This is a genomic window from Cohnella laeviribosi DSM 21336 (genome assembly GCF_000378425.1).
In the GTDB taxonomy this organism is placed as follows: Bacteria; Bacillota; Bacilli; order Paenibacillales; family Paenibacillaceae; genus Cohnella; species Cohnella laeviribosi.
Genome location: NZ_KB899811.1, coordinates 1 through 57,671, shown reverse-complemented (window position 1 = coordinate 57,671; position 57,671 = coordinate 1). Strand labels below are relative to the sequence as shown.

48 protein-coding genes, 2 tRNA genes and 1 other annotated feature (1 of these 51 running past the window's edge) are annotated in these 57,671 nt (G+C 60.2%); of the genes, 10 read left to right on the top strand and 40 right to left on the bottom strand.

The window, feature by feature from the left end:
• The 35 genes from radC to F560_RS0103605 all read right to left on the bottom strand — a co-directional run.
• Positions 1 to 388, bottom strand: the 5' portion of a protein-coding gene (gene radC, locus F560_RS0103785; RefSeq protein WP_019004379.1) for a RadC family protein. The gene continues 302 nt to the left of window position 1, outside the view; 388 of the gene's 690 nt are visible here — the first part of the coding sequence; its start codon is at positions 386 to 388; the stop codon falls past the left edge of the window.
• A gap of 63 nt (positions 389 to 451) precedes the next feature.
• A complete protein-coding gene (locus F560_RS0103780; RefSeq protein WP_019004378.1) occupies positions 452 to 1,069 on the bottom strand; it encodes a Maf family protein in 618 nt (205 codons plus the stop codon).
• 19 nt (positions 1,070 to 1,088) lie between these two features.
• Entirely contained in the window at positions 1,089 to 1,331 is a 243-nt protein-coding gene (locus tag F560_RS0103775; RefSeq protein WP_019004377.1) for a DUF4321 domain-containing protein, read from the bottom strand.
• Positions 1,332 to 1,647: 316 nt separating this feature from the next.
• Positions 1,648 to 3,210: an SPOR domain-containing protein gene (locus F560_RS0103770; protein WP_019004376.1), complete on the bottom strand. Its 1,563-nt coding sequence runs from the start codon at positions 3,208 to 3,210 to the stop codon at positions 1,648 to 1,650.
• 216 nt (positions 3,211 to 3,426) lie between these two features.
• Entirely contained in the window at positions 3,427 to 4,869 is a 1,443-nt protein-coding gene (murC, locus tag F560_RS0103765; protein ID WP_051088292.1) for a UDP-N-acetylmuramate--L-alanine ligase, read from the bottom strand.
• Positions 4,820 to 6,214, bottom strand: coding sequence for a bifunctional folylpolyglutamate synthase/dihydrofolate synthase (locus tag F560_RS0103760; protein ID WP_019004374.1), 1,395 nt, complete (start codon positions 6,212 to 6,214; stop codon positions 4,820 to 4,822). Before F560_RS0103760 ends, murC begins: the two co-directional genes overlap by 50 nt.
• A 15-nt stretch (positions 6,215 to 6,229) precedes the next feature.
• Positions 6,230 to 8,896, bottom strand: a complete 2,667-nt coding sequence (locus tag F560_RS0103755) for a valine--tRNA ligase (protein WP_019004373.1) — start codon at positions 8,894 to 8,896, stop codon at positions 6,230 to 6,232.
• 48 nt (positions 8,897 to 8,944) lie between these two features.
• Positions 8,945 to 9,188, bottom strand: a binding site (T-box leader).
• A 140-nt stretch (positions 9,189 to 9,328) separates the two neighbouring features.
• A complete protein-coding gene (locus F560_RS0103745) occupies positions 9,329 to 10,738 on the bottom strand; it encodes a LysM peptidoglycan-binding domain-containing protein (RefSeq protein ID WP_019004371.1) in 1,410 nt (469 codons plus the stop codon).
• Positions 10,739 to 11,273: 535 nt separating this feature from the next.
• Positions 11,274 to 12,575 (bottom strand): glutamate-1-semialdehyde 2,1-aminomutase, encoded by a 1,302-nt coding sequence (gene hemL, locus F560_RS0103735; protein WP_019004369.1) that lies wholly within the window; start codon positions 12,573 to 12,575, stop codon positions 11,274 to 11,276.
• A gap of 48 nt (positions 12,576 to 12,623) precedes the next feature.
• Complete coding sequence (hemB, locus tag F560_RS0103730) at positions 12,624 to 13,613, bottom strand: porphobilinogen synthase (RefSeq protein ID WP_019004368.1); 990 nt, start codon at positions 13,611 to 13,613, stop codon at positions 12,624 to 12,626.
• 3 nt (positions 13,614 to 13,616) lie between these two features.
• Positions 13,617 to 15,197 (bottom strand): uroporphyrinogen-III C-methyltransferase, encoded by a 1,581-nt coding sequence (cobA, locus tag F560_RS0103725; RefSeq protein ID WP_019004367.1) that lies wholly within the window; start codon positions 15,195 to 15,197, stop codon positions 13,617 to 13,619.
• A gap of 2 nt (positions 15,198 to 15,199) precedes the next feature.
• Positions 15,200 to 16,156, bottom strand: a complete 957-nt coding sequence (gene hemC, locus F560_RS0103720; protein ID WP_019004366.1) for a hydroxymethylbilane synthase — start codon at positions 16,154 to 16,156, stop codon at positions 15,200 to 15,202.
• 27 nt (positions 16,157 to 16,183) lie between these two features.
• On the bottom strand, positions 16,184 to 16,843 hold the full coding sequence (locus tag F560_RS22395; protein ID WP_019004365.1) for a precorrin-2 dehydrogenase/sirohydrochlorin ferrochelatase family protein: 660 nt from the start codon (positions 16,841 to 16,843) through the stop codon (positions 16,184 to 16,186).
• A gap of 127 nt (positions 16,844 to 16,970) precedes the next feature.
• Positions 16,971 to 17,786, bottom strand: coding sequence for a cytochrome c biogenesis protein CcsA (ccsA, locus tag F560_RS0103710; protein ID WP_019004364.1), 816 nt, complete (start codon positions 17,784 to 17,786; stop codon positions 16,971 to 16,973).
• Positions 17,787 to 17,842: 56 nt separating this feature from the next.
• Positions 17,843 to 19,246: a glutamyl-tRNA reductase gene (hemA, locus tag F560_RS0103705; protein WP_019004363.1), complete on the bottom strand. Its 1,404-nt coding sequence runs from the start codon at positions 19,244 to 19,246 to the stop codon at positions 17,843 to 17,845.
• Positions 19,247 to 19,538: 292 nt separating this feature from the next.
• Entirely contained in the window at positions 19,539 to 19,937 is a 399-nt protein-coding gene (gene speD, locus F560_RS0103700; protein ID WP_019004362.1) for an adenosylmethionine decarboxylase, read from the bottom strand.
• Between the two features lie 254 nt (positions 19,938 to 20,191).
• Positions 20,192 to 21,505, bottom strand: coding sequence for an ABC transporter substrate-binding protein (locus F560_RS0103695; RefSeq protein WP_169449884.1), 1,314 nt, complete (start codon positions 21,503 to 21,505; stop codon positions 20,192 to 20,194).
• A gap of 309 nt (positions 21,506 to 21,814) precedes the next feature.
• Complete coding sequence (locus F560_RS0103690; RefSeq protein WP_019004360.1) at positions 21,815 to 22,405, bottom strand: hypothetical protein; 591 nt, start codon at positions 22,403 to 22,405, stop codon at positions 21,815 to 21,817.
• 154 nt (positions 22,406 to 22,559) lie between these two features.
• Positions 22,560 to 23,204 carry a ribosome biogenesis GTP-binding protein YihA/YsxC gene (gene yihA / locus F560_RS0103685; RefSeq protein ID WP_019004359.1) on the bottom strand — a complete coding sequence of 215 codons (645 nt, stop codon included), beginning with the start codon at positions 23,202 to 23,204 and terminating at the stop codon, positions 22,560 to 22,562.
• A 64-nt stretch (positions 23,205 to 23,268) separates the two neighbouring features.
• Positions 23,269 to 25,704: an endopeptidase La gene (gene lon / locus F560_RS0103680; protein ID WP_019004358.1), complete on the bottom strand. Its 2,436-nt coding sequence runs from the start codon at positions 25,702 to 25,704 to the stop codon at positions 23,269 to 23,271.
• 142 nt (positions 25,705 to 25,846) lie between these two features.
• Positions 25,847 to 27,649, bottom strand: a complete 1,803-nt coding sequence (gene lonB / locus F560_RS22390; RefSeq protein WP_019004357.1) for an ATP-dependent protease LonB — start codon at positions 27,647 to 27,649, stop codon at positions 25,847 to 25,849.
• Positions 27,650 to 27,820: 171 nt separating this feature from the next.
• A complete protein-coding gene (locus F560_RS0103670; RefSeq protein WP_019004356.1) occupies positions 27,821 to 28,375 on the bottom strand; it encodes a PCYCGC motif-containing (lipo)protein in 555 nt (184 codons plus the stop codon).
• Positions 28,376 to 28,387: 12 nt separating this feature from the next.
• Complete coding sequence (gene ispG / locus F560_RS0103665; RefSeq protein ID WP_019004355.1) at positions 28,388 to 29,485, bottom strand: flavodoxin-dependent (E)-4-hydroxy-3-methylbut-2-enyl-diphosphate synthase; 1,098 nt, start codon at positions 29,483 to 29,485, stop codon at positions 28,388 to 28,390.
• Positions 29,486 to 29,605: 120 nt separating this feature from the next.
• Positions 29,606 to 30,862, bottom strand: coding sequence for an ATP-dependent protease ATP-binding subunit ClpX (gene clpX, locus F560_RS0103660; RefSeq protein ID WP_019004354.1), 1,257 nt, complete (start codon positions 30,860 to 30,862; stop codon positions 29,606 to 29,608).
• Between the two features lie 17 nt (positions 30,863 to 30,879).
• Entirely contained in the window at positions 30,880 to 31,479 is a 600-nt protein-coding gene (gene clpP / locus F560_RS0103655) for an ATP-dependent Clp endopeptidase proteolytic subunit ClpP (protein ID WP_281167161.1), read from the bottom strand.
• A 193-nt stretch (positions 31,480 to 31,672) separates the two neighbouring features.
• Entirely contained in the window at positions 31,673 to 32,962 is a 1,290-nt protein-coding gene (gene tig / locus F560_RS0103650; protein WP_019004352.1) for a trigger factor, read from the bottom strand.
• Between the two features lie 115 nt (positions 32,963 to 33,077).
• Complete coding sequence (locus F560_RS0103645) at positions 33,078 to 33,995, bottom strand: hypothetical protein (protein WP_019004351.1); 918 nt, start codon at positions 33,993 to 33,995, stop codon at positions 33,078 to 33,080.
• Between the two features lie 167 nt (positions 33,996 to 34,162).
• Positions 34,163 to 34,236: transfer RNA gene (locus F560_RS0103640), tRNA-Gly, on the bottom strand.
• 210 nt (positions 34,237 to 34,446) lie between these two features.
• Positions 34,447 to 34,662, bottom strand: coding sequence for an alpha/beta-type small acid-soluble spore protein (locus tag F560_RS0103635; RefSeq protein WP_026298071.1), 216 nt, complete (start codon positions 34,660 to 34,662; stop codon positions 34,447 to 34,449).
• Between the two features lie 125 nt (positions 34,663 to 34,787).
• Positions 34,788 to 36,656 carry an ABC transporter ATP-binding protein gene (locus F560_RS0103630; RefSeq protein WP_019004349.1) on the bottom strand — a complete coding sequence of 623 codons (1,869 nt, stop codon included), beginning with the start codon at positions 36,654 to 36,656 and terminating at the stop codon, positions 34,788 to 34,790.
• Positions 36,640 to 38,385, bottom strand: a complete 1,746-nt coding sequence (locus F560_RS0103625; RefSeq protein ID WP_019004348.1) for an ABC transporter ATP-binding protein — start codon at positions 38,383 to 38,385, stop codon at positions 36,640 to 36,642. Before F560_RS0103625 ends, F560_RS0103630 begins: the two co-directional genes overlap by 17 nt.
• Positions 38,386 to 38,708: 323 nt before the next feature.
• Positions 38,709 to 38,785, bottom strand: a tRNA-Arg gene (locus F560_RS0103620).
• A 143-nt stretch (positions 38,786 to 38,928) separates the two neighbouring features.
• Positions 38,929 to 40,512: a gamma-glutamyltransferase gene (gene ggt / locus F560_RS0103615; protein WP_019004347.1), complete on the bottom strand. Its 1,584-nt coding sequence runs from the start codon at positions 40,510 to 40,512 to the stop codon at positions 38,929 to 38,931.
• Positions 40,513 to 40,798: 286 nt separating this feature from the next.
• The gene (locus F560_RS25460; RefSeq protein WP_019004346.1) at positions 40,799 to 40,936 is read right to left on the bottom strand and encodes a hypothetical protein; all 138 of its coding nucleotides are present in this window, start codon (positions 40,934 to 40,936) and stop codon (positions 40,799 to 40,801) included.
• 26 nt (positions 40,937 to 40,962) lie between these two features.
• Entirely contained in the window at positions 40,963 to 41,295 is a 333-nt protein-coding gene (locus F560_RS0103605; protein ID WP_019004345.1) for a hypothetical protein, read from the bottom strand.
• Between the two features lie 158 nt (positions 41,296 to 41,453).
• Here F560_RS0103605 and asnB point away from each other — a divergent pair, with 158 nt between their 5' ends.
• Positions 41,454 to 43,307 carry an asparagine synthase (glutamine-hydrolyzing) gene (gene asnB, locus F560_RS0103600; RefSeq protein WP_026298069.1) on the top strand — a complete coding sequence of 618 codons (1,854 nt, stop codon included), beginning with the start codon at positions 41,454 to 41,456 and terminating at the stop codon, positions 43,305 to 43,307.
• An 88-nt stretch (positions 43,308 to 43,395) separates the two neighbouring features.
• On the opposite strand, the gene F560_RS0103595 is transcribed toward asnB, so the two are convergent.
• From F560_RS0103595 to F560_RS22385, 3 genes are all read right to left on the bottom strand, one after another.
• Positions 43,396 to 44,049 (bottom strand): non-canonical purine NTP pyrophosphatase, encoded by a 654-nt coding sequence (locus F560_RS0103595; RefSeq protein ID WP_019004343.1) that lies wholly within the window; start codon positions 44,047 to 44,049, stop codon positions 43,396 to 43,398.
• Complete coding sequence (gene rph / locus F560_RS0103590) at positions 44,046 to 44,792, bottom strand: ribonuclease PH (RefSeq protein WP_019004342.1); 747 nt, start codon at positions 44,790 to 44,792, stop codon at positions 44,046 to 44,048. Before rph ends, F560_RS0103595 begins: the two co-directional genes overlap by 4 nt.
• 149 nt (positions 44,793 to 44,941) lie before the next feature.
• Positions 44,942 to 46,165: a GerMN domain-containing protein gene (locus F560_RS22385; protein ID WP_019004341.1), complete on the bottom strand. Its 1,224-nt coding sequence runs from the start codon at positions 46,163 to 46,165 to the stop codon at positions 44,942 to 44,944.
• A gap of 305 nt (positions 46,166 to 46,470) precedes the next feature.
• On the opposite strand from F560_RS22385, the gene F560_RS0103580 reads away from it, so the two are divergent.
• Positions 46,471 to 47,013, top strand: coding sequence for a phosphatidylglycerophosphatase A family protein (locus tag F560_RS0103580; protein WP_019004340.1), 543 nt, complete (start codon positions 46,471 to 46,473; stop codon positions 47,011 to 47,013).
• Positions 47,014 to 47,120: 107 nt separating this feature from the next.
• On the opposite strand, the gene F560_RS0103575 is transcribed toward F560_RS0103580, so the two are convergent.
• Together F560_RS0103575 and F560_RS0103570 are read right to left on the bottom strand one after the other, a co-directional pair.
• A complete protein-coding gene (locus tag F560_RS0103575; protein ID WP_019004339.1) occupies positions 47,121 to 48,140 on the bottom strand; it encodes an MBL fold metallo-hydrolase in 1,020 nt (339 codons plus the stop codon).
• Entirely contained in the window at positions 48,137 to 48,883 is a 747-nt protein-coding gene (locus F560_RS0103570) for a class I SAM-dependent methyltransferase (RefSeq protein WP_019004338.1), read from the bottom strand. Before F560_RS0103570 ends, F560_RS0103575 begins: the two co-directional genes overlap by 4 nt.
• Before the next feature lie 220 nt (positions 48,884 to 49,103).
• On the opposite strand from F560_RS0103570, the gene F560_RS0103565 reads away from it, so the two are divergent.
• The 8 genes from F560_RS0103565 to F560_RS0103530 form a co-directional block, all read left to right on the top strand.
• On the top strand, positions 49,104 to 50,471 hold the full coding sequence (locus F560_RS0103565) for a YheC/YheD family endospore coat-associated protein (RefSeq protein WP_019004337.1): 1,368 nt from the start codon (positions 49,104 to 49,106) through the stop codon (positions 50,469 to 50,471).
• A gap of 13 nt (positions 50,472 to 50,484) precedes the next feature.
• Complete coding sequence (locus F560_RS0103560) at positions 50,485 to 51,627, top strand: YheC/YheD family endospore coat-associated protein (protein WP_169449883.1); 1,143 nt, start codon at positions 50,485 to 50,487, stop codon at positions 51,625 to 51,627.
• Complete coding sequence (locus tag F560_RS0103555) at positions 51,608 to 52,984, top strand: YheC/YheD family endospore coat-associated protein (RefSeq protein WP_019004335.1); 1,377 nt, start codon at positions 51,608 to 51,610, stop codon at positions 52,982 to 52,984. The genes F560_RS0103560 and F560_RS0103555 overlap by 20 nt, the downstream gene beginning before the upstream one ends.
• Positions 52,981 to 54,162 (top strand): YheC/YheD family endospore coat-associated protein, encoded by a 1,182-nt coding sequence (locus F560_RS0103550; protein WP_019004334.1) that lies wholly within the window; start codon positions 52,981 to 52,983, stop codon positions 54,160 to 54,162. The genes F560_RS0103555 and F560_RS0103550 overlap by 4 nt, the downstream gene beginning before the upstream one ends.
• Before the next feature lie 40 nt (positions 54,163 to 54,202).
• Positions 54,203 to 55,402, top strand: coding sequence for a YheC/YheD family endospore coat-associated protein (locus tag F560_RS0103545; protein WP_019004333.1), 1,200 nt, complete (start codon positions 54,203 to 54,205; stop codon positions 55,400 to 55,402).
• 193 nt (positions 55,403 to 55,595) lie between these two features.
• Positions 55,596 to 56,024, top strand: a complete 429-nt coding sequence (locus F560_RS0103540; protein WP_019004332.1) for a hypothetical protein — start codon at positions 55,596 to 55,598, stop codon at positions 56,022 to 56,024.
• Positions 56,021 to 57,097, top strand: coding sequence for a phosphodiester glycosidase family protein (locus F560_RS0103535; RefSeq protein WP_019004331.1), 1,077 nt, complete (start codon positions 56,021 to 56,023; stop codon positions 57,095 to 57,097). The genes F560_RS0103540 and F560_RS0103535 overlap by 4 nt, the downstream gene beginning before the upstream one ends.
• A gap of 369 nt (positions 57,098 to 57,466) precedes the next feature.
• Positions 57,467 to 57,671, top strand: a 205-nt coding sequence (locus tag F560_RS0103530; RefSeq protein ID WP_019004330.1) for a transposase, incomplete at its 3' end; no start/stop codon positions are given.

Here is a 57,671-nt window from a genome sequence, read left to right as displayed (position 1 = left end):
AGCGTTCTTCCCGCAAATGGCGCATCTCTTCCATCAACAGGTCGGCCGCATCCTGCGGCTTGGTGATCTGAACCGTCTCCGGCAGCCGCGAACGGGCAACCCGGCGGCCGAGCTCGATCGCGGCCTGCAGTTGCAGCGCCTTCGCCGGACCGATTCCGCGAATTTGCGTCAGCTCCTCCCAGGAGAGGGAGGCAAGGTTTTTCAGGCTGCCGCAGTCGTTCAAAATACGCTGGGCCAAATGAATGACCGATTGCTCGCGGGTGCCCGTTCGAAGCAAAATGGCCAGAAGCTCCGCGGTGCTGAGCGCAGCCGGTCCGTGAAGCTGCATTCTCTCCCGCGGGCGCTCCCCCGGAGGAAGCTCCCGCAGCATATAGGACAGACGGTCCATCGAATCCCTCATCTCACGAGTCCGCGTCGGCCGCAGGTATGGGCTAAGGTCATCGGGTCGGGTTCACGGAAAGCGGAGTCCGAACGTCTTCTCCAGCATATCCGCAACGAGCGAAACCGGGAGGCCGACAACGTTGAAAAAGCATCCTTCGATGCCGTCGACCAGAAGGGAGCCGATCCCCTGCACGGCGTACGCGCCGGCTTTATCCATCGGCTCTCCCGTCTCGATATACCGGGCAATCCGATCCGGGGACAGTTCCTTCATCCGCACGCGGGTGACGCGGTGCGCGGTAACGGTTCGGCCGGTAGCAGGGTCCAGGCAGGTGACCCCGGTATACACCTCATGCGTGCGGCCGGACAGGCGCCGCAGCATCGACGCCGCATCGGCGGCGTCCGACGGCTTGCCCATCGCCTCTCCGTCCAAGGCGACGACCGTATCGCTGCCGAGGACGATTTGCAGCGCGCCGTCCGCAGCCGGCTCCAGCGTTCTGGAGACGGCCAGCGCCTTGCGCAGCGAAAGTTCTTCGACGATCCGCTGCGGCGTCCAATCCGCCGGCGTGCTTTCGTCGGCGTCGCTCGGGCGGACGATTACAGGCAAGCCGAGCAGCCGGACCAACTCCTGCCTGCGCGGCGAAGAGGAGGCGAGCACGATCGCGGCCGCGGCCGGATTTCGTTCGTTCATACGTTCGATCCCGCTTTCTTTACATTCTTCGATACAGCCAAATGGCCAGGGCGGCCCCGATAATGCTCATCAAACTGAGATTCAGGCCGAGATGGAGATTGAATTTGAGCACCAGCAAATCGGCGGAAGGCGACCAGTCCACCTTCGCGGCCCGGGTCAAGAAAGACAAGCCCGGAACGCTTTCCAGCCACCGGGCCACCAAAGCTCCGCCAATCAGGCCCAAAAACACGAAAAGCAGCAGTATCCAGCCGTTTTTCTTCACGATTCAACGTCTCCCACCATTTTTTGACACCCGATTCTTTTCATTATACGGCTCTGCGTCCTGTCGCACAATGCGCAATCGGAACGTCTTCGCACGTTGCGACTAACGGCCTACTCATGCCGGAAAGGTTTGTTATGCGTCCAGGCTCTTTCATTATAGCACATATGTTCCCGTTTCGCTCCGAAAAGCGCTCCGGAACCGAAAAGAACGAAGCCGGAGGAACTTCGGAATGCGGAGAAGCTCCGAATCCGGACGAGCCCCCGGAACCGTGCTCCGGGGGCTCGTTCGGATCAACGCCCAATCGCTTGGCTTCCGCTTAGCTTCCGCTCTCCAGCGCGACCGTCATTCTGAGTTGCCTGTCGGCAAGCGCCGCGGATATGACGGACGATTGAATGCTCCAAAGCAGGGCGCGATCGGGCTTGCGGTTGTATTCGCCGAAGCTCTTCAGCGCTTCGTTCAAATGCCCGGCCGCGGATTGTGCCGGCTCGCGGATCTCTGTGTTCCAGGATCCCGCCGCTGCGGCCGTTTTTGACCAGGCCTGCCGCAGCGTCTCGATCGTCCGGACGTCGCCGTCTCCGAAAGCGGCGGGTTGGGCGTCAATCAGCGCCTTCGACGTCAGGCCGATCAGCTTCATGTACAGCGCCGCGCTTTTTTCGAGAAACGCCGGAAGGTCCGGGTCCGCTGCGGCCCCGTCGAACGTAAGCTTGACATTTTCGACCGGTTTGATGTAAACCTGCGTTCCCTCAAGCTGCGTCGCCAGCCGTTCCGCGTCTTCCCTGGTAGGAGCCGCCCCGGCGAAAACCCGAAATCCGTTCGTCGTATCGGCGGCGGCCGCCACTCCTTGCCGGTTCAAAGCGGCCAGCGCCTCCTTCATGCTGTCTTCGGAGCGGAATACGCCGTATTGCAGCATATAAGCCGTAAATGCGGGAACTTCCTTTGCGGGCAAAACGGATGCGGGCGCCGGCGAAGCGCCTGAATGATTCCCTTCTTTCGAGGCCGCGTTACCGGACGCGGATTGAGCCGGCGCCGAAGGATGATCCGCATCGGCAGGCGCCATGGCGGCCAGCGCATCGCCTGCTCCGCCCTCCATCCGGTTCCCGCTTGGGAGCAGCGACTCGCCCGCAAACAGCGAAAGCAGCATATAGCCGAACAGCCCGCCGGTCAGAATCGCTCCGCCGACCGAAGCGATGACCCTCCACCAGGACGGGCGATCATCGCGGAAGCGGAATTCGTTCCGCAAGCCGTAAGGCGCTCCCGCTTCCTCCTGCGCCTCGCCGGAACGCCCATCCGCTTCGTGCCGGCCGTCCGCTTCGGCCTCCCATAAATCCGCCGGATGCGGCCACGCTTCTTCCCCGCGGCGCGAAGCCGGCTTCAGGCGATGCGCTTGCTCCCGGGCGTAAGGCGCAGACGAACGGAGCTCTTCTGCCGGCGCCGGAACGGCATCTTCCGGCTGATGCCGGCTCCCCGAGAAGGGCCGTATATCGGCCTGCCTTCGCTCGCGACCGGCCGGTATGCGAAGATCGGCCGGCTTGCGGTCTTGGCCTGCGGACGGCCGGTTCTCGGCACGCGGCCAATCGCGCACCGGTTTCGGCTCGCGGTCGGCCGGCGTCGCCGATTCGCCGTAACGCGTCCGGTTCGGATAACGAATGATTTCTTCCAACGCGTGAATATCGTCCTGGTAAGGGCTTTGCCAAGCCTGCCATTCGTGCGCGCCATGCCCGCTCTCCGCGCGCGTTTCCCGATCCGGGGCCGCTTCGTGTCCGGTTTCCTTGACAGGCTGGCCGCCGGTGTCCTGACGCCCGGAGCCGGAAAACCCCCGAATCGTCTCCTGGGGGCTTGTCCCGTCGAACCGAAACGTCATTCTCGCCTTCTGCTGCATATCGACCGTCTCCCCTTGTCCCTCGTTCTGATTCTAATCTATGAGAGACAACCGGCAATTATGATGAACGTTCGGCTCGCCATTTTTCCGCGCTTATCCCGACCCGTCAGCCGCAAGCGCCACCCGTCAGCGCAAGCGACGCCGGCCGAAAAGACGCAAAGCCGGACAGGCCCATGCGCCTATCCGGCTTCAAAAAGGTTCGTCCGCCTTCCGCCCCTAGGCGTTCCGGCGTTCGCGCAGCAGACGGACCAGCCCGTCCGCCGCTTTATAGATATCGCCCGCTCCCATCGTCAGCACCAGGTCGCCGGGAGCGACGCGCGCCGCCAGCAAGTCCCGCGCCTCCTCCTTGGTCGGAACGTAAGCGACATTGGAGTTGCTGTTGCGTTCGATCAATTCGGCCAGCTTTCGGGAATGCACGCCTTCGATCCGCTTTTCGCCCGCAGGGGAGTAGATGTCGGTAACGATCACTTCGTCCGCATCCTTGAACGCCCTGCTGAACGCGTCGAGCAGAAAATACGTGCGCGAATACCGCTGCGGCTGGAACACCGCGATAATCCGCCTGCCCGTCGCCTTGGCCGCCTGGATGGTCGCTTCGATTTCCGTCGGATGATGCGCGTAGTCGTCGACGACGAGGACGCCGTCCACCTCTCCGATCACCTGGAATCTGCGCTTGGCCCCGCGGAACTCCACAATCGCTTCGGCAATTTGCTCGAACGGAACGCCGGCCTCCAGGCAGACGGCCGCGGCCGCAAGCGAGTTGTACACATTATGCAGACCCGGAACCGACAGCCGGATCGTGCCGAGCCGTTCGCCCGACCGGACGACCGTGTACGACGCATAGCGGTCGCCGAGCTCGATGTCGGCCGCCATGTAATCGGCCTGCTCGCGGATGGCGTACGTGATCGTCCGGGAGATATGCGCACGGGCCAGAACGGACCGGACATTCTCGTCGTCCACACAGACGACCGCGCAGCCGTCCGGCCGGACGTGGCCGAGAAACTCGGCGTACGCTTCCTTCAGTTTGCCGAAATCGCCGCCGTAGTTTTCCAAATGGTCCGCCTCGATATTGGTCACCACCGCAATCGCAGGACGGTATTGCAAAAAGGATCCGTCGCTCTCGTCCGCTTCCGCGACGACGTATTCGCCTTTGCCGGCTTTGGCGTTCGTGCCGACATTGACGATTTCGCCGCCGATGATGTATGTCGGATCAAGCCCGCACGTCTCCATGACAAGCGCGATCATGGACGATGTCGTCGTCTTGCCGTGCGCGCCCGCGACCGCGATGCCCTTGCGGTCGTTCAGCAAGCGGGCCAGCATTTCCGCCCGGTGCAGCGTCGGAATGTTCAGCGTTTCCGCCTCGACGCGCTCGACGTTATCCTTGGGCAGCGCCGTCGAATAGACGACCAGATCCGCGCCGCGGACATGCTCCGGCCGGTGGCCGATGTAGATTTGCGCGCCCTTTGCGGCGAGCTTCTCCGTCAACTCCTGCCTGGCGACGTCGGATCCGGTAACCTTGTACCCCATTTCCAACATGACTCTGGCTATAGCGCTCATGCCATAACCGCCAATTCCGATAAAATGCACATGTTCTGCCGTTCGCAACGACGCTTCACCAGCCTTTTTCAGAATTCGTATGATGGAGCAGCCACGAACGGACATCGGCGATCAAGTAAAGCGTGCCGGTTACGACCGACAGCGTGCGATCGGGACTGTCGGCGGAAAGCCGCTGCAGCTTATCCAAAGCGAGTTTCCAATCGGGTTCGACGATGATGCGTTCCGGTCCCCCGACCTCGCTCTTCAAGCGCTCGGCGATTTCGGCCAAGTCCGCGGCACTCATTTTTTTGTGGAAATCAGGCTCCGTCACGATCAAAGAATTCACCATTGGTAATATATGCCTTAACGTCTGCTCATGATTCTTGTTAGGCATCATTCCCAGCATCACGTTCAGCCGGTCGTAATCGTACACGGTACGAAGAGCCGCCGCGAGCGCCTCCATCCCTTCGGGATTGTGCGCCCCGTCGATCAGCACGCGCGGATGGCGCGACACCATCTCCAGACGGCCCGGCCAAACCGTGTTTTTCAAACCGGCTGCCAGATTGTCGTCGTCTACGATCAGCGCATAATACTGGCGGAGCACCTCCAGCGTCATCACCGCGACCGCGGCGTTGGTCTGCTGATGCGCTCCGCTGAGCCCGATCGAAAGGTCGGCAATGGCGCGGAACGGGCCTTCGAACGTAAAGATCTGTTCGTTCTCGGCCACCGACTGCGTCCGATACGTAAACTGTTCGCCCAGCAAATAAAGCGTCGCCTGCTTGGCGGCCGCCGTCTTCCGGATCACCTCGACCGCTTCGGGCTGCGAGGCCGCGGAGATGACCGGAACGCCCGCTTTGATGATCCCCGCTTTTTCCGCCGCGATTTCCGCCAGCGTATTGCCCAAAAGGTCCATATGATCGTGGCCGATGTTGGTGATCACGCAGGCGACCGGAGTCACCACGTTCGTCACGTCCAGACGGCCGCCAAGCCCCGTTTCCCAAACGACGTAATCGGGATACGTAACGGTAGCGTAATAGAGAATCGCCAGCGCCGTCGTCACCTCGAACATCGTCAGCGGCCCGAATTCCGTTTCGGCCATTCTGTCCGCAAGCGGCTTCAGCCGGTTGGCGAGCTGAAGCAGCACGTCGTCGGGAATGTCCTGGCCGTTGTATTGAAACCGGTTCGAATATGAGGTCAAATACGGCGACGTAAACGTCCCCACATCATAGCCGCATTCCAGCAGCACGCTCGTCAAATAGGCGCAAACGGAGCCTTTGCCGTTCGTGCCCGCGACGTGGATGAATTTGAGCCGGCGGTGCGGATAATCCAGCCATTCCATCAGCAGGTTCATCCGGTCCAATCCGGGACGAATGCCGACAGTCGGCATCAGTCCCGTGATCCAGTTCACCGCTTCGGCAACGGACCCAAACGCTTCTGCGCTTTCCCTGTTGTCTTCGCGTTCGTTGTTCATGCTGTCCTACCTCCGTCAGCTCCGCAGTTCCGCAATCCGGGCAAGCACCTTGTCGCGCTTCTGGCGGTAATCCTCGCCTTTGGCCCGCTCCTGCTCCACGATGTGGGCCGGGGCTTTGGCGATATAGTCTGCGTTTGCCAGCTTCTTCTCCACCCGCTCGACTTCCTTGTTCAGGTTCGCCAGCTCCTTCTCCAGGCGGGCGATTTCCTGGGAAATGTCGATCAGGCCCGCCAGCGGGAAATACAGCTCGGCGCCGGTGACGATCGCCGTCATTGCCTTGTCCGGAGGCGTCAAAGCGGCATCGAGCGTCAGCGCGGACGTATTGCAGAAACGCTGCAGATACGGCTCGTTTCTCCGCAAAATTTCGCCTTCGGCCTCTCCCGTCGGCTTGACGAGCAGCTCGATTTTTTTGCCCAGCGATACGTTTACCTCCGCCCGGACATTGCGCACCGCGCGAATGACATCCATCAGCAGATTCATTTCGCGGACCGCTTCCGGCGCCTCGAAGGCGGCATCGTATTCGGGCCAAGCGGCCAGCGTGATCGTTTCGCCCGGCTCATGCGGCAAGTGCTGCCAAATCTCTTCCGTGATAAACGGCATGAACGGATGCAGCAGCCGGAGCGTGCGGTCGAGCACGTAGGCCAGAACCGACTGGGTGCTCCGTTTGGCCGCTTCGTCCTGCCCGTACAGCGTCAGCTTCGCGAATTCGATGTACCAGTCGCACAGATCGTCCCACAGGAAGTTGTACAGAATCCGTCCCGTTTCGCCGAATTCGTACGACTCCATCAGCCGCGTGATGTCCCTTGCGGTTTCGTTGAAACGGTGCAAAATCCAGCGGTCGGCCGTGGACAGCGCGCCGGACAAGTCGATGTCTTCCGCGCGGAACCCTTCCAGATTCATCAGGGCGAACCGCGACGCGTTCCAGATTTTGTTCGCGAAGTTGCGGGCTTGCTCGACCTTCTCGAGGCGGAAGCGCAGATCCTGCCCCGGCGTGATGCCGGTCGAGATCATAAACCGCAGCGCGTCGGCGCCGTACTCCTCGATCACTTCGAGCGGATCGACGCCGTTGCCGAGCGATTTGGACATTTTGCGCCCTTCGGCATCCCGCACGAGACCGTGAATAAGCACGTCCTTAAACGGAATCGTGTCCGTAAATTCAAGCGCGGTGAAGATCATCCGGGCCACCCAGAAATAAATGATGTCGTAGCCCGTCACCAGGACATTGGTCGGGTAATACCGTTTGAAGTCTTCGCCGCCGTCCGGCCAGCCGAGCGTCGAGAACGGCCACAGCGCGGAGCTGAACCACGTATCGAGCACGTCCTCGTCCTGCTTCCAGACGCTGTCCGGCCGATCCGCGCCTTCCGGCGCTTCCATTCCGACATACGTCTCGCCGGTTTCGGAATTATACCAAGCCGGAATCCGGTGCCCCCACCAAAGCTGGCGGGAAATGCACCAGTCGCGCACGTTCTCGATCCAGTTGAGGTAGATCTTCTCGAAGCGTTCCGGCACGAAATTCACGCCGCCGCCCGATTTCTGGGACGCGATCGCCTTTTCGGCAAGCGGCTTCATCGCAACGAACCACTGCGTCGACAGATACGGCTCCACGACGGCGCCGGAGCGTTCGCTGTGGCCGACCTGGTGGACGTGATCTTCGATCTTGATGCAGACGCCTTGCTCCTGCAAATCCTTGACGATCCGCTTCCGGCACTCGGCCCGGTCCAGCCCTTGGTACGGCCCCGCGTTCTCGTTCATGCGGCCCGTCTCGTCCATCACCGTGATTTGCGGCAGATCATGGCGCTGGCCGACCTCGAAGTCGTTCGGGTCGTGGGCCGGCGTAATCTTTACCGCGCCGCTGCCGAATTCCTTGTCGACGTATTCGTCGCCGATAATCGGAATTTCCCGACCCACGATCGGAAGCAGCAGCGTCTTGCCGATCAGGTGCTTGTAGCGCTCGTCTTCCGGGTGAACGGCGACGGCCGTGTCGCCGAGCATCGTCTCCGGACGGGTCGTCGCCACCGTAATATGGCCGCTTCCGTCGGCCAGCGGATACCGGAGATGGTACAGATGGCCGTTCACTTCTTTGTATTCGACTTCAATGTCGGACAAAGCGGTGCGCGCAACCGGGTCCCAGTTGATGATCCGTTTGCCGCGGTAAATAAGCCCCTTCTCGTACAGGCGGACGAACACCTCGCGCACGGCGCGCGACAAGCCCTCGTCCAGCGTAAAGCGCTCGCGGGAGTAATCGAGGCTTAGGCCCATTTTCGCCCACTGGCTGCGGATCGTGTTCGCGTACAGCTCTTTCCATTCCCATACTTTTTCCAAAAACGCTTCCCGGCCGAGATCGTACCGGCTTTTGCCTTCCTCGCGCAGCTTCTGCTCCACCTTCGTCTGCGTGGCGATGCCCGCGTGGTCGGTGCCCGGCAGCCACAGCGCGTCGTAGCCCTGCATCCGCTTGAAGCGGATCAAAATATCCTGCAGCGTAAAGTCGAGGGCGTGGCCGATGTGCAGCATGCCCGTAACGTTCGGAGGGGGAATGACGATCGTGTATTTGGGCGCGTCAGGCCGGCGCCCCGCCTTGAAGTATCCGCCCTGAATCCAGGCGTCGTACCATTTCCGTTCGGCATTCGACGGATCGTAGGTCGTCGGCATTTCGACGGTCGTTTTCTCATGCGATTCGCTCATCGTCGGACATAACCTCCATAGGGGACAAAAATACAAAAACCTCCCGTCGCAAAGGACGAAAGGTTCGCTTCCGTGGTACCACCTTCATTCCGCTCGGCCATCCGGCCGCTCGGCACTCAAGCGCATGTTAACGGCTGCCGCCGTCCCGTCCTACTGGCTTCGCGTTCAAACGGGAGACTCCAGGGCGACTTCCGCAGCTACAGTCCTGCGGCTCCCTCCCAGCGCTGCGCGATGCAGCGGGGCCGCTCTCTGAAGGCATAAACTGCGTACTCTTCCCTATCCGCGTCTTTATGACCTATCATACCCGTATGGACGGAGAGAGTCAATATGAGCGGGCGCCGCATCGCGATCGGAACCGCCGAGGCGATCAAATTCGTCTCCTGATTATAAAAGCCGCCCCGCGGAACTGCCGGTTCCACGGAGCGGCTGAAGTCACGGAATATGAAGGACTTGCCCTTCGACGACGTGCGGCTCGCTCAGGCGGTTGTAGAGCTGCAGCTCGCGGGGCTGAACGTTGTAGCGGACGGCGATCGTCTCCAGCGTGTCGTCCCGCTGCACGATGCACAGCTTGAGTTTGCGGAAGCTCTGTTCCTCGCCTCCCTTGGCCAGGAAGAAGCGGGTCCATTCGATCTCGTCGCCGGTTTCTGCGGCTTTGGCCTCGGCGGGCGGCGCGGCCGGTTGCGTCTGCGGCTCGGGAATGCGGGGAGCCTCCTCTTTTTTGGAGTTTTTGTCCCCGAGCTGCGCCAAAATGCCTAAACCGGACGCCGGCTCCGTATGCCCTGCATTCGCTGCATTCGCCGCATTCGCCGCTTTCGCGCCGAGCGCAACGCGCGGCGGCTCCCGCTTCTCCGGCGGACGCGGCTCCTGCTGCGGCTGGGCCGACGGGGATGCCGATTCCGGCCATGCCGGCAAGGCGTCCTTCTGCGGCGGCTGGAACTCGGCGTGCGCGGCTTCGCCGTCGTCCTGCCAAGCGTGTTCATCCGCCTTCGCCGGCGCGGAAGCGGCGGAGAACGGCTCCTCTTCCCGTTCGGATTCGGGCTCGGCGTTCAGGCCGGGCGCGAGCGTTTGATTTTCGCCGCCATGGTTCGCTTGAAATTCTTCGTCCTCGCTCCGGCCAAACGCGGAGTGTTCGCCGTCCTCCCCGATCCGCCACGCCTGCCGGTAGGCGTCCGATGAGGAGGACGTCGGCTGGACGTACCCCTCCGGCGAGTAGGCTTGACGCTCGCGGTACGCGTCCGTTTGCGCCGGCGGGCTCTGCCCGAAATCGGGATCCGGCGGAGCGGCATTCTCCCGGTCAGAAGCATCCGTCTCGCGTGGGGATACCGCAGGCCCGCCGTAGGCGGCCTGCGCCGGATACGCATCCGGGCTTCCGCCCTCCTGCGGCCGTGCAGTCGGCGCGGACGGCTCGGGCGCGAAGGCCGGCGCCTGGTGCACGACGGTAAACCCGTCCTCGTTCCATACGGGGGCCTGCGGCGCCGATACTTGCAGGCCGCGGAGCGACAGCACGCCGGTTACGTTCAGCGAACGGTCCGACAGCACATCGACGTCGAAGTTGTCGATCTCGACGGCCAGATCGTCGTGGCTCTGCACGCGGCTGAGCGGCAGCGAGATTTCCACCGGAATCCAATGTTCGAAATCCCGGGACAAGGCGGGATCTTCCTGCGAACGGTACACGCCGGTCAGGAGCAGATGGCCTTTGAGCAACACATGGTCATCCTGTGCGATCGTCTGCATATGCGGCACCAGCTCGATCTCTTCCAGTTGGTCGATCGCGGCCGTATCTGCGGGCAGTTGCACCCGTTCGTAAATATCGAATCGCAATCCGTTTAACGATTCCGTCACGACATCAGTCCTCCTTTCGGGGTAAACGCGCCCCGCAAGGGACGGGGCCGGCATAGCTCATTAGTTATCTATATGCTGTCCGGAGTCGGGCATGCCTGCGGAATCGAAGAAAACCGCCTGACGGCGGCGGCATGGTTGGACGGGACCTCTCTTCAAAGCACGAACGATAGGGATGATGGCGGCGAAACGGACCTTTCGGTATCCCGGCCGCTCAGGACCGTTCGGCTTCCATAACCAGCTCGGGCCCCTTCACAGGCTCGTTTAAACGAATGGCTCCAAACGCAATGGGAAAGACCGCCCGCTTGTTTGGAAGGGCCGGCATCTCGTACGGCGACCCGAAACGGGGCTCCAGTTGCACAAAAGGCAACTGCACGGCTATCCTCCCGCTTTTTCGCGCATGCAGTTGCTCTCCTGGCAATTGGACGGGACGCCCGCTTGTTCGGGGCCTGGCAATTGGACGGCCACCCGCTCGTCGCGTCCCGAAACGGCAAAAACCCCCGCACCATCGGCGCAGGGCCGCGTGCGGGGGATAAACTCAAAGATTCGACAGCGCCGTTCGGAACGCTTCGACGGTAAAATCAATGTCGGCTTCCGTATGGGCGATGGACAGGAACCAGCCTTCGAATTGCGAAGGCGGAATGTTGACGCCTTCGTCCAGCAGACGGGCGAATACGGCGCGGAACCGCTCCACGTTCGACCCGCGGGCCGTTTCGTAATTGATGACCTGCCGGTCCGTAAAGAACGGGCAGATCATCGAACCGACCCGGTTGATCGTCAGGGGGACGCCGGTGTCTTTTGCCGCTTGCTCCAGTCCCTGCTGCAGCCGGATGGCTAGGCGCTCCAAATACGCATAGGACGCTTCGGTTATCAGCTTGAGCGTCGTCAGCCCCGCCGCCATGGCGAGCGGATTGCCGGAGAGCGTGCCCGCTTGGTAGATCGGTCCGACCGGAGCCATCTTCTCCATTATTTCGCGCCGGCCTCCGTAAGCGCCGACCGGCAGCCCGCCCCCGATCACTTTGCCGAGGCACGTCAAATCCGGCGTGATTCCATACAAGCCCTGCGCGCAGTTCAGGTGAACGCGGAAGCCCGTCATCACCTCGTCGAAGATCAGCAGGGACCCGTACCGCTCCGTTACTTCGCGAAGGCCCTTCAGAAACCCGGGAAGCGGCGGCACGACGCCCATGTTGCCGGCAACCGGCTCCACGATGACGGCGGCGATTTCTTCGCCGAATTTCTCGAAGGCGACCTTGACCGCTTCCAGATCGTTGTAAGGCACCGTGATCGTATGGCTCGCCACGCTTTCCGGCACGCCGGGACTGTCCGGCAGGCCCAGCGTCGCGACGCCCGATCCCGCCTTGATGAGCAGGCTGTCGGCATGCCCGTGGTAGGAGCCTTCGAATTTCAAAATTTTGCTGCGCTGCGTATATCCCCGCGCCAGACGCAGGGCGCTCATCGTCGCCTCCGTTCCGGAGTTGACCATGCGGACCACTTCAATGGAGGGCACGCGCTCGCAGACAAGCTCCGCCATCTCCGTTTCCAGTTCGGTCGGGGCGCCGAAGCTGGTCCCCTTTTCCGCGGTCCGCTTGATCGCCTCCACGACCTCCGGATGCGCATGCCCGGCAATGAGCGGCCCCCATGACAGCACGTAATCGACATAGCTCTGCCCGTCGATGTCCACGATTCGGCTGCCTTCTCCGCGCTCGATCACAAGCGGCGTCAGGCCGACGGACTTGAAAGCCCGAACCGGACTGTTGACCCCACCGGGAATGGAGCGTTTGGCCCGTTCGAACGCTTCCTTGGAACGGGCATCGGAGCGAATTCGACGTTTTTCGGTCATTTTCGGCACATCCCTGCTATCAGATTTGAAAAATAATCGGGCGGCTCCTTACGCTTCCCGCAGCCAGCGCGCCACGTCTTTCGCATGGTACGTGATAATGATGTCCGCGCCCGCCCGCTTCATGCCGGTCAGCGTCTCCAGCACGATCGCCTTTTCGTCGATCCAGCCTTGCAGCGCCGCCGCCTTGACCATCGAATATTCCGCGCTGACGTTGTATACCGCCAGCGGCAGGTGGAAGCGGTCCTTCAGCATTCTCACCAGATCCAGATAAGCGAGCCCGGGCTTGACCATCAGCATGTCGGCGCCTTCGGCCGCATCGGATTCGGCTTCCCGCAGCGCCTCCCGCGCGTTCGCCCAATCCATCTGGTACGTCTTGCGGTCGCCGAACTGCGGGGCCGAATCCGCGGCATCGCGGAACGGGCCGTAATAGGCCGACGAATATTTGACCGCGTAAGACATAATCGGGATCTGTTCGAATCCGGCTTCGTCCAGTCCTTTGCGGATGGCGGCGACGAAGCCGTCCATCATGTTGGACGGCGCAATGATGTCCGCGCCCGCCGCAGCCTGCGATACCGCCGTGCGCACGAGCAGCTCGAGCGAAGCGTCGTTGTCGACGGTGACCTGGCCGCCGTCATGGCGCAGAACGCCGCAATGCCCGTGATCGGTATATTCGCAAAGGCACGTGTCGGCGACGACGAGCAGATCCGGAGCGATCTCCTTGATGCGGCGCGTCGCAAGCTGAACGATGCCGTTCTCCTCGAAGGCGCCGGTCCCTGTGCTGTCTTTATGCGGCGGAATGCCGAACAGCAGCACCGCTTGAATGCCGAGTCCGACGATCTCCGAAATCTCCTCTTCGAGTCGGTCCACCGACCACTGGTAGACGCCCGGCATCGACGGAATTTCCTCTTTGACGTTTTCTCCGTGAATGACAAAAATCGGCGCAATCAGATCGTGAACGTGAAGACGCGTTTCCCTGACCAGATTGCGCAGCGCTTCGGTGCGCCTGAGCCGGCGGTGCCGGGTAATCGGAAAAGCCATCTTTCATACGCCTCCTGCTTTGGGATCGTAAGCCGCCTGTTTCAGCAGCTCCCGCCTGCGTTCGACCATTGCGGCGACCAGACCGTCCAAGGTGGCCGTCTCGGCCATAATCGTCACCTTCAAGCCGTGCTCCTCCGCCGTCCGGGCGGTAACCGGACCGATGCAGGCGATTTCGGCGCCGCGCAGCAGCGCGGGCGGATCTTCGATCCCCGATTGCCGCAGCGCGGCCATAAAATTGGTCACGGTCGACGAACTGGTAAACGTGACGACATGAATCCCGCCCTCTTTCAACAGCTCGGGCAATATCTCGTCTTTCGCGGCCGCCATCGCCGTTTCGTACACGTCCAGCTCCACCGCCGTAAGTCCCATAGCCCTAAGCTCGTCGGGAAGCAGCTTGCGGGCCAGGTCGCCGCGCGGCAGCAGCGCTTTTTGGCCCGGCCGCAGCTTGTCCTTCAGACTCGCCAGCAGATCTTCGGCCTGGAACTTTTCCGGCAGGACGTCGGGCAGGATGCCTCTTTCTTTCAGCGCCTCCGCCGTTTTCGGACCGACGGCCGCGAACGAGGCCCGATGGAACCGGCGAACGTCAACCGAACAAGCGTAAAGCCATTTGAAAAAGTATTCGACTCCGTTCACGCTCGTCAAGACGACCCAATCGTACGACTCGGCATCCCGAAGCGCGGCTTCGATCCGCCCGATCGTCGCCGGGTCTTGCGGCAGGCGGGTTTCGATTACCGGAAATTCGTAAGGCTCCCCGCCCAGCTCGTCGATTTTGCCGGACAGCTCGCTTGCCTGCGAACGCGCCCGGGTGACCAGAACACGCCAGCCGAACAGCGGCTTGTTCTCAATCCAGCGCAGCGTCTCGCGCTGCCGGACGACTTCGCCCACCACGATGACCGCCGGCGGTTCGAAGCCGGTTTCCTTCACTTTCCGCTCGATGTCCGCCAGCGTGCCGGTCAGCGTCGCCTGCTCCGCACGCGTTCCCCAACGTACGAGCGCCACCGGCGTCTCCGGCGGACGGCCGTGCTTGATCAACTGTTCGCTGATGTAGCCGATCTTGGCCACGCCCATCAAAAACAGCAGCGTACCCGTCGCATTGGTCACTTTGTCCCAGTAGATGGATTTGTCCAACTTATCGGGGCTTTCGTGTCCGGTGATGACCGAAAACGAGGAAGCCATGTCGCGGTGCGTAACCGGAATCCCCGCATAGGCCGGAACCGCAATGGCCGACGTGATGCCGGGGATGATTTCGTAGGCGATGCCGTATCGCCTGAGCAGCTCCGCCTCTTCCCCGACCCGGCCGAATACGGTCGGATCGCCGCCCTTCAGGCGGCAGACGGTCTTGCCCTGAAGCGCCAAATCGACCAGCAGCTGATTGATGTCTTCCTGCTTCATCGTATGGCGGTCCGGACGTTTGCCGACATAAACTTTCTCCGCGTCGGGCCGCGCCTCGCCGAGCAGCTGCGGACCCGCAAGCCGGTCGTACACGATCGCGTCGGAGCGCCTTATCGCCTCCAGGCCTCTGACGGTAATCAGCTTCGGATCGCCGGGTCCGGCTCCGACCAAATACACTTTCCCCAAGCCCATCCTTATTCCCCCGCTTCCGAGAGAACTCGCGCTTCCGCAAGGATCCGGTCCGCTCCCCGGGCGATCAGTTCCTGCGCGATTTGCTCGCCCAGCCGCAGCGGGTCCCGGCCGCTTGCGGACGCGCGCAGCAGCGTTTCGCCGCCGGGCGACGCCACCATGCCCGTCATGCGGACCGGCGCGTCCGGACGGCCGGATTCCGCCTCCGCATAGGCTCCGATCGGCACCTGACAGCCGCCGTTCAGCCGTCCGAGAAAATGCCGTTCGGCCCGGACGGCGCGCTCCGTCCGCGGATCGTTGAGCCGCTCAAGAAGGCGCAGCAGCGCTTCGTCATCCGCGCGGCATTCGATCGCCAGCGCCCCCTGCCCGACCGCCGGCAGACAAGCTTCCGGATCGACGTAGGCCGTAATCCGGTCGGCCCAGCCCATGCGGCGCAGGCCGGCGGCGGCCAGCACGATGGCGTCCAGGCCTTCGGACTCAAGCTTCCGCAGCCGGGTGTCGATATTGCCGCGCAGCGATTCGACGGCCAGATCCGGACGCCGCGCCTTCAGCTGCGCGGCCCGCCGCAAGCTGCTGGTGCCTACGCGCGCGCCCTGCGGCAAGGAATCCAGCGTATAGCCGCGAAGGCTGACGAGACAGTCGCGGGGATCCTCCCGCGGCGGCACGGCCCCGATGACTAGCCCCTGAGGCAGTTCGAACGGCATATCCTTCATGCTGTGAATCGCGCAGTCGATCTCCCCGTTCAACAGCGCCTGTTCGATTTCCTTTACGAACAAGCCCTTGCCCCCGACCTTGGACAGCGTCACGTCCAAAATCCGGTCTCCCTTGGTGACGATAGGTTTTACGACAAACGTATATTCGAGACCGGCGGCGGCACATGCCGCCTTCATCCGCTCGATAGTCTGTTCGGTTTGGGTCATGGCGAGCGCGCTTTGGCGGCTGCCGACGATGATGGTGCGCATGGCGTCCTCCCGTAGTGATCGTATGTATTAACCGTTCCCTATTCCGTTTGCGATTCGTTCCAGTATCCGCAGCAGGCCGGCGGAATCCGCCTCTTCCTCGCCCCTTGCGATGCGCAGCCACCTCTCGATCGCTTCGTCGCAGACCGCGGCGCCAAGCAAACGTTTCCGCTCGCGCGGATCGCTTACGTTCGCCTTGATCTCCTTCCGCAGCGCGCGCAGAACGTTCAGAACGTGCGCGTATTCGGGGCCGTACCGATCGCCGAGCTCTTTGGCGATCCGGGCGGACAGCGCCGGACCTGCGCCGGAGGCGCTGACGGCCAGCACCAGATCGCCGCGGCGGACGACGGCCGGCGTCAGAAAATCCCCGTTTTCCCCGTCATCCGCCAGATTGACGGGAATCCCCCGGGCGCCGGCTTCCGCGGCGATCCAACGGTTCACCTCGGGCCGATCCGTCGCGGCAAACACGAACTCTGCTCCGTCCAGATCCGATGCCTCCACGGAACGCTCCGCAGCGCGGATTGCGCCGCTTGCCGCCCATTCGCGCAGCTTGACGGTAAGCCGGGGCCCGACGACGGACACATCGGCGCCGGCATCGAGAAGGCCCGCCGTTTTTCGTTCCGCGACCGGACCGCCTCCGGCGACAAGACACCGCTTGTCCCGCATCTTCAACATGACCGGATACCACATGCCCGAGGTTCACCGACCTTTTTCGCGCGAGGTTTCAATTCTTTCTCATCTTAACGGAGTCGCGGAGGCGAAGCAACGTAATTTTTCCATTCCGCTTGGTTGCCGCCGTCTCTCTTCGTCCTTTCTTTTATTTGTGAAAAGAAGTAAACGAATTGACCAGAAAACCCGCGACCAGCAGCACATAGCCCGCCAAATTCCAAATCGCCGCCCTCGGCCCGTCGTCCCGGTTCGCCCCTCTGGCAAACAAATAGTAGACGTACAGAACGCTGGCGGCGACGGTCAGCAGCACCTTGACGTCAAGCAACTGCCCGTATTGGCCCTGCTCCAGAAGCGCGGCCGTGCCGGTCGACAAGGACAGCAGCAGAAGCGGCACCCCGAGGAGCCCCGTTCGGAACGAGTAGCGGTCGATCGCCTCCAGGCTCGGCATCCGGGTCATCAAGTCGCCCCATTTTTTCCGCTTGAGCCGCCAATGAAGAAACAAGTACATTCCCGCCAGAATGGCCGCAACGGTCAACACCGCGAAAGCCAGCGTAATCAGGCCGATGTGGGCGTACAGGAGCCTGCTGGCCACTTCCCACGACTCGAGGGCAATCCGGCGGTGCGGCCGTTCCAGCAAATTGAGAAACAACACCGCAAAGCCGGCAACGTTGACGAGCAGAACAAGCAGCTCGGCCCGCACGAACCGGAGCATCGCAAGCGAAAAGCTGACCAGCAGCCACGAAATAAAAAAGACGAAATCCCGGAGCGCGACTTCGGCCGCCGCGAACCGGGTGGCGAGAAGATCGAGCAGAAATCCGGTTTGCAAAATCCAAACGAAAACAAGCAGCCCTGTTCCTATCCGTCTTCCGTTCCGTTTGCCGTAGGCGGCGTCCGAAACGAAAAACAGCAAGCTCAGGGCGTAAATGTACAGTACGGCATCCGTTAACCAATCATTCGTCAGCATGGGGGCACGGCCTCCCGGCATCCGTCCGCTTGTCCCCGAATCAGCGGACAGGCAGTTTAGCGAAGCGCTCCGGCCAAATGCGACAGAAGCGAAGGCGACTCCGCCTGCTTCTCCGGAGCTTTCGTTTCCGCTTGGGAGGAAACGTCCAGACGGGCGCGTTCCTGCGCCGTCATTTCCTTTTTGATTCGGTTCACGTCGTCTTCCAGATCGAACATCTGAACGAACAGATTCATGGCCGCTTCTCCGCGCTTGTCCGCAGCCAGTTCCTTAACCCGCAAAATCGGATCGTGGATCACCTGGTTCAGCATGCTCTTGGTCAGCTTGCGGATAACCTTGATCTGGCGCTCGTCCAGATCGGGCAGCTTGCGCAGAAGGCTGTCCAGCGTCTGCTGGTGAATGGAAGCGGTTTTCTCCTGCAAGCCGCGGATCAGCGGCGCAACGCCAAGCGTCGCATACCAGTGCAGATACTCCCGCTGCTCCTCGGCGATCATCTTCTCGATGACGGCCGCTTCTTTTCTGCGCTTGGCCAGATTGGTCTCGACAATGCCTTCCAAATCGTCGATGTCGTACAAATAAACGTTAGCCAAGTCGCCGCAAGCCGGTTCGATGTCCCGGGGCACGGCGATGTCGATCAGAAACAGCGGCTTCTTCTTCCGCTTCTCCATCGCCCGCGCGACCGTATCGCGGCTTAAGACAAAACGGTCGGCTCCGGTGCTGCTGATGACGATATCCGCCTCGTGCAGCCTTGCCAGCGCTTCGTCCATCGGCATGGCCATTCCGTTGAATTTGACCGCCAGCTCCTTCGCCCGCTCCAGCGTGCGGTTGACGACCCAAACTTCCTTGGCCCCGTTGGAGCTGAGGTGCTTTGCGGTCAGCTCGCTCATTTTGCCCGCTCCGAGAATCATCACCCGCTTGTTGTCGAACCTTCCGAAAATCCGTTTGCCCAGCTCGACCGCCGCATAGCTGACCGAAACCGCGTTCTCGCCGATGGACGTTTCGGAGTGGGCCCGCTTGGCGAGCGTAACCGCCTGCTTAAACAGCCTGTTGAACAGCGTGCCCGTCGCCTTCCGCTCCTGGGCGAGCAAAAACGCATCCCTCACCTGGCCTAAAATCTGCGTTTCCCCGATGACCATGGAGTCCAGCCCGCAAACAACCCGGAACAAATGCTCGATCGCCATATCGTCTTCGTACATGTAAAGGTGACGATTGAATTCCGCGCGCGGAATGTTAAACCATTGTTCCATAAAAGAGCGAATGTAATGACCGCACAGCGTATGGCGGTCTACGACCGCGTAAAGCTCCGTCCGGTTGCAGGTGGCGACGATGACGCCCTCCAGAATGCCCGTTGTCCGCTTGAACGCTTCAAGCGCCTGAGGGAGGTCCCGATCCGATATGGCAAAACGTTCCCGCACTTCGACGGGAGCCGTACGATAATTGAGACCGACCACGATCAGATGCACGGATCATTCACCTGCCTTCCGCGAAAAATTCCATTCCGACGAACATCACAATCCGTAACTCATTATATCACAGTTAAACAGCCCGTTCGACAAGATTTATGAACACTTTGCGAACGCCGCTTGGTCAAGCGCCCCTATTTTCCTATTGTCGTCCGGTTTGGGGGACGATATTCCCGGAATCAGGATGCTGTTGAAAATCGAACCTGATCAGCCGCGGCCGCCATAATAAAAGCCATGGGAATTTCCCATGGCTGATTGCCTTTTTTTCACATATCGCGTATCGCGCGCTTGGTCAGACCAGTTCCGCCTGCTTGATGACCGGTTCTTCGACCTTCAGTTCGCCGAGACCGCGAACGAGCTTCTTCGCGAAGAAACGCTCCGGCTTCAGCACGTTGACCAGATAATCGATCGCCAGTTGGGGATCGACCGTTTCGCCGCAAGTGTAACAGTCGATGGCCGCAAAGCCTCTTTCAGGATACGTGTGAATGGATAGGTGGCTTTCCGACAGCATGACGAGCACTGTCGCACCTTGGGGTTCGAATTGCTTGGCTTGAACCGAGAGAACGGTAGCGCCGCAAGCTTCGGCCGCCTCGATCATGTGCGATTGCAAAAGTTCAACGTTGTTCAGGGTATCAAAGTCGACGCCCCAAGTGTCAACTGCAACGTGTCTTCCGAAAGTAGAGTATTCCATCTTCCGGTTCCCCCTTCCTAGGAATAAAATGTGAAGCTGATTTCATCCGCTAGGACCTACGTCATTCACTTCTCGAGGGTATTTGCATACTCGCACGCAATCCATTCCTGAGTGAATCCTGGTTCCTATTGTGTTGTCAACGAAACTAAAAATAACATCTATTCGACCTAAATGCAACTGTTTTTTTCGGCCGATATTTTCCGCCGTCCCGGCCGGCCGGAACGCACTCCGCGAGGCGGCCCGTCCAATGCCGATTATGCGTTTGGCTCCGCGGATTTTTCCGCCTCTTCCCGCTTCTTCGCTTCTTGAAGCGCGCTCTCCGCTCTCGCCTGAATGTTCCGATACGCCTCGTCAAACGGCTTTTTGTTTTCGACGACGCTGCCGAGTTCTTCGTTGACAATCGGGTAGAGCAAGCCGTAAAAAGACGGCGGGGCGTTCTCCAGCAGCGAGGTTGGGCTTGTCCCGGGTTCAAGCTTGTAAAACGGCTCCATGCTTCGCCCGTCCTGTTCCCGATTGTAAGCCGTCCGGGACAGCAATTCTCCGCCCAAGGGCGCCTTGGATTTGACTCTGGCGAACTCTTCTCCCGATATGTATTTGAGAAATTCCCATGCCGCCCGCGTATTGGGCGTATCCGCACGGATCGCGAAGATGCTGTTCAAGCGAATATCGTTGCTCCGCGCACGATCGTTCGGGTTGACGGGAGCCGTTACAATCCCCCAGTTGAGCGGAGCCTTGTCCAAGTAATTTTGGGAATCGCTCACATTTTGGATAAAATACGAATTCCTTACGGTCATTGCGGAGCGTCCGGCGATAAATAAGTCTTGCGAATAATACACTTGCATCGTATAGCTCCCCTCGGAGCTTTGAGCCTGCGGCATGTACACCGCTCCCGACTGAACGGCGCTTGCCGCCGTCTCCAATACGCTGCGCCATGCTTCGCCGGACAATGTCGTTCGCGATCCGTCCGGGGTCAAATAACGCAAGTTCTCGGTCTCGGCTATCGTGTTGGCCAGGTCGATGGGCGTGTAAAGGCCTGTCGTCTCCGGACTGTAACCATACACCCGTTCGTTTTCCCCGCCTTCGGCCGGAAACCGCTTTGCCAGCTCCAGCACTTCTTCCCAGCTCATGGAATCGCGCGGCAGCTCGACGCCGTATAGATGAAACAGATCCGCATTGTAAAACAGGGCCCTGCTGGAGAAGGTCGGACCGAGCCCGTAAAGCTTGCCGCCGCCTTTTTCCCTTAACTGCTGTAAAATGCCGGGATGAATGCCCTCGATGTCATACTTGTCCTGTTCGATAAGAGAATCGAGCGCGTACAACTTGCCGCCGCTGCTCAACATTTCATATTGGGAGGCATTCAACAATAAGACATCCGGCTGATTGTCCTCAATGAATTTCAGGAACGACGCCTCGTCATATTTTCCTTTGCCGTACAAAGCGTTTACATTCACAACCTCGACGTCGACGTTCGGAAACTTGCTGATAAACAGGCTGCCGTATTGTTGAAAAAAGGAATTTTCGTCATAAAACATCACTTTGATTGTCGTCTGCTCGTTTTCGTCGAACACGTTCCGTTTCTCTCTCCCGCCCCCCAAGCAGCCTGCAAGAAACGCCAAAACCAAGACTACCGCCATAGTACTAACGAACTTTCTCAACACCTAAGCCCTCCCTACCTGATCGGAACAAATGCAAAACAAATAATTTTACGTCGGGAAGGGAATGGAGTTTCTAAAATATGGTTAAATTTTAGGTAAATTCTTTTTATTGAAGCATGCACCTCCCGATTCCGCAGCCTATAAAATAAAAAAGAAAAAGCCCGCCAAGTTAAACTTGGCGAGCCGTTAACAAACCATTCGAAAACGGATGTCGGAATCGAATTAAGCCTCCAAAGCAAACAATACCCGGCTGTGATGCTTCAGGCGCTCGTCGATATCGGCGATTTCCTTCGGGGAGGTCGCCAGATTGCGGCGGTCCAGCAGTTCGTTCACGGCTTGCCGCACGACGCGAATCTCCTCTTCCACCGTCAAGCGCTTGAACTGCGCCTCGAGCCGCCCGAGCGTGTCGCGGCGCTCGAAAACGGTCCGCAACTGGTCGCCCTTGCACTCCACGATGCGGATCACCATGCCCTGCATGTAATGGTAAACCATCGTGAATCCCGGATAAATCCGGTTGACGACCGCATCACCCTTGAAATTCGCCACGAGCTTGCGCAGCGCTTCGGTAAGCCTGGGTTTGACAACTTTGCAAGACAAAACGCACGTGTACTTTCCGTTACTTCGCTCAAAGGTCAGGCGGATCGCTTCGCCGCTGTCTTCGTCTTCAAGTACCACCTCGTGATTGCCGTTGTCCAGAACAAAGACCTGCATACGCAATTGCTGCCTCTCGCACATGGCAAACAGCACCGGCATCTCGGCTTCCGTTACGGTAAGACTAGCGTTGACATACTCCGTGGCTACCCGTTGAGCCATAAAAATCTCCTCAATTCCATTTTGTTGCAAAGGTGTCTGACAATTTGCCTTGGTTTAATTATACGCTATTCTTTACCCCGTTTCCTCCCGGCTAAACACGATTTCCCCTTGAATATCCGTAAATAACGAGATAAACCGGAATTTGGGCGGCGTTTTACCCGTTATCCTCGCTTTCCTGGCGGTCATTCTGCGAATCTTCCGGGGGGGCGGCGACTAAATCGGCTTTTTGCTCGATGATGCTCCATAATTCGTCCCTTCCCATCCCCGTCTCCGAAGAAAACAGCACGAGCGGAAGCTCCTTCGGCAGCCCGAGCGTCTCGCGGACCGCTTTGGCGTGCTTCGGCCAGGCGCTGCGGCCCACCTTGTCCGCCTTCGTAGCGACGACGCAGACGGGGATGCCGTAATGGACAAGCCATTCGAACATGGAGCAGTCCTGGGCGGTCGGGGGGTGGCGCAAATCGACCAGCAGCAGGACGAGCCGCAGCGTCTTCCGCTCAAGCAGATAGCGCTCGATCATCCGGCCCCAGGCTTCCCGTTCCGAACGGGACACCTTGGCGTAGCCGTATCCGGGCACATCCACGAAATAAAGATCCCGGTTGACCAAATAATAGTTGAGTTGTTGGGTCTTGCCCGGCTGGGAGCTGGTCCGCGCCAGGTTCCGCCGCTGCAGCATGCGGTTGATCAACGAAGACTTGCCTACGTTCGAGCGGCCCGCCAGAGCGATCTCCGGCAAGCCGTCCGTCGGATATTGCTTAGGCGATACTGCGCTGATGACAAATTCGCTCGACTTGATTATCATCCGATTTCTCTTCTCCGATCCATGTGCCGATCCATTCTTGCGAATTCATGCGTTAACGTTCCGGTCAATGCGTCCCGAGCGGCGGAACGTTCTCCGCGCCGTTTTCCGGCGAGGCGCCGATGGCGGCGTTCTCCGCCACAAGCTCCGCGTCGTCCCCGGTAGGCTGCAGCTTCGGCGGGTCGATCAGGGCGTGCTCCAGCACTTCGTCGATATGAGAGACGGGAATGAACGTCATCGCTTCTTTGATGCTGTCCGGAATCTCCCTCAGATCGCGCTCGTTGTCTTTGGGCAGCAGCACCTTCCGGATGCCGGCGCGGTGCGCCGCCAGCGACTTCTCTTTCAGGCCGCCGATCGGAAGCACCCGGCCCCGCAGCGTAATCTCCCCGGTCATCGCCACCTCGCGGTTGACGCGGCGCCCCGAAAGCGCCGAAACCAGCGCCGTAGCCATTGTGATTCCGGCCGACGGTCCGTCCTTCGGAATGGCGCCTTCGGGAATATGGATGTGAATGTCGTTTTTCTCGTGGAATTGCGGATCGATGCCCAGCTCCCGGGCCCGGCTTCGCGTATAGCTGAAAGCCGCCTGCGCCGATTCCTTCATCACGTCCCCGAGCTTGCCGGTCAGCGTCAGCTTGCCGGTGCCCGGCATGACCGAAACCTCGATGACAAGCGTATCCCCTCCGACCTCGGTCCACGCCAGCCCCGTTACCGCGCCGATCTGGTCTTCCGCCTCGGCCATTCCGTACCGGTATTTGGCCGGTCCGAGCCAATCCTTCAGCATGTCGCCATCGACCTTGATCGGCACTTCCTCAGGATTCGTCACAATGCGCCTTGCGGCCTTGCGGCAGATGGCGGCGACTTGCTGCTCGAGATTGCGGACGCCCGACTCGCGCGTATAGTCGCGGATAAGCCGGATCATCGCTTCCGGTTCGATGGTCAATTGGTCCTCGCCGAGCCCGTGATCCCGCTTCTGCTTCGGCAGCAAATGGCGGCTTGCGATTTCCTGCTTCTCCAGTTCCGTATAGCCGGGAATGTACAGCACTTCCATCCGGTCCAGAAGCGGGCGGGGAATCTGATGGACGGCATTGGCCGTCGTAATGAACATGACGTTCGACAAATCGAAAGGCAGCTCGATGTAATGGTCGCTGAACGTCGCGTTTTGCTCCGGATCGAGCACCTCGAGCAGAGCCGACGCCGGATCGCCGCGGAAGTCCATCGCCATTTTGTCGATCTCGTCGAGCAAAATGACCGGATTCAGCGTCCCCGCCGTCCGCATGCCCTGAATGATGCGGCCGGGCATCGCGCCGACGTACGTGCGGCGGTGCCCGCGAATTTCCGCTTCATCCCGCACGCCGCCAAGCGAAATGCGGACGAACTCGCGGCCGAGCGATTTGGCGATGGAGCGGCCGAGCGACGTTTTCCCGACGCCGGGCGGACCGACGAAGCACAGGATCGGGCCTTTCAGCTTTTGAACGAGCTGTTGAACCGCCAAATATTCCAGCACCCGCTCCTTCGGCTTCTCCAGCCCGAAATGCTCCTCGTTGAGCAGCTCCTCGGCTCTGGCGAGATCGTGGCGGTCTTCGGTCCGCTTCGTCCAGGGCAAGGCGAGCAGCCACTCGACATAGGTCCGGATGACGGCGCCTTCCGCCGAGGAAGCCGGCATTTTCTCCAGCCGGTCGATTTCCTTGGCGACCCGCGCCGCGATTTTCTCCGGAAGGTTCGCCTCTTCCATCTGGCTGCGCAGTTCTTCGGCTTCGCCCGCGCGGCCTTCCTTTTCCCCCAGTTCCTTCTGAATCGCCTTCATCTGCTCGCGAAGGTAGTATTCCTTCTGCGTCTTTTCCATCTGCTTCTTGACGCGCTGGCTGATCTTGCGTTCAAGCTCGAGCACTTCGCGTTCGTTGTTCAGAAAATCGAGCAGCTTCTCGAGCCGCGCCCGGACGTCGATCGTCTCGAGAATTTCCTGTTTGTCCTTGATTTTGAGCGACAGGTGGCTGGTGATGACGTCCGCAAGCCGCCCCGGCTCCTCAATGTCCGACACGGCAGCCAGCGTCTCCGGCGTCACCTTCTTGGAGAGATTGATGTAGTGCTCGAATTGGCCGAGCACGGCGCGCATGAGCGCATCCAGCTCGGAATCGGCGGCCTGCACTTCGTGAAGCTCGCGGGCCACCACTTCGTAGAACCGGTCGTTCGGCAAATACTGCTCGATCTCCGCGCGCACGACGCCTTCCACCAGCACGCGGATCGTGCCGTTAGGCAGCTTGAGCATCTGGCGGACTTTGGCGATCGTCCCGACGCGGTATATATCGTCTTCGGTCGGCTCCTCGATATTGATTTCCGACTGAGAGCAAAGCAAAATCATATGATCGTCGACCATGCATTGTTCCAGCGCCTTGACCGACTTCTCGCGGCCTACGTCCAGATGGAGCACCATACTGGGATAGACGAGAAGCCCGCGCAGGGGCAGCAGGGGCAAAGAACGGCTTCTGGATTTGTTCGAACCCATGTCCGGCACCTCCTCGGATGTAGCACATCGCTGAATTACATGCTCCCGTCATTGTATCAAATGTTATCGCCCGCCGCAAAACGGACACAAAAACATCGCCGCCCCTATGAAGGACGGCGATGCAACGGGCGCGTCGGTCCAATTATCCCGAAAACGGCGTCCCGATCGATCCCGGGGAGTGTCCTTCCCGGGGAACGTGGGGAACCTGCTGCCTTGCAGGCTCCTGGCGGATTGGATTGGCGTGCAGCACCGAAACGGGAGTCGCCGCAAACGGGGCTTCGGCGGGAAGCGCAAGCTCCTGCGGGTCCGCCGCGATCTCGTGCCGGGCGGTCAGCCGCTCGCCGAACACGTGCCCGAACACTTCGTCGACCGTTTCGACCGGAATGACTTCGACGCCCTGTAGGCCTTCAAAGATCGCCTGCCAATTCTCCTTCGGGATGATGACCTTCTCGGCACCGGCCTGAAAGGCGGCTTCGACTTTGGCGAGAACGCCGCCGACCGGCTTGACGCGGCCGTGAATGCTCACTTCGCCGGTCATCGCCAGCTTGTTGTCGACCGGCCGGTTCGTCATGGCGGATGCGATCGCGACCGCCATCGCCACGCCCGCGGACGGCCCGTCAACCGGCGTGCCGCCGGGGAAATTGATGTGCAGGTCGAAGTTTTCCGGCCTCAGCCCGATTTTCCGCAGCACGGTAAACACGTTTTCCACCGAGCCCTTGGCCATGCTTTTGCGCCTTAACGTGCGCTGTCCGCCGCCCAGCTCCTCCTCGTCCACGACGCCGGTGATGGTGAACTGCCCTTTGCCGCTTGCCGCCGGAATGGCCGTGACCTCGATTTCCAGCAGCGCTCCCATGCTCGGCCCGAACACGGCAAGCCCGTTTACGAGGCCGACTTGCGGCTGCCCCGGGACCTTCCGGTCCGGGCGCGGCGGAAGCTGGCTGCTATTGACGACCCATTCGACGTCGGCCGCGCTGATCCGGTCGCGGTTTTCGGACAGCGCGAGCCCCGCGGACAGCTGAATGATGTTGACGGCTTCGCGGCCGTTCGTCGCATAGTGCTTGACGACTTCCACCGCTTCCGGCTGCGGCGGAAATCCGATCTTCGCGATCGCGTTCTCCGCGATTTGCCCGATCTCCTCCGGCAGAAGCGGCCGGAAATAGATTTCCATGCAGCGGCTGCGCAGCGCGGGCGGAAGCTCGTTCGGCGATCGCGTCGTCGCGCCGACAAGGCGGAAATCCGCCGGCAACCCGTTTTGGAAAATATCGTGAATATACAGCGGAATATTCGGGTCCTCCGCGTGATAATACGCGCTTTCCAAAAACACCTTGCGGTCTTCCAGCACTTTAAGCAGCTTGTTCATCTGAATCGGATGCAGCTCGCCGATCTCGTCGATGAACAAAATGCCGCCGTGCGCCTTCGTTACCGCGCCGGGCTTCGGCTGCGGGATGCCCGCAACCCCCATCGCGCCCGCGCCCTGATAGATCGGATCGTGCACCGATCCGATCAGCGGATCGGCGATGCCGCGTTCGTCGAACCGGGCCGTCGTCGCGTCGATTTCGGTAAACTTGGCGTCAAGCCGAAACGGGGAAGACGGATTTTTCTTCGCTTCCTCCAGCACGACGCGGGCGGCGGCCGTCTTGCCGACGCCGGGGGGACCGTAGATAATCACATGCTGCGGATTGCTGCTGCACAGGGCGGCCTTCAGCGCCCGCAATCCCTCTTTTTGGCCGACGATATCGTTCATGGACACCGGCCGCGTTTTCTCCGCCAGCGGCTTGGTCAGCGAAACCGAGCGAAGCTTGCGCAGTTTGTCCATCTCCTTGCGCGATTCGCGGTCGACCGCCGACCTGTTGCTCTTCTGATTGCGCAGCAAATTCCAGAAATAGATGCCGATCACCACGGCAAAAAACACCTGAACGAACATCAAAATGGTGCTTAACGTCATTTTCTCCCATCCTCTCCGTCCGACCGTATACCCGCAGGCTTAAAAAAACCGGCATTCGGGCTCATACTGGATAGTATTGCCCGAATACCCGCAGGCGTAGTCATCCGAAGATGGCAAAAACACCCGACGGAATTTCCGTTCGGGTGGTTTCGTTGCCTATATGATCAGCAATCAAACTTTCGGGGGCAGCGGCGTATCCGTCGGCTTGGCGTAGCCTTCTTTGTACGTTTCGTCGACGAACCGGCGGATATCCGAATCCGAACTGCCTTCGCTTTTCAGCTTGGCGGACTGGAGCGCGATCTGCTGGCAAACCCCGCAGCGGGCGCCGTGGTCGTCCCAGACGACGCTCCCGTCTTCCCGAACGCGGGCGATGAAGCAGTTCAGGCTGCTCCGGTGGCCGGCGCTCTCGCCGCATCCGCAATAGCAGGGGATATACCGCAACGTATCCTTCAGCTTGGCGGCCGCCGCGTAGGACAGCTTCACGTATTCGCTCTCTCCGGCAAGGAAAGAGGGCATGTCCGACAGCGAAGCGGTCGTCTCCTGCAAATCCCCTTCAGCCGTCACAGAGCTATGGGCCTGATGATCGTGTCCGCCGGCAGGCGCTCCGTCCGCATCCTCGCCCCCGCCGCCGCAAGCGGCGAGCAGCAGCAGAAATGCGGCCCCCGTCATCAAGCAAAAAAGCCGACGCTGCAGCCTGCTTCGTTTGCGATCCGCGCGATTTTCCATCCGTCAGGCTCCTTAATGCTTTCTGCCGGGTATGACGCCCGTCTCGTTATAAATTCTGGCAATCTCGTCGATTTCGCGCTTCAGCTCGTTCACCAGCTCATGCTCCGGCACTTTGCGGACCATCTCGCCGTAGCGGAACAGCATGCCCTCGCCGCGCGCTCCGGCAATGCCGATATCGGCCTCCCGCGCTTCCCCCGGTCCGTTCACCGCGCAGCCCAGCACCGAAACCTTGATCGGCACCTTCAGCTTAGACAAATATTCCTCCACTTCGTTCGCCACGGCAAAGAGATCGATGTCCAGGCGTCCGCAGGTCGGGCAGGAGATCAGCGTCGGCGCGTCGGAAATCAGTCCGAACGTCTTGAGCAGTTCCCGCGCCACTTTGATTTCCTCCACCGGATCGGCGCTCAGGCTGATGCGCATCGTGTTGCCGATGCCGGCGTTCAGCAGCACGCCGAGTCCCGCCGAGCTTTTGACCGTGCCCGAGAACAGCGTTCCGGCTTCGGTAATGCCAAGATGCAGCGGATACTTGATCACTTCGGCCGCTTTCATATAAGCGGAAATGGCCATCGGGACGTCGGAGGCTTTCAGGGATACGATGATATCGTGAAAATCCAATTCCTCCAAAATGCCGATATGGTAAAGCGCGCTTTCCACCATCGCTTCCGCCGTCGGATAGCCGTATTTTTCGAGCAGATGGTGTTCGAGCGAGCCCGCGTTCACGCCGATGCGGATCGGAATTCCCCGCTCCTTGCAGGCCTTGACGACGGCTTCCACCTTTTCTCGCCTGCCGATATTGCCGGGGTTGATCCGCACTTTGTCGATACCGTTTTCGATCGCCGCAAGCGCCAGGCGGTAGTCGAAATGAATGTCCGCCACCAGCGGGATCGAGATTTCCCGTTTGATCGCCTTGATCGCTTCCGCGGCTTCCTTATTGTTGACCGTTACGCGCACCAGTTGGCAGCCCGCTTCTTCCAGCCGCTTGATCTCGGCGACGGTCGCCTTCACATCCGCCGTCTTCGTCGTGCACATGCTCTGCACGATGACCTGGTTGTTCCCGCCGATCGTCAAGTTCCCCACCCGGACGGGCACGGTGTCGGTACGTAAGTACATGTTCTCCAATCTCCCTTTATACGCCAAATCCACCCCCCGCCCGCGCCGAGGCGAAGGTGAAGGGTGGAACCGGCAGGCTTTATGCGGCAAGACGCGCCGTATCCGGTCGGATAAGCGGCCTTACGCGCTTTCTTCTTTTTTCTTGCCTTTCTTCAAGGTCAGTTCGGGAGCGATTTTCTCCTTGACCACCTTTTCGGTGATGACGCAAGTCGTCACGTCGTCGCGGGACGGAACCTCATACATCACCTCAAGCATAATGCTTTCGATGATGGCCCGAAGTCCGCGCGCGCCCGTGTTTCGCTTGATCGCTTCTTTCGCGATTTCCTCAAGCGCCGCGGGCTCGAATTCCAGCTTGACGTTGTCCATTTCGAGCAGCTTTTGATATTGCTTGACGAGCGCGTTCTTCGGCTCGGTCAAAATGCGCACCAGCGCCGCTTCGTCCAGCGGCTCCAGCGAAGAAATCACCGGCAGACGGCCTACGAATTCCGGAATCAGCCCGAACTTCAGCAGGTCTTCCGGCTGCACGAGCGACAAATATTCGCCCGGCTTCAGCTCGCGCTGGCCGTCGGAAGAAGCGTTGAAGCCGATGACTTTTTTGCCGATGCGGCGCTTGATGATCGACTCCAGCCCGTCGAACGCGCCGCCGCACACGAACAGAATGTTCGTCGTGTCGATTTGGATGAATTCTTGGTGGGGATGCTTGCGTCCGCCTTGCGGAGGCACGGAAGCCACCGTTCCCTCCAAAATTTTGAGCAGCGCCTGCTGCACGCCTTCGCCGGAAACGTCGCGGGTAATGGACGGGTTTTCCGACTTGCGGGCGACCTTGTCGATCTCGTCGATGTAAATGATGCCGCGTTCGGCTTTTTCCACATCGTAATCGGCCGCTTGGATCAGCTTGAGCAAAATATTTTCCACGTCTTCGCCCACGTAACCCGCTTCCGTAAGGGAAGTCGCGTCTGCGATCGCGAACGGAACGTTGAGGATTTTGGCCATCGTCTGCGCGAGCAGCGTCTTGCCGGAGCCCGTCGGGCCGACGAGCAGAATGTTGCTCTTGGACAGCTCGACGTCGTCGACCTTGCTGTTCGTGTTGATCCGTTTGTAGTGGTTGTATACCGCAACGGAAAGCGATTTTTTCGCCTGATCCTGGCCGATGATGTACTGGTCCAGAATGGCGCAAATTTCCTTCGGCTTCGGAATGTCCTTCAGATCGAGCTCCTCTTCGTGGCCGAGTTCCTCCTCGACGATTTCGGTGCACAGCTCGATGCATTCGTCACATATATAGACGCCGGGACCGGCGACCAATTTGCGGACCTGCTCTTGCGGTTTTCCGCAGAACGAACATTTGAGCTGGCCTTTCTCATCGTTGTATTTAAACATGGTTACGTTACCCTCCTTTATCCGCTGACGGGAGCGGCAATGACCTTGTCGATCAAACCGTAGGCCAGCGCTTCTTCAGCGCTCATGAAGTTGTCCCGGTCCGTATCCCGTTCGATTTTCTCGTACGGTTGGCCGGTACGCTCCACGTATATGCGGTTCAGCTTTTCTTTGGTTTTCAAAATCCAATCGGCGTGGATTTTGATATCGGAAGCCTGCCCTCTTACTCCACCGAGCGGTTGGTGAATCATGATTTCGCTGTTGGGCAGCGCGTAGCGCTTGCCCGGAGCTCCGGCCGCAAGCAGCAGCGAGCCCATGCTGGCGGCCATGCCGACGCAGATCGTGCTGACATCCGGTTTGATGTATTGCATCGTGTCATATATACCTAAACCGGCCGTAACCGATCCGCCCGGAGAGTTGATGTAGAGGCTGATGTCCTTTTCCGGGTCTTCGGCGGCCAAAAACAGCAATTGCGCGATGATGAGGTTGGCGACATCGTCATCAATCGCACTGCCCAGAAAAATGATTCTGTCCTTCAGCAGCCGGGAATAGATGTCGTAGGAGCGTTCCCCTCGATTGGTTTGTTCGATGACCATAGGCACCAAATTCATGTTATCCAACCTCTTCTCTTTAGTGGACTTCGAGCATCGGTACTATTCTAACACGTTACCATCCGAATGTCATGTTGACGAGCGTCCCGGTCCCGCGTCCGCTCCGTGCCCGGTTATTTATCCTTATGTATGTACGGCTTGCAAGGGTAAAAACAAGGCACGCGGTAAACACGTGCCTTGTCCATATGTGCCACGCCCGGTCTTAGGCGGTCTTGCTGTTGTCCACGACGAACTTCGCCGCCTTGCGAACTTTCAGATCGCTTTTCAACGTTTCAAGGTAGCCGTTGGAGGAGAAAATCTGCCGAAGCTCGTCAACGGAACGGCTGTACATTTTGGACAGGTTTTCCAGTTCTTCGTTCAACTCATCTTCGGAAACGTCCAGATTTTCGGCCGTCGCAATCGCTTCGAGCACCAGGTTGTTGCGGACGCGCTTTTCGGCGTCGGCCTTCATTTGCGCCTTGAGCGCCGCTTCGTCCTGTCCGCTGAACTGGTAGTAGAGCTGCAGGTTCATTCCTTGCATTTTCAGGCGGCTTTCGAAATCCTTCAGCATGTTTTCGACTTCGTTGTCGATCATCACCTCCGGAATGTCGACTTCGGCCGCTTCCGAAGCCTTGCTGATCGCTTCCGCTTCGCGGGCGGCTTCGGCATTTTTGGCTTTACGTTCCTTCAGCTTGCTCTCCAAATCCTTTTTGTATTCATCCAGCGTCTCGAACTCGCTGATGTCCTTGGCGAACTCGTCGTCGAGCGCAGGCAGGTTCTTGCGTTTGATTTCGTGCAGTTTGACTTTGAACACGGCTTCTTTGCCGGCCAGGTTCTCCGCGTGGTAGTTCTCCGGGAACGTAACGGTGATGTCCTTCTCCTCGGCGATGTTCATGCCGACGACTTGCTCCTCGAAGCCGGGGATAAACGTGCCGGAACCAAGCTCCAGCGAGTGGCGCTCGCCTTTGCCGCCTTCGAACGGAACGCCGTCCAGAAAGCCTTCGAAGTCGATGACGGCGATGTCGCCCTGCTGTGCCGGACCTTCGTCGACGACAACCAGTTCGGCATGGCGTTGTTGCAAGCGCTCCAGCTCTTTCGCGATTTCCTCTTCGGTCACTTCAAGATCGGGCGCCGCCACTTCGATGCCTTTGTACTGGCCGAGCTTCACTTCCGGCTTGACCGTCACCTTCGCTTTGAACTTGAACGGCTTGCCTTTGCCGAATTGCTCCACGTCCACTTCCGGACGGTCTACCGGGAAGATGCCGGTTTGGTCGACGGCTTCGCTGTATGCGGACGGCAGCAAAATATCAATCGCGTCCTGATACAAGCTTTCGACGCCGAAGCGCGCCTCGAAGATCGGCCGCGGCACCTTGCCTCTGCGGAACCCGGGCACATTGACTCGGTTTACGACTTTGCGGAACGCCTTGTTCAGCGCTTCCGCAACCCGTTCCTCGTCGACTTCCACCTCAAGAACGCCTACATTCTTCTCTATTTTTTCCCAATTTGCTTTCATGATTTGCTTTCCCCTCCGAAGGTACTTGCCGCTCCATGCGACCGTTTTACATAAACCATTCTAGTATATACAACTATTTGAAGCTTTTCAAGGCCGGGAGATAGGTTTCGCCTTGTCACGTAGCGGGGCCGGATTCGCCCGCAAATTGCCGCAGCCAGCGCAGCGCCTGCTCGTACGGAAACCGAAGTTCTCCCGTTATTCCGTATTGCTCGCGGACCTCTTCGTCGCTTGCCCGCCCGTGAAGCTTCTCTATGAGAAATTGATGCAGCGCCGCCGCCCACAGATCGCACGAGCGGTCGTCATCGTCCGTCATCCGCCGGTAGACGGGCGTGCCGTAAGCGGCTTGTACGCACTCTTTCCACATCTCCTCGGCAAAATACGACAGCGTCGGATCGGACACTTCCGCGGCCTGCCGCACCCGTTCCAGCACCGTCTGCACGGCGGGAGGAAATTCATCGAACGAAAGCGGCGTCGCCTCCGCCTCGACCGCGAGCCTCTCGCCTTCGCGCCATAGCGCGACCGGCCCCGACGCGCCTTGCTTGCGCAGCACCTGCAGCGCCTTGAACTGCACGGCGGGATAATGCTCGTCCGCCTCCAAAAAGCGGCGCAGCCCAGGCTCGATATCCCGGTGTTCCAGATGGGAGAGCTGGCCGAGAACAAGCAATTGCTGTTCCGGATCTTCGGCCGCTTCCAGCGCCTTAAGCAACCGGGGAACGTAATCCGCATCCTGCTCGGACCGCTCGTTCAGACGGCGGCGGAACGACTCCTCCGCGTCCTCCAGGCCGTCGTCCTTCGCTTCGGGGCCGCCGGGCCTTTCTTCCTTCGCATCCGGAAACGCCGCCTCGAGCCAGCCGAGCAGCGCTTCCCATTCGGCGTGATGGCGCTCGGCTTCCCCGCCGCATTGCAGCAAAAAGGCAAGCAGCGCTTTGGCGTCGCCGAAGCGTTCCGTCTCCAGCATGCGCGTCAGCTGGATTTGGTAATAATCCAACGTCTTGGGAAACAGGACCAAGTTGTCCTTCTGGGATTCGGTCACGCAGCGCCCCTTCCTGCCGGCTGTCCGGCTTCCTCTGCCGATTCACCCGCATTATACCATGAACGCCGGACAAATGGGAAAATTCCCTTCGAATGCGTCCGTCCGGCGCTTGCGCTTTCAATAAACAGAAAAAACCTTGTTGAACAAGGCTTCTCGGGTCAATCGTATGGAGCGGGTGAAGGGAATCGAACCCTCGCCTCAAGCTTGGGAAGCTGGCGTTCTACCATTGAACTACACCCGCAAATGAGATAGCAAGAAAATAATAGCACAGCCGGCCTGCGAAAATCAACTTTTTCTTTTGGATTTGCGGCGCCGTTTTCCGATCTTCTTTTTGAGCCGGTTTTCTCTACTATGTTTTCTCTACTATATTATATAGTCCTTTCGGGCACCGAACGCGTTTCCGGCAAAGGAAAAAAGCCCGCCCGGCTTCAGAACCGAGCGGACTCCATGATCAAAAGCGTCCCGCAAGCTGTTGCTCAGCTATTTCAACCAGACGGCGGGTGATATTGCCCCCGATGCGTCCGGTATCGCGAGTGATCATGTTTCCGTAGTACCCGTCTTGCGGAATTTGGATGCCGAGCTGTTGGGCCACTTCGAATTTCAGTTGTTCCAATGCAGCCCGAGCTTGTTGCACGACGAGTTGGTTCGAGTTGCGATTGTCTGCCATGATTATCACCTCCGTGTTTGCTTGCTTATTATGCTGCATCTAAATTCCTCCTATACAAACAATTAACGAAAATCGAAAAAGATTTCGTCCAAGCGGCACAATCACAGGGTTGGCGTTGCGCCGCGCTAATTGGCCCGCGCCCGGACGGGCTTAAACTGGCTCGCGACCATGCGGGCGTAAACGCCACCCTCCTTGCGGACGAGCTCGTCGTGCGTTCCTGCCTCCGCGATCCGGCCGCGTTCGATGACGAGAATCCGGTCGGCGTCGCGGATCGTGCTGAGACGGTGCGCGATGATAAAGGCCGTTCTTCCCTTCATGGCATCCAGCAGCGCCGCTTGAATTTGCAGCTCGGTCCGGGTATCGATGCTGCTTGTCGCCTCGTCCAAAACGAGAATCGAAGGATTGGCCAGCATGACCCTGGCAATGGCCAGCAGCTGCTTCTGGCCCTGGCTGAGATTGCTGCCGTTCTCGGAGATCGGGGTTTGATAACCGAGGGGCAAGCGGCGGATGAACGCGTCCGCGCGGGCCGCCGCGGCGGCGGCTTTCACCTCGGCGTCCGTCGCCTCCGGCCTGCCGTATCGGATGTTGTCCGCAATGGTGCCCGAGAACAGGTACGTATCCTGCAGAACGACGCCGAACGCCCGCCGCAGGCTGTCGCGCGTATACTCGCGGATGTCTTTTCCGTCGATGAGAATCCGTCCTCCGGTCGCTTCGTAAAAACGGGTCAGCAAATTCACGATGGTCGTCTTGCCCGCCCCCGTCGGTCCGACAAGCGCAATGCTGCTGCCCGCGGGAACCTCGAAGCTGAGGTTGCTGACGATCGGCACTTCGGGCCGGTAACCGAACGAGACGTTGTCGAAGACGACATGTCCTTTCGCTCCTTGGAGCACGGCCGCTCCCCGGACATCTTCCGCCTCCTCTTCCTGCTCCATCACCTCGAACACCCGCTCCGCTCCGGCAATGCCGGCCTGCAGCGTATTATACATGCTGGCGATATCGTTCAACGGGCGAACGAATTGGCGGGAGTAGCTCAGAAAGCTGGCGATGACCCCGACCGTAATATGCCCCCTGACCGCAAGCGTCCCGCCGGCAAGGGCGACGGCGGCAAAGCCGATATTGTTGATGACGCCGAGCAGCGGCATCAGAAAACCCGACCAGATTTGCGCCCGGGTGCCGGTTTCGGCCAATTTGGCGTTCAAGCCGTCGAATTGCTCGATCGCCTTGTCTTCCCGGTTGAACGCCTTAACGGCCAGCATGCCCGAGATCGTTTCCTCGATATGACCGTTTAAGGCGCCGAGCTGCGCCTGCTGCTCCTTAAACAGCCGCTTCGTCCGCTTCGTGATCGTCCGGGCAAGCAGAAACACCAGCGGCACCGTAATCAGCGTCGCCAGCGTCAGCAGCGGGCTTAGCGCCAGCATCATGACCAGGGAACCGGCAATCGCGATCAGGCCCGACATCAATTGGGCGGTCGTCTGCGAAACGGTCGTGCTGACGTTGTCGATATCGTTGGACAGCCGGCTCATCACTTCGCCGTGGCTGCGGGTGTCGAAAAAGGCGAGCGGCAGCTTGTGCAGCTTGGCGAACAGCGACGAGCGCAGCCGCTCGACGATGCGCTGGGAGATGCCCGCCATCAGCCAGCCCTGAAAAAAGGTCAGGCCCGCATCGGCCGCATAAGCGGCCACGAGCGCCAAGAGCGCCAAATCGAGCGCCTTGAAATCGACGCCGCCGGTATCCGCGATCGCATCGACGGCTACGCCGATCAGGTAAGGGCCGAGGAGCGTCAGCGCGGAATCGGCCAGCACAAAAGCGAACACCGCCGCAAGCCGTCTCTTCTCGTTGCCAAAATAGCTCCACAGCCGCCGGACCGTGCCTTTAAAATTTTTCGGTTTCTGGACGGGACCTCCCCTTAGCCCCCTCGGGCCTCCCGGTCCGATGGGAACGGTTGCCTTGGATTCGGCCGGCGCTCCTCTGCTCGCGTCATTCGCAGACGGCATGGCTTTCCATCTCCTCGCCGATTTGGGAACGGTAAATTTCCCGGTAAATCCGGTTTTCCTTCAGCAGCTTCTCATGCGTGCCAATGCCCGCGATTTCGCCGTTTTCCATGACGATAATCCGGTCCGCGTCCATGACGGTCGCGATTCGTTGCGCAATGACAAAACACGTGATCCCTTTGGCATACGTCCGGAGCGCCGCCTTCAGCGCCGCTTCCGTCGTCGGATCGAGCGCACTGGTGCAGTCGTCCAAGATGAGAATACTCGGCTTGCGGACGAGCGCCCTGGCGATGGAGAGACGCTGTTTTTGGCCTCCCGACAGATTGACGCCGCCCTGACCGAGCCGAGTATGATAGCCTTCGGGAGCTTGGGAGATGAACTCGTGGGCCTGCGCGACGCGCGCCGCCTCATAGACTTCCTCCATCGTTGCGCGCTCGTTCCCGAACCGGATATTATCCAATATGGTGCCGGAAAAAAGCACCGCCTCCTGCGGCACAATCGCCACCTTGTCCCGCAGGAGACGGGGATCGACGGAAGACACGTCGCGGCCGTCCACCAGCACCCGGCCCTCCGTCGCATCGTAAAAGCGCGGGATGAGATGGACGAGCGTGCTTTTTCCCGAGCCGGTGGAGCCGATAATGCCGACCGTTTCGCCGGGCATGCAGGCGAAAGAAACCGATTTCAAAACGGTTTCTCCATCCGCTCCGCCATAGGAGAAGCTCACGTTTTCGAATTCGACTTTGCCGCCTGCCGCGCCGTCCGCAAACCGCTCGTCCCGCCACTTCATCGGATTCGTTTCGGCGAACACTTCGCCGATGCGGGCGGCGGACGCTTTGGCGCGCACGAACATGTTGAACACCATCGAAATCGTCATCAGGGAAAATAAAATCTGCGTCATGTAGTTCACGAACGCGACGATGTGGCCAACCTGCATGCCGCCTTTGCTTACGCCGCTAGCGCCGAACCAGAGAACCGCGACGATGCCGAAATTGACGGTCAGCGCGATGAGCGGGTTAAAGACGGCCATTACGCGCAGCGCGGTTTCGGAGCGGCCGCGGTATTCGGCGTTGACGCCGGCGAATTTGCCGGTTTCGTAATCGAATCGGTTAAACGCCTTGACCACTCTCACCCCGGCCAAATACTCCCGAATCATGCCGTTCAGCCGGTCGAGCGAGGCCTGAACTTTCGCGAACAGCGGGAAGCCGATATTCAAGTTCAACGCGATCAGCATTCCCACGACCGGAACGACGACGGCAAAAATCCACGACAGTTCCGGATTCAGGCGCATGGCCATGATCAGGCTGCCGACCCCCAGAATCGGAGCCTTGGCGAAGATCCGCATCATGCCGTTGGCGAAGTTTTGCACCTGCGTCACGTCGTTGGTCAGCCGCGTCACGAGCGACGCTTTGTCGATACGGTCGAAATTGATAAAGGAAAGCGACTGGATTTTGCGGAACAGGTCTCCCCGAAGCTCGGCCGAGAAGCGTTGCGACACCCGGCTGGCCAAAATGTTGCGTCCCGACGCAAAGACGGCTCCCGCCGCCGTCACAAGCAGCATCACCCCGCCGAACCGCAGCACGGCGCCCAGATCCCGTTCGGCAACGCCCTCGTCGATTACCCGGGAAATAAGCGTCGGCTGCAGCAGATCGCACAGCGCCTCGCAAGAGACGAACAGCAGCGCAAGGAGAAAAAGCATGCCGTGCTTGCGTATGTAGGGGAGCAAATATCGCATGCGGTCGCCCTCCTTCATTCGGCTTCATGCAACTACCGTTCAGTATACATCCATTTCCGAAAAATGGGCAATTCCCACTACGCTCCTCCTCGACCGACGCCGGACGCTCCCCGGACGACGAAAACCACGATCCTGCCCTTCGACCGGCTTTTTCGATCGGCCCTGTCGGCCGGCTCTTAAACCAACAAGGCTACCGACTCTCTTGCGAATCGTGTGAGGTACTGGACGGACTACTTGGCGGCTGAGGCCTCGGCGGACGGCATCCGTCGCAGAAAAAAGCCCCCCGCGCCGAAACGCGGGAGGCCTATTGCCTTATGTATCGCTGGCGTCCCAGGAGGGATTCGAACCCCCGACCGTTCGCTTAGAAGGCGAATGCTCTATCCAACTGAGCTACTGGGACACAGCTCGATCATTTTAACATAAATCTTTCGTTTTTCACAAGGGGATTTTTGGAGGATTTAAAAAAATCATGGTCCAACCGCCAGAGGAAAGACGAACGCTCCGGCGGTTGCGACCGTTTTTTCCGATGGCGCGCCGGCCGGCCTACCACCCGATCGCCGCGCCGTCGCAGCGCGGATCGGTGCCGCCGATGCGGAAGCCGTGGTCGTCGATTTGGATGGCATGCGCATGGCCGACCGCGCCGTCGTATGCCTGAACGGTTCGAACAAGATGCCCCGCCTCCCGCAGCCGATGTCTGACCGGTTCGGCAATCCGGCTTTCCAGCCGCAGTTCCTGCGTCGGTTCGCCCCAAGTGCGGCCCCAAAGCCAGCGGGGCTCGGAGACGGCCTGCTGCGGATTCATCCCGTAATCGATCATCCGGGTAAGCAGCGCGGTCTGCGTTTGCGGCTGGCCTTCGCCCCCCTGCGTCCCGTACAAAATATACGGCTTGCCGTCCCTGCACGCCATCGCCGGCATCAGCGTATGGAACGTCCGCTTGTTCGGCTCCAGCCTGTTGACGTGATTCGGGTCGAGCGAGAAAAAGGAGCCCCGGTTCTGGAGCAAAATGCCCGTTTCGCCGGCCGTCACCGCCGAACCGAATTCGAAATACAGGCTTTGGATAAACGAAACGGCGTTTCCTTCCCCGTCGACGACCGCCGCATACGCGGTATCGCTGCCGACCGGTCGGGTCGCAACCTCTCTTGCGCGCTGCCTATCGATCTGCCCGGCCAGTTCGGCCGCATACGCCTTGGAAAGCAGCCTCTCAAGCGGTATCGCCGTAAAATCGGGATCGCTGAGATAACGGTCGCGGTCCTTGAACGCCAGCTTCAACGCTTCGATCAGCAGATGATAGTATTCGAAGGAACCGTGCTCGATCGCGGCCAAATCGAACCGCTCCAATATCTGCATCGTCATAATGCCGGTAAATCCCTGCGAATTGGGCGGCAGTTGATAAAGCTCATACCCGCGGTACGATCCGGTTGCCGGCGTTACCCAGCCGCCCGAATGCCCCGCAAAATCGTCCAGCGTCAGCAGCCCGCCTCTTTCCTGCAGCGAAGCGACGATCGCTTTGGCCAGACTGCCTTTGTAGAAGGCGTCGCGGCCTTTTTGCGCAAGCTCCCGGAGGCTGTTGCCGAGCGCGGTTTGCACCCATCTCTCGCCTGCGCGGGGAACGCGGCCATTCGGGAGAAAAATGTCCGAAGTATACGGCTCGGCGGCCAAAACGGAAAATCGGCTTGCCGTATTCTCATGCTGGTCGACCGATACCGGGAAGCCTTCCAGCGCGTAACCGATGGCAGGTTCCAGCACTTCGCTCCAAGCCAGCCTGCCGTATTCGCGGTGCACCGCGTCCCATCCGTCTACCATGCCGGGCACCGTAATGACGCTGCGGATGCCTCTGTGCGGAATCGCCGCCTCGCCCGCGAACAGGTCCCGGGTGATGCGGTGTCCCGAACGGCCGCTCGCATTGTAGGCCCGGATGCCGCCGTCCCTGACGCTGTGCAGCAGCCAGAAGGAATCGCCGCCGAGCCCGGTCATATGCGGATAAACGACGGCCAGAGAGGCGCTAACCGCAACCGCGGCGTCGAAGGCGTTGCCGCCCTTCTGCAAAATCCGCGCTCCGGCCGCGGAGGCCAGATGATGAGGGCTGACGACCATCGTTTTCGTTCCGGTGATCGCTTTATGAATCATGGGGGCGTCCCTCCTCATCAGTACGCTAAAGATTACCCTCATCATAGCCGCTTTTTTGCACCGTGTCATTGTTCGCGAAGCCCAAACTTCGAAAGCCCGATTGTAGCTTATGCATAAATCCCGCATGGCAGCGAACGGCATCGCCGGACGCAACCAAACGCAAAATGCCGGGCAGCCGCCCGGCATCGCATCGCAATCGAAACTTGTTCTCCGTTTGAAAAGCAAATATTCCGCCCGACCGGTCCGTCAGGCCAGGATTTACCCTTTGGGACAGCCCCTTTTCCGGTTACCGGTTGTGCGGCGTAGCCGGCGCGTTCTGCGCCGGATGAGGCGCATCGTTGGTGCGGCGGATCGTCTCTTCGGCGAATTCCTCGCCGCGCTTGGCGTATTGATTGCCTTTGTTTTTCTTGTACTTTTCTCCCATTGTCCTGTCTCCTTTCCAAGGATGCGTCAATCGTCCAAAATGCCCATCGATTCGATATACCGTTTCGTCTCTTCCGTACCGAGCCGGTGCAAATACCCATAAATCCCTTTTAGCTGGGCGTTATAGTCGGCGTCTCTGCGCTCTTCGCTCACGCTCAGCGCACTGGAAAAATGAAAGGCCGCCGCTTCGTCCGCGCTCGACAGCTCGCCGAACATCTCCTGCAGCTTGTTCAGCTCCTCGTCGCTGGCCCGTATCTCGAATTCAAAAGCGGCCGCTTCCCGGTCCTCCAACACTTGTCCCGCTCCGACCGCGACGTAATACGTCTTGCGCTCCTGTCCGGCGTTCGACTCGTTCTCCAATTGCCGCAGCCTCCTTTCTCACCCTCATAGGGTAACCATCCGGCCGGGTTTCATGCTTTTTCGGAGTCAAGACAACATGCTGCGGAATACAGTGTAATCGGGATAAATATCCCGGCTTTACCGTGCCCGGATGGACAAAACGGAGAGGGATGAACGACATGTGCGGCATTACCGGTTGGATCGACTGGAATGAAGATTTGACCAAACATGCGAACATTGTGGAAAAGATGACGGAGACCATGCAGCTGCGCGGGCCCGATGCGTCGGGAACCTGGCTGACCAAGCACTGCGCATTCGGCCACCGCAGGCTGAGCGTGATCGATCCCGCAAACGGCGCCCAGCCGATGGTACGTCCGACCAAATACGCGGAAGATCGGGATTGCGTGATCGTCTACAACGGGGAACTCTACAATGCGCTCGAGCTGCGAAAGGAGCTTGAACGGCTGGGCTACGCCTTCCGCACGACCTGCGATACGGAAGTGCTGCTGCTGGCCTATGTGGAATGGGGACCCGCCTGCGTGGAAAAATTGAACGGCATCTTCGCTTTCGCGATATGGCGGACGGACGAGGAACAACTGTTCATGGCGAGGGACCGGCTTGGCGTCAAGCCGCTTTTTTATCGGCGGGAAGAAGGCAGGCTCCTGTTCGGTTCGGAACCGAAGGCGATACTGGCGCACCCGGACGTTCCGGCCGAAGTGGACGGCGAAGGTCTTGCCGAGCTGTTTGCCCTGGGCCCCGCGCGGACGCCGGGCGTCGGCATATGGCGGGGCATATCGGAGCTGAAGCCGGGGCACTGTCTGACTTACGACCGCAGCGGCATGCGGATTACCGCCTACTGGCGGCTCAAGAGCCGGCCGCATGAGGACGACGAGCGCGCAACGGCCGAGAAAGTCGGCGAACTGCTGGACGATACGGTGCGAAGGCAGCTCGTCTCCGACGTGCCCGTCTGCACGCTGCTCTCCGGCGGCCTCGATTCGAGCGCGCTCACGGCGCTTGCCGTCCGTTATTATGCCGAAACGGGGCAAGGCCGGGTCCATACGTATTCGGTCGACTACGTGGACAACGACAAGCACTTTACCGCGCACGATTTTCAGCCGAATTCGGACGCGCCCTGGATCAAGCGAATGAGCGAATTTCTGGGCACCGCTCATCATCTGGTCCAGTTCGATACGCCCGAGCTGGTGGAGGCGCTGGAGACTGCCGTTTTGGCCAAGGATTACCCCGGCATGGCGGACATCGACGCGTCCCTGTACTTGTTCTGCCGCGAGATCAAGAAGGATGCCACCGTCGCCATCTCCGGCGAAGCGGCCGACGAAGTGTTCGGAGGCTATCCCTGGTTTCACCGCCGGGAGGCGCTGACGGCGTCGACGTTCCCGTGGTCGCTGGCAACCGATCTTAGGGAAAGCGTGCTCTCGCCCGAGCTCAAGGGCCATATTCGTCCGTTGGAATACGTCTCCGACCGGTACGCCGAGGCGCTGGCGGAAGTGCCGAAGCTGCCGGGGGAAGACGAGGACGCGCAGCGGATGCGCACGATGTCCTATCTGAACATCACGCGCTTTATGCCGACGCTCCTGGACCGCAAAGACCGGATGAGCATGGCGGCGGGGCTCGAAGTGCGGGTTCCGTTCTGCGATCACCGCCTCGTCGAATACGTGTTCAACATTCCCTGGACGCTGAAAACGGCGGGCGGCCGCGAAAAAGGCATTTTGCGCCGCGCGCTGGCGGGCGTGCTGCCGGACGACGTCCTGTACCGCAAAAAGAGCCCCTACCCGAAAACGCACAATCCCGCATACCTGGAGACCGTCCGCTCCCTGCTGTCCGAGCGGCTCGAAGACGCCGGCTCGCCGCTGCTTCCGCTGATCGACAAGGCGCATATCCGCCGGCTGCTGGCGACCGCCGACGCGCGCTCCCATCTGCCGTGGTTCGGACAGCTGATGTCGGCCCCGCAGCTGTTCGCGTATTTGCTGCAGTTCGATTTTTGGCTGCGGCGCTACCGCGTCTCGATCGTATAAAAACAACGAAGGACCCCGCGAGAGCCGCGCCCAAAGCGCCGCATCCTCAGCGCGGTCCTTTCGTCCCGTAGGGATTTCCATATCGTCTCTACCGCTCAAGCTGCGCAAGCAGCTTCCTGAGCGCACGCCCCCGGTGGCTGATCGCGTTTTTTTCCTCAAGCGAGATTTCCGCCATCGTCTTGCCGAAGGACGGAAGCCAGAAGAGCGGATCGTAGCCGAACCCGCCGGCTCCGGCGGGCCGGTCGATGATCGCACCCTCGACCGTGCCTTCGGCCGCGGTAATGCGGTCCCCGTCAGGCTCGTACAGCACGAGCGAGCTGACGAAACGCGCGGGACTGAGCAGCTTCGCACCGTCAGGCGCTTTCTCCGCCCCCAGCGAAGCCGCGTCCACCGTGGCGCCTGCGGCCGCCAGCTCCCGCAGCAGCTTCGCGTTGTTGTCCGCGTCGGAAGCGCCCTCGCCGGCATACCGCGCCGAATAGACGCCCGGCGCGCCGCCGAGCGCGTCGACGCACAGGCCCGAGTCGTCGGCCAACACCGGAAGCCCGGCGGCGGCCGACGCCGCGCGCGCTTTGATCAGCGCATTCTCGTAAAAGGTCGTCCCCGTCTCCGCGATTTCCGGGAGTTCCCCGATCTCGTTCAAATCCTTGACCTCGATGCCGAGCGTCGCGAACGCGGCGCGGAACTCCCGCGTCTTGCCCCGGTTGCGCGTCGCGACCAGCAACGTGTCCCCCGCGCCGATCATGCCTGCACCGTCCCGATTCGAAGTCCCGCTTCGCCCAGCACTTCCCGCTGCATCTCGATCAGCTTCAGGATGCCTTCTTCGGCGACCCCCAGCAGGCCGTCCAGCTCGGCGCGCGTAAAGGGCGATTCCTCGCCGGTCCCCTGAATCTCAACGAACGCTCCGGAGCCGGTCATGACGACGTTCATGTCCACTTGCGCCTTGGAGTCCTCTTCGTAATTCAGGTCGAGCAGCGTTTGTCCCTGCAGCAGCCCGACGCTGACCGAAGCCAGATAGTCGGTGATCGGATAGACGGGAAAAGATACGGTCTGGGACAGCTTATGTACGGCCAGCGCAAGCGCGATGAACGAGCCGGTGATCGAAGTGGTCCGGGTCCCTCCGTCCGCTTGCAGGACGTCGCAATCCAGCGTAATGGTCCGTTCGCCCAACGCATCCAGCCGGACGACGGACCGCAGCACGCGGCCGATGAGACGCTGAATCTCCATCGTGCGCCCGCTAAGCTTGCCCCGGCTCGCCTCCCGGGGATTGCGCGTCTGCGTCGCACGGGGCAGCATCGAATATTCGGCCGTAATCCAGCCTTTGCCCTGGCCTTTCTGAAACGGGGGAACCTTCTCGTCCACCGTGGCCGTGCACAAGACTTTCGTGTCGCCCATCTCGATGAGCACCGAGCCCTCCGCGAATTTATTGGGATGAAGCGTTACGGCAAACGGCCGCAATTCGCGGGCCTGCCTTCCGTCGGATCGCATATCGGATATTCCTCCTGAACTCTCGTCAAATCTCTCCCATTTTACCAAAGTCCGCGGACAAAAGCACTCCCGCGCCGCCATGCGGCCCGCCCCGGATTCCACCCGAGGTATATTCTGTTAAAAATGGAAACAACGGGAGAGAGACGATGTTAACGGGACAAGGCGTTAATCCGTTCCGGACGGGTTACCGTTTCCGCATACGAATGCCCGCCGGAATCGGCAAGCTGGTCTGTGCCGTTCAGCGTAATGTGAACTTTCGGCACCCCCGCCGTTTCGGTTACGGTCAGCACGACCGCCTGCACCATTTCCGAAGATACGGTCTGCTCCGGTTCCCAGCCGGCGTCTTTGAGCGACACGCTGATCTGGTCGGTTTCCTTCGCCAGCTGTTCCACGGTCGTATCCGGAGCCATGACGGCGAGCAGATGGCTTTGGTCGGACGGGCCCTTGATCAACTCCTGAAGCGCGGCGCGGCTCTTGTCCTCGGTCCGCTCGACCAGGCGGGTAACCGGAACGAAGTAGCCTTCTCCGTTCTCCGTTTGCGCCGAGAAATACAGCGTGACGGCCATGGAGCGGCTCGCCTGAACGCCCTCTCCTTGCTCGAGGTTGATGCCGAAGTTTCGCGTCAACACGTCCGCGAGCGGAATGCCGGAAGCGGGAAGCTGGCGGAGCGGCTTGCCGGCGATTTCGATTTTGACCTGCCGTACGCCCGGCAGTTCCGTCATCGTCCAGACCAGCGCTTCGATTGTTTTTCGCTCCTGCGTCGCAGGCAGTTCGGGCAGCGGCTCGGCGAAATTGAGGGTGACGGTACCCGTTTTCTCATCCTTGGCGACCGAGCTTAGTTTGGTCCCTTGGGGCAGCACCGGAGCGAACCCTTGCGGAAGCTGCTCGGCCAGCGCCGGGTCCGCAGTCATCCAGGCGACGGCCTTCTCCTCCTGAGACAGCTTGCTCTTGCCGTCCTCCGGCAGGTTCAAGGTCATCGGGGCCAGATAGCCGTTGCGGTCCTGCAAATACACGGTCAGTTCGTCCTTCCCTTGGGTCGCGGCGTCGGCTCCTTGCTCTTTGGCCTGATTTCCCGTTCCTTGGATGCCCGTTTCGGTCTGGGCCGGCGCCAAGGCCTGCGCTTCCGGCTGCGCGCCCGTCCGGGTATCCGATTGCCCGTTCGCCTGACCGTCCGCTTGCGGAGCGGCCGGCGTTCCCGCCTGCTGCGCCGTTTCCGCCGCCTGCAGCATTTGTTGTTCCACATCCGCCGGCGGCGGGTCGATCGGGGATGCGTTGCGCACGCTTTGCCCGCCAGCCGCACATGCTGTCAAAGGCAGCAGCAAGGCGACGGCAAGCAGCTTGCCTGAACGGCTTTTACGGTCGTTTGGCCACATTACCAATTCCTCCCTGTTGGGGCTATCGGTTAACACCATTCCCCCCGATTGTAGTACTATGTATACGAGCCCCTGCCGTAAGATATGAAAGGTTTGTCCCGGCGAACCGAGCGTGCGGCTCCGATGCTTCGGCCGTTCGGTCCGGACGTCGGATGCGGCGTCGATCCGGCCGCGATATGGGGACGATGAACCAACGTTTGCTGCGGCGGTCCGAACGGCGGATGCGACGGACCCGGTCCGGTATGAGGGAGCTTGCGGCCGCAGCGGCGCAGTTTCGCAATTCAGAGATGGAAGAGGTGCCCGCAATGTCCGATACGAATCTTTATCGTTTGAACAGCAAAGAAGTCGCAAAAGCAACCGAGGAATGGCTGATGAAACGGGGCGTAAACAAGGGACAAATCGGCCAATTGGTCATGTTGCTCCAAAAGGATTATTTCCCCGAGCTCACGCTGGATGAATGCATTGAGAACGTCGAAGCGGTTTTGGCCAAGCGGGAAGTGCAAAATGCCGTGCTGACCGGCATTCAACTGGATATGCTGGCCGAGGAAGGAAAGCTGCTGCCGCCTCTGCAAAATATGATTTGGAACGACGAGGGGCTGTACGGCTGCGACGAGATTCTTGCGCTCAGCATCGTTAACGTATACGGCAGCATCGGTCTTACGAACTTCGGATACGTGGATAAGCTCAAGCCGGGGATTTTGAAAAAGCTGAACGACCGCAACGACAACCAGATCCACACCTTTCTCGACGACATCGTCGGAGCCATTGCCGCCGCCGCTTCGAGCCGCATCGCCCACCGCAAGCAGGCGGAGCGGGAAGCCCGGGCGGAAGGCGGCGGAAGCGTCTGATCCCAAGCGAACCGCAGCGCGGACGGGGCAACGAACGAATGTATACGGAATAAAAGACGAAGGCGCCCTCCTCTTAGGCAGGGCGCCTTCGTCTTTGGATACCGGATTTACGGCACACCGAAACGGATGACAGGACAACCTTCCCCGGGCGTCTCGCTAAATATTCTTACGAGGCGGCCCGTTTCTTCCAGACGGACGAGATGCGCGATGGTTTCGGCCAACCCGAAGCGCAATTGATGCGCGTTGCCGCTCAGCCGCGCGCCGAAAACCCGCTCGCACACGTCAAACGGGGTCATCGGCCCCTGCTCCGCGATGATTCCGTACATCGCCTGCAGCCGGCGGTCGTGATGCCGGATAGTGCTTTCGATCCGGCCGGAAACATCGGCGAACGGATCGCGATGGCCGGGAAACGCCATGACGGTGTCATAGGCGCTCAGCCGCTCCAGACTTTCTATGTAAGACTTCAGCGGATCGGGGTCGCCCCCCGGGAGCCAGCCGATATTCGGGGTAATGTCCGGAAGCACCTGGTCCCCGCACAGCATCCGCCGGCCGCGCGGATCGTAGAAGGATACGTGCCCCGGCGCATGGCCTTCTCCTCCGATCGCCAGCCAGTTCGTCCCCGCCATCTCCACCGGCAGCGCCTCCCCGGGTACGATCGTCCGGACGTCTTCGGGATGCGGAAGCACTTGGGACAAGACGCCGGCCAGATGGCCGCGCATGGCCGCAACCCGTTCCCCCGGCAGCCCGAACGCCAGAAACGCCGCAACCAGTTCCTCGGAAAACGTCTCGCCTTCGCCCCACATCCTAAGCGCCGCCCTATGGGCCGATTCCGACATATAGACCGGCGCGCCCGTCCGCTCCTGAAACCATCCCGCAAGCCCGTAGTGGTCGGGATGATGGTGCGTAAGCACGATCGCCGCAATGTCGCGAAAGCCGATTCCCAACTGCGGCAGCAGCTCCTGCCAGCACGCCTCCGCGTCCGCCGACCTGAGTCCGGGATCGATCAGCGTCCAGCCTCCGTCCGACGGCAGCAGGTAGGCGTTGACCCATTTCAGGGAGAAGGGCAGCGGCACCTTGATCCGCAGCCAGCCGTTGCCGTGTTCCGTCACGAAGGAAGAGACGCTCATGCCGGACGCCTGCCCGTCATAATCAATCTCGGCGATTGATCCGGATCGTACGGAGAGCCGTTATAGCCGCCGCGCACCGATTCCAGCACCAGACCCGCCTCGGCCGCCATCTTGCGGAACGATTCGAGTCCGAACAGGCGCACCCGTTCCTCGTAGTTCCGCACATCGCCGTCCGGAGACGAGACGGCTATCTTTTTGACGACATAACCGTTACGAATGAACCGCTCCTCCCGGATGCGAAGGCCGGTCGGCCCGTCCGTGCGCTCCGACAGCGGCACCAGATGGCGTTCGACATAGGCCGCATTCAAAAAATCGATCAAAAATTTCCCGCCGGGAGCCAGTACCCGGCCGATTTCGGCAAGCACCCGCGCATTCTCTTCGTCCTCGAAAAAGTAGCCGAACGAGGTAAACCAGTTCACCACCGCATCGAAAGACTTGTCTTCAAAAGGAAGCTTGCGCATGTCTCCCCTTACCCATCGGATGCTGCGCCCGGGATCGTTCCTGCGCGCATGCGCCAGCAGCACCTCCGACAGGTCCAGCCCGGTCACGGCGTACCCGAGATCGCGCAGCGCCATCGCATGCCGCCCCATGCCGCAGCCGACATCCAGCACGCTCGCCCCCGGCGGAAGCTCCATCCATCCCATCATGGCCTCGACTTCGCGCTGAGCCTGGGCCGAGTCGCGATGGCGGTAAACGATAAGGTAATCCTCCCCAAAACTGTGTTCGTACCAATCGTTGTTCAAGCTTCAACATCCCTTTGCCATAACAATGCCTGTAACCTGCGCATTCGCGCAGCCTTCTTTTGCCGTTCCGTACGATAAGTATAACCCTTTTCGACTCGCGTGGCCAATCACCGACGGACAGATGTCCTCATATGATGGAGTATTCTCGTATGCCCCCGGGAAAGAAACCTAAGGGCGCCGCGCGCTTAGACATTCGACACGGTGGAAGGAGAACCGATGTATGTCCACCCCGAAAATCGACGTCCAGGTCATCAGCTCCGGCATACTGGCCGAAGACGTTCTGATGCTGGGGGAATCCGTGATGAAGAAAGCCAAAATCCCGGCCCAGCAGCAACTGACGCTAAAATTCGGTTCATTCAGGCAAACCGTAACCGTCTTGTCCGTGCCGCGATATGACGGTCTGCGCATCAATCATTCGCTGGCCAATCGGATGGGGATTTTTTCCGGAATTCCGCTAAGGCTGCAGTACCGCCCGGCTTCCCGGACGCTCGCCCTTGGACCTTTGATCGGCGTTTTGGTCAGCAGAGACTTCCCGCAGCAGCCCGACAAGCCTTTCGGAAACATGACGATGTTTTGCCGGGAGCTTGCCTACGCTTGCCGGAACGAGGGCGCTTTCGTATATTTCTTCACTCCGTCCGGCATCGGATCCGGCCATGACGGGGTGGAGGGCTGGATCTACAATTCCGGCTGGCAACGGAAATCGCTGCCCGCCCCGGACATTGTGAACAACCGGCTGACCACCCGGAAGCTGGAAAACCTGCCCGCCGTGCAGCGGTTCATGAAGGAAATCAAGCAACGGTACGACGCGCACGTATTCAACGAAAAGTTCCTCGACAAATCCGAAGTGTTCGAGGCGCTCGGAAACGATGCGGCGCTGCGGCGTTACCTGCCCGAATCCCACTTGCTGCGCCAATATGCGACGCTGAAGAGCATGGGTTCCCGCTATCCGGTCCTCTTCCTGAAACCCGTTAGGGGAAGCCTCGGCAAAGGCATTATCCGCCTGTCGCGGCAAGGCCCGGACGGATGGCAGGCTTTATACACGACGGCGGGCGGCACGAAAAAGCAGACGTACCCGAGCCTGCTCAAGTTTTACTCGTCGATGGCCGCCAAGATGAAGACGGTGCGGTATTTGATCCAGCAGGGCTTGACGCTGATCGACAGCGACGGACGCCCGATCGATTTTCGCGCGCTTACGCAAAAAAATGCCGGCGGCAAATGGACGGTGACGTCCATCGTCGGCCGGATCGCGGGCAATCAGCATTACGTATCGAATTTGGCGCGGGGCGGAACGCTCGCCACCGTCCGGGAAGCCGTGGCCAAATCCAATCTGCCCGCCGCCTACCGGAAAGACGCGTTGGCCCGGCTTTCGCGGGCCGCGCTGGAAATCTCGCGGGGCATCGACACGCACATTCCGGCGCACTTTGGGGAACTGGGGATTGATCTTGCAATCGACACCGGCGGAAAGATCTGGCTGCTTGAGGTGAATTCCAAACCGTCCAAAAAAGACAACACACCATTAAACGAGGGGAAAATCCGCCCTTCCGTGCGGATGATGATTCAATATGCCCGATTTTTGTCCGGTTTCTAACCTGCCGGCGGGCATGCCGGAAAAGCGCGGGGAACTCGGCGTACTCATCTGCGAACGCGACGGGACGCCTCCCTTCGCCGAGTCGGATTTCATACGCCGCCTCATGCGCGCGGCCCCGCGCTACGGACTCGACGTGTTTGCCTTCGCGCCCTGGACCTGGAATGCGGACCGCCGGTCCGTTCAGGCCTGGAGATGGGCACAGGCGAAAGGCGGCTGGCACAGGGAAGAGCGCGCCGTTCCTTCGCTCGTCTACGACCGTGCCTGGCCCGGCAATGCGGAGCAGCGGCGGCGGTTCCGTAGCAGCTTGAACCGGATGCTGGGCGCGCATGCCGTCGTTCGGCTGAACGGACGGCTCCCCGGCAAAGCCGAGGTGTTCCGGATCTTGGCGCGCGATCCGCTTCTGGCTCCGCGTCTTCCTCCGACGGCTTTGTACAAGGGGAAAAAAGCGTTGGCCGATTGGCTCGATCTTCATGGGGGAGCCGTGTTTCTCAAGCCTTCGAACGGCTCGCACGGCCGGAGGGTCGCGGCGGTGATCCGTTCCGCCGCAGGCGAGGGCGCCGTAACGATCCGCGGACGCACCTCCGCCAACGCCCCTTTCCGCCTCGAAAACCTAAGCGTCCAGGAGGCGATCGAGCGGCTTCACCGCTGGATCGGCGGCAGAGTTTACATCATGCAGCCCCTTCTTTCGCTGTCGGATGCCGACGGCAATCCGTTCGACCTGCGCGTGCTTGCGCAACGGAACGGGAAGGGCAGGTGGACGCTGGCGGGCATGGCGGTCCGCGCCGGCCGGACCGGCAATGTGACGGCCAACCTGCACGGCGGCGGCGTCCCCCGCCATGCGCGGACGTTTCTGGCGTCGCGCTTCGGAGAGAAGGAATGCGAATCGATGCTGCAAGAAATCCGGCGCGTTTCCGCGGCCGTCATCAAGCGGCTCGAGGAAGCTTTCGGACGGTTCTGCGAGCTTGGACTCGACTTCGGCATCGACCGCTCCGGCCGAATCTGGTTTCTGGAAGCAAACGCCAAACCCGGGCGCGCCGCAATGGCATGCGCCGGCGCCGCCGCGGCTCAGACAGCCATAGAGCGGCCGCTTGCTTATGCCCGATATATCTTGCTTCGACCATCTGGGAGGGTAATTCATGAGTTTGACCTTGTGTAACGTTCACTTCACGCAGCAACCGGAGCGAATCGTCTGGCTCTCCAGCCCCCTCGCGAAGCAACTCAAGCTGAACGGACGCAAATCGATTAACGTCAAGCTCGGCCGGGACGTCGTCCCCGCGAAGGTCCGCACCGTCAAGCGCAAAGGCAACCACGTCTATTTGTCGGCGGGGCTCAGGCGTTCGGTGCGGATACCGAAAACGGGAATCGTTTATTTGACCAACGACGACGAGGAAATTCAGCTCGGTCCGTTAATCGGCATTTTGACCGACAACTCGAACGGTTCCGCGTCCGCTCCGTTCGGCTTGCGAACGGGATTTATCAAGCAGCTTCTTGCGCTTGGGCAGAAAAAAGGCTACTTTTTCGCCTTCACCCCGAGGGATATCAACTGGCAACAGGAAACGGTGTACGGCTGGTTTCTGGACGGCGGCGGAGGCTGGATCCGCAAGGTGGTCCCGCTGCCGGATGTCGTGTACAACCGGCTTCCGAGCAGGCGGGCGGAGAACGGTTCGGCGATCGCGACGCTTCGCGAGCGCTTCGTAAGCAGGCAAATTCCTTTTTTCAACTGGAGCTTTTTCAACAAATCGGACGTCTATTCCCTGCTGGAAAAGGACCCCGAAGCGCTGCAGCATCTGCCGGAATCGGTCAACAACCCGACGCCCGAGCAGCTGAAGGAATTGCTGGAGAAGCATCACTTTCTGTATTACAAACCGACGAGCGGCAGCCTCGGAGTCGGCATCTACCGATTGACCTACCATCCGAGAAAGGGATACTTCGTCCGGTACCGGAAAGGCTCGGGAAACGTGCTGCTCCGGTTTACCTCGTTCAACAGCCTGATGAAGATGCTGCGGGCGCGGCACGGCAGCGGACTGGCGAGTTACGTCGCGCAACAAGGCATCCGGCTGATCGAAATCGACAAATGCCCGATCGACTTTCGGTTCCACATGCACAAAGACGGCAACAACCGGTGGGTCGTCGCCGGAATCGGCGCCAAGAAAGCCGGCCGGGGCAGCGTCACCACGCATATTAAAAACGGCGGCTCGCTGATGACGCCCGAGCAGGCGCTGAACCGGACGTTCGGAAGCCGGGCGCAGACCGTGCTTCAAGAGGCGAAGGCGGTGGCGGTCAAACTGTCGGCGGCGATCGAGCGCAATTACAACCATACGCTGGGCGAGCTGGGTCTGGATATCGGCATCGACCAAGACGGCGAGGTCTGGATGTTCGAAGCGAACGCCAAGCCCGGCCGGTCGATCTTCAAGCATCCGGCTTTGCGGGAGCAGGGACGCGCCTCGCTGGAATATATCCTGGATCACTGCCTGTATCTCAGCAAATTCCGCCGGAAGGAAGAATCCTCATGAACGCCGCCACTTCATCTGCGCCGCTGACTGAAAGCGCCAAGACGGAATCGGTTCCCGAAGGCAAGCCGGTGCTGGCCATTCTGACGATCGACGACGATATCCAGCTGTTCCGGGGCAACCGGCACAATTTTGCCGACTTGATCGAAACCGGACGGGAGCTCGGCTATTTGGCCTATGTCGTGACGGTCCGGAACTTGAAGCTGGGCCGCAGCCGCGTGCTTGGCTACACGTACCGCCGCGAACGCGAGGTTTGGGTCAAGGGGTATTTTCCGAAGCCCCATGTCGTGTATAACCGCATTCCGCAACGGGAGGACGAGAGGCTGCCGCGGGTCCGGAAGAAACTGATGCTGATCTCCAAATATCCGGGCGTCAAGCTGTTTAACCGCCGTTTTTTTAACAAGTGGTCTTTGTTTCAATGGCTGAACAAATCGAAGGCAACGCAGCCTTACATTCCGGAAACGAAGCGGCTGACGGAGCCGCAGGTGCTGACGTCGATGCTCAAGCGCCACTCTCTCCTTTATTTGAAGCCCATACGCGGCAAGGCGGGAGTCGGCATTATGACGGTCAAGACCCAGCCGGAAAAGCATCTGCCCTATCGCCTCCAAATTCAGAACGAAAAAAGAAGCCGGACCTACCGCTGCTCGACGCTGCAAAAGCTGTGGGAACGCATCAAGGCGCAAACCGACGCGCTCGGAGAACCCTATATCGCGCAGCAGGGCATCGCCCTCGCTTCGGTCAACGACCGTCCCTTCGACCTGAGGGCGCTCGTGCAGAAGAACGAGACCGGCAATTGGGCGTTGACCGGAATCGGCGCGCGGGTGGCCGGCAACGCCAGCATTACGACGCATGTTCCCCGGGGCGGCGAGATCGACGAGCCCGAGAAGCTGCTGGTTTCCGTCTTCGGCCGCGAAAGGGCGCAGCAAGTGCTCGCCCAAGCGCGCAACGCCGCTCTCATTCTCGCCCGGCAGATCGAGCGTTCGTCCAAACACCGGCTCGGGGAAATGTCGATGGACCTGGGGGTGGATACGACAGGCCACGTGTGGTTTTTCGAAGCGAATTCCAAACCGATGAAATTCGACGAACCGCACATCCGCAGGAAATCGCTGGAGCGAATTTTTCAATACAGCCAATATTTGTACGGACGCTTGCGACAAACCAAAGAAGGGACTGTCCGATGACATTCGACGGCAAAACCCGTTCCCTGCCGGAGGTGAGCTTGTGTCCAAGCAGCCCGTCCTGGGAATTCTAACGCTTTACTTGAACGACAAAAAGGCGCTGGAGGAACGATCCGTTTACGAAAAGATGACCGCTGCCGGCCAGCGGCTCGGCCTCGACGTCTTCGTCTTCACCCCGCAGGACGTGGAGGAACGGTCAAACCGCATCCATGCGATGGTATACAGCCCGGATACGCGAAGCTGGCGCCGCAGGCGGGTCCGCTTCCCGCACATGATCTACGACCGCTGCCGCATCCAGCGCTCCAAGCGCTTTGAGCAGCTGCTCGCCTTTCGCCGCAAATACGGCCACCTGACGTTTCTCAACCGGCCGCTGCGCAACAAATGGACCGTTTACCGGACGCTGTCCCAAGTCGCGGCGTTCCGCAAGCATTTGCCGGTCACCAGGCCGTTTCAGTCGGCGGACGATGTCCTGCTGCTGCTCAAAAGGTTTCCGCTCGTCTATCTGAAACCGATCAACGGCACCGGCGGACGGGGGATTCTGCGAATCGAACGGCAGCCGAGCGGATTTCTGCTGCAGGGACGCGACCGCCGCCGCCGCATTGTGGCGCCCAAGCGGGTGACGCGCCATCAGTTGGCCGCCGCGCTGCGCGCATGGACGACGAAAGGCGACCGCTATATCGCGCAGCAGGGCCTCAACATCAAGCTGCCGAACGGCCGGGTGCACGATTACCGGATGCTGGTGCAGAAAAACGGCTCCGGCGAGTGGGAGGTGACCGGCTGCGCGGGGCGCATCGGCCCGGCCCGCAGCATTACGTCCAATCTGCACGGCGGCGGGGAAGCGGCGCCGATGAACCGCCTGCTGCAGCAGTGGGTGGGCAGCGAGGCAGAGATCGCGCAAATCCGCCGGACGGCGGAGAAGCTCGGCGTCGATGTCGCCCGCCATCTGGAGTCTTCCTACGGCGCGCTGTGCGAGCTGGCGCTCGATTTGGCCATTGACCGCAGCGGCCGCGTATGGTTGCTCGAAGTCAATCCGAAGCCGGCCCGGGAGGTGTTCATCCGGGCGGGAGAACGAACCGTTTACCGGCAAGCGATCACGCGCCCGCTGGAGTACGCGCTCTGGGTTTACCGCAAGAAGCGCAACCTCCGCGGCGCGGCGGAGGAAGCAAGCGCCTCCGAAGCGGACCGCAAGGTTCCGGACGACCAGCAAGCGAGCCCGATCGACCTGCCGATCGAATCGACCTAGGCGGAAAGCCGGCTTCCGGGTGAACCGGGCCGGCTTTCCGCGTCTTCCGCCATTGCCGGAATGCAGCTCCGCCATTGCCAGAATATAGCGATTGAAAGTGGGCGCTTCCGTTCTTCACCGGCCCAGCGGACTGTGGTACAATGATTTTTCATCATAAGATGTTGAGGGATGTTGAGGTGAAATTGCAGTCATTATGAATTCCGAAGTACCGATGAACGTGCCGACAGACACCATGATTCGAAAGCCGCGCAGAACGTCGAAGCCGTCCGTCGTTTCTTTTCTTATGCTGTGGGCGGTCCTGGTCGGGGCCGGCATGGCCGGATCCGTCTGGTACGCCGGCAAGCTGAAGCATCAGATCGCGCAAGACGTGGAGCGCCAGACCGCAGCGCAAATCGAGGCGCTCAAATCCGACTACATAAAGCGGATCCAAGAGCTGAAAACGGGTTACACGGAAGAAATGGGCAAGCTGGAATCCAAGATCGACTCCTTGAACGAGCTGCTTACGTTTACGCAGGATAACGCGAACAGCAAAACCGACAACAGCAACAAGCTGTACACGCAAATCAGCGAGCTGAAGAAGCAGCTCGATCAACTGAAGAAAGAACTGGATGTGTTAAAATGACGGCGCCCGTCAAAAGGATGAACCGGACGCTCCTGCTTGCCTGCGCCCCGTTTATCGGCATGATGGGATGGTTCATGGCCGCCGATTTTTCCCTCCAGATACATTTGGACGATCTGGGCCGGATCGAACGGCCGCGGGATTCCGCCATTACCGAGCAGACCCGGCCCGCCGCGGAGCGTCTCGATGCCGCGGTTGCGAAAGCGTCGGCGATCTCCGCGTCGGTCAAGCGGGTATCCGAGCTGTACGCGAAGACGAACCGGGATATGCAGTCGATGCTGAGCACGGCCAAGGCGCAAGTCGGCCGCCCGGCCGCGATTTACGACAGACGGATCACCTCCCGCCTCGGGACGCCGAAGGACACTGTCCAATCGGACAAGCTGCGCGCGCAGCTGTTCGCGGTCCGGGCGCAGCATTTCAGCGGGTATGCGCTGAAAGTGAAGCTGAAGTCGGCCGATGCGATGAAGCTTGTGCTCGGCAAGGACAAGCTGGGCGGCGCGGAGACGACGCAGGCGGCCGTCAAGCGGTACGGCGCGATTGCCGGCGTGAACGCGGGAGGCTTCGCCGACGCCAGAGGCAAGCGTTATCCGCTCGGCACGACGATCGTGGACGGCCAGTACGCGAACGGCTTCGAGGCGAGCCATTCCGATTTGTTTTTTGTCGGGATCAACAAAAACCTGAAGCTGATCGGCGGGAAATTCACCCGCAAGGAGCAGCTCGACAAGCTGCAGCCGATGTACGGCGCGTCGTTCGTGCCGATTTTGCGGAAAAACGGCGTTAACCAGGCCATTCCCCCCAAGTGGCAGACAAGCCCGGCTCGGGCGCCGCGCACCGTGATCGCCAATTACAAGGACGATCAGCTCCTCTTTCTCGTGATCGACGGCCGGGACGAGTCCGGCAGCTCCGGAGCGACGCTGAAGGAGATCCAGATGCTGCTCGAACGGTACGGGACGGTGGACGGCTACAATCTGGACGGCGGCGGCTCCTCAACGCTCGTTTTCAAAGGACGCGTGATCAATCACCCGTCCGACGGAAGACAGCGGCCGCTGGCAACGCACTTTTTGTTGTTTTCGTAAAGCGGATCCGAATTGCACGCAAGGGGAGTCGTCGGCGACTCCCCTTGAATTTATTTGGCATGCGAGAAAGCCTGCCAAACCAAATCACAATCATGAAGCGGACCGTATAGACGTTATTTGTTCAGAAATGAGCCGCTTCCTCCTGTTACCGGACCTCAGTTCCTTTATTTCATCCCAACACGCGCTTTTCCTTCGGATTTCCGGCGAATAAGGTCGCTCGTGTCCGTTAGCTCGCCGAAATGGCGCCATTTTCCTCTAATAGCGTCTCTCGTGTCCGCACGTAGATGTCGGTTTGCATGTAGACTAAAAAGTGGACACGCCGTAGTAGCGGCCCGTACAATATAACCAACCAAAAGGTCGAGGTGTGTCATGGGGGATATCCGTCAACATTTTGACGACGAGTTTAAACGTCAAACCGTTAAGCACATGCAAGAAAGCGGCAAAACCCCGGCTGAAGTATCCAAGGAGCTGGACATCCCGGTAAGAAGTATTCGGGCTTGGAGAAGGCAGTTTGCTCCCACCGGTGAGAAATCCCAATTGTTTGTGGACTACGAAAAAATGAAGAAGCTGGAAC

Bases quoted from the DNA above. Each gene is read 5' to 3' on its own strand.
- F560_RS0103780 (WP_019004378.1), bottom strand. From the start codon at position 1,069: ATGAACGAACGAAATCCGGCCGCGGCCGCGATCGTGCTCGCCTCCTCT.
- F560_RS0103770 (WP_019004376.1), bottom strand. From the start codon at position 3,210: ATGCAGCAGAAGGCGAGAATGACGTTTCGGTTCGACGGGACAAGCCCC.
- murC (WP_051088292.1), bottom strand. From the start codon at position 4,869: ATGTCCGTTCGTGGCTGCTCCATCATACGAATTCTGAAAAAGGCTGGT.
- F560_RS0103760 (WP_019004374.1), bottom strand. From the start codon at position 6,214: ATGAACAACGAACGCGAAGACAACAGGGAAAGCGCAGAAGCGTTTGGG.
- F560_RS0103755 (WP_019004373.1), bottom strand. From the start codon at position 8,896: ATGAGCGAATCGCATGAGAAAACGACCGTCGAAATGCCGACGACCTAC.
- hemL (WP_019004369.1), bottom strand. From the start codon at position 12,575: ATGACCGAAAAACGTCGAATTCGCTCCGATGCCCGTTCCAAGGAAGCG.
- hemB (WP_019004368.1), bottom strand. From the start codon at position 13,613: ATGGCTTTTCCGATTACCCGGCACCGCCGGCTCAGGCGCACCGAAGCG.
- cobA (WP_019004367.1), bottom strand. From the start codon at position 15,197: ATGGGCTTGGGGAAAGTGTATTTGGTCGGAGCCGGACCCGGCGATCCG.
- hemC (WP_019004366.1), bottom strand. From the start codon at position 16,156: ATGCGCACCATCATCGTCGGCAGCCGCCAAAGCGCGCTCGCCATGACC.
- F560_RS22395 (WP_019004365.1), bottom strand. From the start codon at position 16,843: ATGTGGTATCCGGTCATGTTGAAGATGCGGGACAAGCGGTGTCTTGTC.
- ccsA (WP_019004364.1), bottom strand. From the start codon at position 17,786: ATGCTGACGAATGATTGGTTAACGGATGCCGTACTGTACATTTACGCC.
- speD (WP_019004362.1), bottom strand. From the start codon at position 19,937: ATGGAATACTCTACTTTCGGAAGACACGTTGCAGTTGACACTTGGGGC.
- F560_RS0103690 (WP_019004360.1), bottom strand. From the start codon at position 22,405: ATGGCTCAACGGGTAGCCACGGAGTATGTCAACGCTAGTCTTACCGTA.
- yihA (WP_019004359.1), bottom strand. From the start codon at position 23,204: ATGATAATCAAGTCGAGCGAATTTGTCATCAGCGCAGTATCGCCTAAG.
- lon (WP_019004358.1), bottom strand. From the start codon at position 25,704: ATGGGTTCGAACAAATCCAGAAGCCGTTCTTTGCCCCTGCTGCCCCTG.
- lonB (WP_019004357.1), bottom strand. From the start codon at position 27,649: ATGACGTTAAGCACCATTTTGATGTTCGTTCAGGTGTTTTTTGCCGTG.
- F560_RS0103670 (WP_019004356.1), bottom strand. From the start codon at position 28,375: ATGGAAAATCGCGCGGATCGCAAACGAAGCAGGCTGCAGCGTCGGCTT.
- ispG (WP_019004355.1), bottom strand. From the start codon at position 29,485: ATGTACTTACGTACCGACACCGTGCCCGTCCGGGTGGGGAACTTGACG.
- clpX (WP_019004354.1), bottom strand. From the start codon at position 30,862: ATGTTTAAATACAACGATGAGAAAGGCCAGCTCAAATGTTCGTTCTGC.
- tig (WP_019004352.1), bottom strand. From the start codon at position 32,962: ATGAAAGCAAATTGGGAAAAAATAGAGAAGAATGTAGGCGTTCTTGAG.
- F560_RS0103635 (WP_026298071.1), bottom strand. From the start codon at position 34,662: ATGGCAGACAATCGCAACTCGAACCAACTCGTCGTGCAACAAGCTCGG.
- F560_RS0103630 (WP_019004349.1), bottom strand. From the start codon at position 36,656: ATGCCGTCTGCGAATGACGCGAGCAGAGGAGCGCCGGCCGAATCCAAG.
- F560_RS0103625 (WP_019004348.1), bottom strand. From the start codon at position 38,385: ATGCGATATTTGCTCCCCTACATACGCAAGCACGGCATGCTTTTTCTC.
- ggt (WP_019004347.1), bottom strand. From the start codon at position 40,512: ATGATTCATAAAGCGATCACCGGAACGAAAACGATGGTCGTCAGCCCT.
- F560_RS25460 (WP_019004346.1), bottom strand. From the start codon at position 40,936: ATGGGAGAAAAGTACAAGAAAAACAAAGGCAATCAATACGCCAAGCGC.
- asnB (WP_026298069.1), top strand. From the start codon at position 41,454: ATGTGCGGCATTACCGGTTGGATCGACTGGAATGAAGATTTGACCAAA.
- F560_RS0103595 (WP_019004343.1), bottom strand. From the start codon at position 44,049: ATGATCGGCGCGGGGGACACGTTGCTGGTCGCGACGCGCAACCGGGGC.
- rph (WP_019004342.1), bottom strand. From the start codon at position 44,792: ATGCGATCCGACGGAAGGCAGGCCCGCGAATTGCGGCCGTTTGCCGTA.
- F560_RS22385 (WP_019004341.1), bottom strand. From the start codon at position 46,165: ATGTGGCCAAACGACCGTAAAAGCCGTTCAGGCAAGCTGCTTGCCGTC.
- F560_RS0103580 (WP_019004340.1), top strand. From the start codon at position 46,471: ATGTCCGATACGAATCTTTATCGTTTGAACAGCAAAGAAGTCGCAAAA.
- F560_RS0103575 (WP_019004339.1), bottom strand. From the start codon at position 48,140: ATGAGCGTCTCTTCCTTCGTGACGGAACACGGCAACGGCTGGCTGCGG.
- F560_RS0103565 (WP_019004337.1), top strand. From the start codon at position 49,104: ATGTCCACCCCGAAAATCGACGTCCAGGTCATCAGCTCCGGCATACTG.
- F560_RS0103560 (WP_169449883.1), top strand. From the start codon at position 50,485: ATGCCGGAAAAGCGCGGGGAACTCGGCGTACTCATCTGCGAACGCGAC.
- F560_RS0103555 (WP_019004335.1), top strand. From the start codon at position 51,608: ATGAGTTTGACCTTGTGTAACGTTCACTTCACGCAGCAACCGGAGCGA.
- F560_RS0103550 (WP_019004334.1), top strand. From the start codon at position 52,981: ATGAACGCCGCCACTTCATCTGCGCCGCTGACTGAAAGCGCCAAGACG.
- F560_RS0103540 (WP_019004332.1), top strand. From the start codon at position 55,596: ATGAATTCCGAAGTACCGATGAACGTGCCGACAGACACCATGATTCGA.
- F560_RS0103535 (WP_019004331.1), top strand. From the start codon at position 56,021: ATGACGGCGCCCGTCAAAAGGATGAACCGGACGCTCCTGCTTGCCTGC.